The organism is Rhodoplanes tepidamans, from assembly GCF_030813915.1.
Lineage (GTDB): Bacteria > Pseudomonadota > Alphaproteobacteria > Rhizobiales > Xanthobacteraceae > Rhodoplanes > Rhodoplanes tepidamans.
On the sequence record NZ_JAUSUJ010000038.1, the window covers coordinates 1 to 44,622 of the forward strand.

Here is a 44,622-nt window from a genome sequence, read left to right on the forward strand (position 1 = left end):
CGTCGCCAGAAAGATCCTCGTCATCGCCAACGGCCTCGTCAAAGCCGACGTCGCATACTCGCACGCTTGACATTCAAGACAGTCGCCGGGTTCGCGCTTTCAGCGCGCCCCGGGGGTGACCGGGACTACTCCTCCACCCCCACGGCGTCCGGGGTCTGCCAGGCGAGGCGCTGGCCGCCGTCGACCGCGATGGTCTCGCCGGTCACGCTGCGGGCCCGGGCGAGGTAGAGAACCGCGTCGGCGATCTCCTCCGGCGACGGCCCGCGGCCGAGCGGCACGGCGCCGGCCTGGCGGGCGAAGCTCTCGGCGTCCTGGCGCGGGCTCGGCAGGGTCGGGCCGGGCGCCACCGCGTTGACCCGCACGGCCGGCGCCAGCGCCTGGGCGAGCGTGGTGGTCGCGGCGTGCAGCGCGCTCTTGCTCAGGCCGTAGGAGATGAAGCGCGGCGTCGGCTTGTAGACCCGCTGGTCGACGATGTTGACGACCGAGGCGTCGGCCCCGGCCGGCACCTGCGCCGCGAAGGCCTCGGCCAGGAACACCGGGGCGCGCAGGTTGACGGCCATGTGCAGGTCGAACAGCGCGCCGTCGAGCGCCCCGATCTCGTCGCGCTCGAAGGCGGAGGCATTGTTGACCAGCAGCGCCAGCGGGCCGACCGCCGCCGCCGCCGCCCCCACCAGCCGTTGCACCTGCGCGTGGTCGGCGAGATCGGCCGTGACGGTGCGGGCGACGCCGCCGGCGGCCGTGATCGCGGCGCACAGCGCGTCGGCCTCGGCGGCCGAGGCGCGGGCGTGCACGGCCACGGCCCAGCCGTCGCGCGCCAGCGCCGCGACGATCGCCCGGCCGATGCGCTGCGCCCCGCCGGTGACCAGGGCGGCGCGGACCGGCGGGGACGGCGCCTCGCGAGTTTGCGCGGGCTCGGATGCGGGCACGGAGCTGAGCACGGAACTGGGCACGGCCATGGGCTGATCGGGGTCTCGGGCGGCGCGGCGACACCGGCATGGTGGACACCGGCGCCGTGGACGCCGGAACTGTGGACGCCGGCACTGTGGTGGCTCGCCCGGAGCTTGGCAACGGCGGCGGCGCCCGGCCCCGCACGCCCCGGCAGCGGCGCCCCCCGGCTCTCCGCCCGATCCGTTAACGTCCCGATAGCAGGAGTAAACGCCCGGTTAAGCTTAACGGGGGGTGGAGGCCGCCCGGTAAGGAAAGGTTTACTCGAAGGCCGCGATAAATCGAAACACGAAATTATCCATTTTTCGCCTTCGGCCGGTCCTCGCGGACCCACGATGGCGGGCGACAAGCGGCCCGAGAACGGGGCGTCGCCCGCCCGGACCGAAAGCCGGGATGGACGACGTGGAGGCAACGATGAAGAACACGACGATCGCGGCCGGGCTGGTCGCCGCCGCCCTGCTGGCGTCCCCGACCGGCGCCGCCGACCTCCGCTACGGCGCCCCCTACCAGGCGCCGCCGCCCTATGCGGTGCCGCAGACCTGGACCGGCCCCTATGTGGGCGCCAACATCGGCTATCAGTTCGGCTCGGCGGCGCTGAGCATGAGCCCGAGCGGCTTCGTCGGCGGCCTGCAGGCGGGCTACAACTACCAGATCAACCAGTTCGTCATCGGCGCGGAGACCGACTTCCAGGTCTCGGGCGCCGACGACACCTTCGCGGCCTACAAGTTCTCCAACCCGTGGTTCGGCACGCTGCGCGGCCGCGTCGGCTGGGCCATGAACAACGTGCTGATCTATGGCACCGGCGGCTTCGCCTATGGCCGCGGCGAGGTGGAGTGGCTCGGCTGGTCGCAGACCAAGACCCACACCGGCTGGGCCGCCGGCGCCGGCATCGAGGTGGCGTTCTCGCCCAACTGGAGCGCCCGCGCCGAGTATCTCTATGTCGACCTCGCCAAGGAGAACTACACGATGATCGGTCTCAACACCGACATCGAATCGAGCATCGTCCGGTTCGGGTTGAACTACCGGTTCTGACGACCTCCGGTTCCGACCGCCGCGCGCCGCCCCTCCGCCCGGCTCCCGATCGACGATGAAGCGCTCCGACGCCCCGGCGTCGGAGCGTTTCTCGTTTCGGCCGCCGCATCCGCGCCGCCGCTGCGGGCGCGGAGCGGTCGAGCGGGCGGGAGACCGGCTGGCGAACGGGGCCGTCGCCCCGGGAGCGCGGCGGCACCGCGGACCTGCGCCGGGACGGGCCTCCTGTCCCGGGTCGCGGCGCACCGCGCCGCGACCCGGGCCCAGGGCGGCGGACGAGGCAGTCCAGAGGCCTCTTGCCGAGCCGCCCCCGAGGCCCCGGCTCTGCGGCGCATCGTACGGGTTCCGGTTGATCAGCTCGGGTTCAGACCCTCTCCCCTCGTGGGCTCGCTTGGGCACACGAGTGTGGTGTGGAACGAGGAGTCTGCGCCATCCCCGGTCCTGACCGGCTACATGGGTGACAGTTTAGACCGACGACATGGGTGACAGGTCTAGAGATCGGCGGGGAGGGCCTTGCCGATGGGCTGGAAGGAGACCTGCGCCGTGCCCGCCGCATGGCCAGAGGACGCCCGCACCACCGGCCGCATGCGCGCGACCCATTCGTTGTCTCGACAGCTGCGCTCGGGACGGGTTGTGCTCGGGACAGGCCGCGCTTCGGACAGGCTGCGGTTCGGGCGAGCCGCGGGCTCGCCGTCGGCCGGCTCGGTCCGGCCTCGATCGGTCGGCGCGGGGGATCCGGGACCGCGGCGGGTCGAGGAACGGGACCTGATCAGATCAAGGCCTGATCACGTCTCAGTCGGCCCTCGTGAACGCGCCACGTCGTCCGCTCGATGTCGTCCAGCCCGACGCGTCTAGCCCGAGTGGTCCAGGCTCGTCGTCCTCCAGGCTCGTCGTCCGGCCTCGTCGTCTCCCTCCGGGGGGTCGCTTCGGCGATTCCGCTCCGGGAGAGTCCGCTCCGGGAGACGTCGTGTCGACGTCGTCGTCTCGGCCTGCTTTCCATCTTCTCGCGGGGCGCTTCCACGCCCCGACTTTCACGTCACGGTTTCCGCATCACGGCTTCACGTCGCGACGCCCCGCGACCCGCGTCCCCGCCGCCTTCTCCGCCGGGGCGACCCGGCCGGGGCGGCGCGGCGCCCCTCACGAGATCACGAGATTGACCGCCTTCGGACCCTTGCCCTTCTTGTCGGGCTCGACATCGAAGCTGATCCGCTGACCCTCGTTGAGCGACTTCAATCCCGCCCGCTCGACCGCGGTGATGTGCACGAACACGTCGCGTCCACCGTCGTCCGGCTTGATGAAGCCGTAGCCACGCTCGCTGTTGAAGAACTTGACGGTACCTGCCATTGCCATCGAGGACACTCCTATCCCCATGCTGCTTCGCCGTCGGCCCTCGCGGCACGACGGCGTGGCCGGACATTCACGTTTCGGAAGACGTCGGCATCCCGCTCACCGGCGGTCCCGCCCGTCGGCAGTCCCGCACATCGGCATCGCGCCTCGGCCACCCTCTGCTCCCGACGGGAGACGGAACGTCAGAGCCCCGAAAAACTTTAACATAGAGGTGACGACCCAAAAAGAGAAACAAACCTGATCTGTGAGAACCGCGTCACGTCGCGGCGATCCGATCGAGTCGAGATCCCGCACCGCCACCACGTGACAGAACCGGAACCAGCCAGTTGAGCAGAACCGCGAGCTCGTCGGCGAGACGCCACGGCGGATTGATCAGAACGAGGCCGGTGGCGCGCAGCCCGTCGTCGCGTCCGCCGACGTCCAGCTCCACCCGCAGGAGCTTCGGAATGCCCGCCGACACGAGCGTTTCGACGAGGCCGGCCGGCCCGCGCCGCTCCTTCACCGGGTACCAGATCAGATAGACGCCGGTCGGCCACTTGCGCACCGCGTTCACGATGCCGTGTGCCAGACGTGAGAACTCGTCCGGCTGCTCGAACGGCGGATCGATCACCACGAGACCGCGGCGCTCCTTCGGCGGGATATAGGCCTTCAGTGCTAGCCAACCGTCGATCGCCACCGCCTTCGCACGCGCATCACGTCCGAGTGCATGTGCGAGCGCCGCCGCGGCGGCGGGCTCGAGCTCGCAGGCGACCAGACGATCCTGCGGTCTCATCAGCTCGAGGGCGAGCCGCGGCGATCCGGGATAACGAAGCGCACCGGGGTGCGACAGCGCCGTCACGACGTCGAGATAGGGCGCGAGCAGCGCGGCGACGGCGGGCGGCATCGCCGCATCGCGCAGCCGGCCGATACCGTCGCGCCACTCGCCGGTGCGGCTCGCCTCGGGACCGTCGAGATCGTAGAGCGCCGCCCCGGCATGGGTGTCGAGGACCCGGTACGGCGCCGGCTTGTCGCCGAGGTGATGGAGGATGCGGGCCAGCACCGCGTGCTTGAGCACATCGGCGAAGTTGCCGGCGTGGAAGGCGTGACGATAGTTCATGAACGAGAGCGCACTGGGCGGCGATGACCGGCTCGGGCCGCGACACACGAGGAGCGCCGCGCGGACCGGCGGCGCCTGCGTCCGTTCTCGCATATTCGTGCCGCCGCTGCCCAGCGCGCGGAGCCGCGGCGACGGACCCGGACGGTCACGCGCCGACTGCCGCGACCGGCACGCGTGGCGTGCGGCGAAGCATGGCCGGCGAAGCGTGGCCGCGAAGGGCGGACCGGCGAGGCGACGCGGCGATGCGGCGGCTGCGGGTCAGCGCGGGACCGCCTGGCGCAGACCGAAGGTGGCGCGCGGCGTCGGCGGCACGCGCTTCGCCCGGACCGGTGGCGCGGCGGCGCGGCGGGTCGCCGGCCCGCTCCTCGAGGCGCGGGCGGCCGGAGCCGCGTCGCCGGCCGGCGTCCGCCGGGCGATGCGATCGCACAGCCGCGCCCCGAACCGGATGGCGAGCAGCAGTGCCGCCGGCAGCCCGACGAGATGCAGCGCGATCACCACGGCCGCCGCGAGCCGCACCTCCGGCTGGACGGCCGCCGCCATCACGACGGCCGGCGCCCACACGGTGCTGGCCAGCACGCCGTTGACGAGATCGGCGACCATGTGGACGGACGCCGCGTCCGTGCAGCGCCACAGGACCAGATCCGACAGGCGCTGGAGCCGGCAGCCGCTGCCCGACCCGAGCACGGCGGCGCCGTGGCCCAGCACCCACCAGGTGATCAGCCACAGGAGCATGTAGGCGAGCCCGACGAGCCGGACCGCCAGCTGCGCGTCGCGCTCCAGCCGCCGCCGGAGCGTGACGTCTCCGGTGTCGGGCGTATCGGGGCCGGACGTATCGGGGCCGGACGTGACGGGGCCGGGCATATCGGGGCCGGCCGCTGCGAGGCCCGGCGCTGCCAGGCCCGGCACTGCGAGGCCGGGTGCCGAGAGGCCCGGCGCTCCGTGGCCGGCCGCCGCGAGGGCGCCGGCCGCGGGGCCGCCCGCTGCGACGGCTGCCCGGGCGGTGTCGCCCCGGGGGGTGTCGTCCCGGGGAGTGCCGCCCCTGACGAGGTCGATGGTGTGGTGCCGCATGTCTCCGTCTCCCGGAGGCATCCTGGTCCGCCATCGCTCACCTGCCGGTATGCGAAAGGTTGCAGAAGCCACACGTTCCGATCGGACGAACTGGGCCGATCGCGTTCACGCTCCGTTGACCATCACCTCGCCGGGGCAGGCCACCGAGGTGGGTCGCGCGGAGCTGCGGCGTCCTCGTTTCACCTCTCCCCGGCGGGGGACAGGTCGGATCTCTCCCCGGCGGGGAGAGGTCGGATCGCGCGCGAACCCGCGACATCCGGACGAGGGGTGCCACCCTCTCGACGACCCGACCGGCGGCGCGGCCCTCGCCGCGGCAGGCGATGGCCGTCGCCGGCGCCTCAGCCGCCGCGCACCGGCGGCATCGACAGCCGGTCGCGCCGGCAGGCGCGGCGGTCGACCTCGGGGCAGGCCCGGAAGCCGAGCTCGCGGGTGAGGCAGATGCGCACCTCGGTCAGCCGGTTACGGTTGCAGGCGACCGCGACGGCCTCGCGGTCGAGGCCCGGATTGGCCTTGACGAAGGCCTCCTCCACCTCGTCCGGGGTGACCAGCAGGGTTCTCTCCGGCTCCAGATAGGCGTCCGGGATCTTCACCACGGCGCGCGCCTTGCGCACCGCCTCGAAGTAGCCGCGCGCGCCGAGCCCCGAGCAGATGCCGTGCTTGTCCCACTGGTTGAAGACGAGCCGCGGGCTGGGCATCAGGTCGAGCATCCCCGACACGATCTCGCGATTGAGCCGCGGCGCCGGCACCTGGCAGTATTCCGGAAAGCCGCGCTCGTATTGCGGCCACAGCCCGTGCACGACGAACGAGAAGGGCCGCTCGCCGCACTGCGGGTCGGGCCGGCCCTCGCTCTCGCGGCCGACACGCCGCTCCGCCGCCGCCTCGCAGTACGACGGCGACCACGACAGGGCGAGGACGTAGAAGTCGAACTGGCCCGGCTCGTTCTGGCGGCGGTCCTGGCCGGCCGTCTGGCCGGCCACGGGCCCGGACTGGTCGGCCATCGGGCCGGCCGTCGGGCCGGACTGGGCGGCGGCCGGGCCGGCCGCGAAGAGCCCGCCGCCGACCATCCCGACGCCCGCCACCCCGACGCCCGCCGTTCCGACGCCCACCACCAGCGCCATCGCCGCCACTGACGTCACGGCCACTGACGTCACGACGGACGTGACGAACGACCTCACCGCGGCCGCCGCCGCGACCCGACTCTCGCGCGTGATCATGATCCGCCCCGTTTCCCGCACGCACACTCTTTCAGCACGACGGAAGCCACGACCACAATACCAGAGTTGCAGAACATTTCAAGAACGATCATCGTTGCGCAGGCGCCGGCCCCGTCACGGCGGGCTCCTGCCGAACCGCACCTGGACCGCCCCCTGGGGGGCCCGGCTCGGCGGCGCACCGGGCCGGCGGCCCGACGCGCCTCGTCCGGGGCACGCGGCGTCCGGGGCGTCCCAAGCGTCCCTTCGCCGCCTCACCCCATGGCGAACTTGGCGGCGAAGATCAGGGCCAGCACGATCACGGCCGGCGAGGCGTCGCGGAAGCGGCCCGAGACGATCTTGGCGGCCGTGTAGGTGATGAAGCCCAGCCCGATGCCGGTGGCGATCGAGTAGGTGAGCGGCATGGTGACGGCCGCCACCACGGCGGGCGCGTATTCGGTGACGTCGTCCCAGGAGATCTCGGCCAGGCCGCGGGTCATCAGACAGGCGACGTAGAGCAGCGCCGCCGCCGAGGCGTAGGCCGGGATCATGCCGGCGAGCGGGGCGAAGAACAGCGCCAGCAGGAACAGGAGCGCCACCACCACGGCCATCAGCCCGGTGCGGCCGCCGGCCGAGACGCCGGCGGCGCTCTCGATGTAGCTCGTCGTCGTCGAGGTGCCGATCAGGGCGCCGAACATGGCGGCGAAGCTGTCCGAGATCAGCGCCTGCTTCATCCGCGGCAGATGGCCGTTCTCGTCGAGCAGGCCGGCCCGGTGGGTGACGCCGATCAGGGTGCCGGCGTTGTCGAACACGTCGATGAACAGGAAGCTGAACACCACGATCAGGAAGGTCTGCTCGTGGATGGCCGAGAAGTCGAGCTGCAGGAAGGTCGGGGCGAGCGACGGCGGCAGGTCGACGATGCCGCCCCAGGTGGCGTGGCCGAACGGCAGGCCGATCAGGGTGACGATCAGGATGCCGATCAGCGTGCCGCCGAGGATGTTGCGCGAGTTGAGGGCGGCGATCAGCACGAAGCCGACGAGGCACAGGATGGCCGGCAGGTGGCGCAGGTCGCCGAGCGTCACCAGCGTCACCGGATGGGCGACGACGATCTTCGACTGCTCCAGCGCGATGATGCCGAGGAACAGCCCGACGCCGGCCGAGATGGCGAGCTTGAGGGTCTTCGGAATGGCGTTGATGACGTATTCGCGCAGCCGGAAGATCGACAGGAGGAAGAACAGCACGCCCGAGCAGAACACCGCGGCGAGCGCCTGCTGCCACGAGTACTTGTACGTCAGCACCACGGTGAAGGCGAAGAAGGCGTTGAGGCCCATGCCGGGGGCGAGCGCCACCGGATAGTTGGCGTAGAGCGCCATCACCAGGGTCGACACCGCCGCGGCGATGCAGGTGGCGACGAACACGGCGCCCTTGTCCATCCCGGCATTGGCCAGGATCGTCGGGTTGACGAAGACGATGTAGACCATCGTCAGGAAGGTGGTGACGCCGGCGATCACCTCGGTGCGAACCGTGGTGCCGCTCGCGGTGAGGCCGAAATAGCGGTCGAGGACCCCCTTCGGCTCGCCCGGCACGGGCTTGTGGGCTGCTGCGGCGTCGGTCGCAGTCGTGGTCATGGCGCGTCCCCCATCGGGCCGGCGCGGCGACGGGCGACGCCCTGCCCCCGCTTCGGTTCTAGCCGTCGGTCGTACGGTTCGCAATTCGGAGCAAGCGGCGTGCCGCGACGCGGCTGTGGACCGCACGGGCCGGCTGCGACCGTCTCGCCCTTGTGCCGCCGGGGAACAAGAGAGTACCGTCCGGCGTTGTTCGCACGCCCGGCCGGGACCCGGCGCCGTGACCCGGCGCCCTCGGTTCCCGCGCGTCGCGGCGCGACGGCTGCGCCCCGGCGCCCGCGCTTCGGTGCCCGCACCTCGGGTGCCGGCACTTCGGTGTCCGCACTCCGGTGCCCGCACTTCGGTGCCGGCATCCCGGTGGTCGCCTCCGGCGACCGCAGCGCTGCACACGACCACGGCCCGCGACCACGCCCCCGGCCGCGCGCCTCGCCGAGATCTCCGCCGAGGTAGGACGTGATGGACTTCGATCCGCTGCTGCTCGCCCGCGTGCAATTCGCCTTCACCATCACGTTCCACATCATTTTTCCCAGCTTCACGATCGGCCTGTCGGCCTACATCGCGACGCTGCTGGTGATCCGGCTGCGCACCGGCGACGAGCGCTACGCCCGCCTCGCCCAGTTCTGGACCAAGATCTTCGCCGTGTCGTTCGCGCTCGGCGTCGTCTCCGGCATCGTCCTGTCCTACCAGTTCGGCACCAACTGGAGCCGCTTCTCGGTCGTCGTCGGCAACGTGATCGGGCCGATGCTCGGCTACGAGGTCCTGACCGCCTTCTTCCTGGAGGCCTCGTTCCTCGGCATCATGCTGTTCGGCGGCGGCGGCCGGGTGCCGCCCGTCCTGCACGCGCTCGCGGCCGTGATCGTCGCGATCGGCACCGCCACCTCGGCGTTCTGGATCCTGTCGGCCAACTCGTGGATGCAGACGCCGGCCGGCCACGTGATGATCGACGGCGTCGCCCATCCGCAGGACTGGTGGGCCATCATCTTCAACCCGAGCTTCCCCTACCGGCTCGCCCACATGGTGACGGCCGCCTATCTCACCACCGCCTTCGTGGTGCTCGCCGTCGGCGCCCGCTGGGTGCTGCGCGAGCGCCACTACGACGAGGCGCGCATCATGGTGAAGATGGCGGTCGGCATGATCGTCGTGCTGGCGCCCCTGCAGGTATTCATCGGCGACCAGCACGGGCTGAACACGCTGAAGCACCAGCCGGCCAAGATCGCCGCCATGGAGGGCCACTGGGACGGCTCGAAGCCGGGCGACTTCGAGATCTTCGCCTGGCCGGACGAGAAGGCGGAGACCAACCGCTTCTCGATCGCCATCCCCAAGGCGTCGTCGCTGATCCTCACCCACGATCCGAACGGCCTGTTCCCCGGGCTCAAGGACTTCGCCCCGCAGGACCGGCCGCCGGTGAAGAACGTGTTCTTCGCCTTCCGCATCATGCTGGCGATCGGCTTCTCGATGGTCGGCATCGCGATCGCCGGGGCGATCCTGTGGTGGCGCGGCAGCCTTTTCACCACCGGCTGGTTCCTCAAGCTCGTGTCCTACACGTGGTGGTTCGGCTTCGTCGCCATCGTGGCCGGCTGGATCGTCACCGAGAGCGGCCGCCAGCCGTGGATCGCCTACGGCATCCTGCGCACCGCCGACGCCGCCTCGCCGGTGCCGGGCGGCAGCGTCGCGGCGACGCTGGCGCTGTTCGTCCTGGTCTACGGCCTCGTCTTCTCGATGGGCATCTACATCATAAACCGCATGCTGGCGCACGGGCTCGCCCACGGCGCCGGCGAGCCGCCGGTCGGCGGCACGCCGCTGCGCCCGCACTCGGCCGCCCGCGACGTCAGCCGGAGGGCGATGTGAGGCGAGCGGTACTGGCCCGGGCACCGGGCGCCCCTGCCCTTCTCCCCGCGTGCGGGGAGAGGTGGGAGCCGGAACGTGACCGGAACGACGTGACAAGGACGGAGTGCTGACGATGGACCTCGACCTGCCGATGATCTGGGCCGTCGTGCTGGCGATCGCGGTCGCCCTCTACGTGGTGATGGACGGCTTCGACCTCGGCATCGGCATCCTGTTCCCGTTCGCCGAGACCGAGCGCCAGCGCGATCAGATGATGTCGTCGATCGCGCCGTTCTGGGACGGCAACGAGACCTGGCTGGTGCTCGGCGGCGGCGGCCTGCTGGTCGCCTTCCCGCGCGCCTATTCGATCATCATGCCGGCCCTCTACCTGCCGGTGATCTTCATGCTGCTGGCGCTGGTGCTGCGCGGCGTCTCGTTCGAGTTCCGCAACCCGCACGGCAACACCACGGCACTGTGGAGCGTCGGCTTCTTCGTCGGCTCGGCGCTCGCCGCGTTCTTCCAGGGCATCATCCTGGGCGGCTTCATCCAGGGGCTGACGGTCGTCAACGGCGAGTTCGCCGGCGGCCCGTTCGAATGGGCGACGCCGTTCGCGGCGCTGTGTGGCCTCGGCGTGATGGCCGGCTACGCGCTGCTCGGCGCCACCTGGCTGATCATGAAGACCGAGGGGCCGGTCGCCGAGCGGGCGCGCGAGCAGGCCCGCGGCCTCCTCCTCCTGGTGATGGCGTTCATGGCGGCCGTGTCGCTGTGGACGCCGCTCGCCTTCGAGCGCATCGCCACGCGCTGGTTCTCGGCGCCGAACATCTACGTGCTGTGGATCGTGCCGGTGGTGACGGCGGGCGTCGCGCTGACCGTGTGGCGCACCACCGACCGCCACGACTTCGTGCCGTTCGTCGGCACCATCGCGCTCTTCCTGCTCGGCTTCCTCGGGCTCGCCATCTCGACCTTCCCGTACGCCGTGCCGCCGGTGCTGACCATCTGGGACGCCGCCGCGGCGCCGTCGAGCCAGGCCTTCATGCTCGTCGGCACCGTGATCCTCCTGCCCATCATCCTCGGCTACGTCGCCTTCGTGTACTGGCTGTTCCGCGGCAAGGTCCGCGAGGGCGACAGCTATCATTGAGTCTCTCACCGTCATGGCCGCGCTCGTCCCGATAGGCGCTGACCCGAGCTCGACGGGACGGCCTCTCGGTCGTCGTCGTCCGCGCAGGCGAGGGCTTTGCATAATTCGTCATTCCGGGACGACGCGGAGCGTCGGACCCGGAATCCAGCCCAGAATGCCGAGTTTGGAGCTGGATTCCGGGTTCGCGCCTTCGGCGCGCCCCGGAATGACGGAGTCTGCAAAGCCCTCGCGCAGGCGGACGACCCAGTATCCACAGAGCTCCATTGTTTCAGTCGAGACGCGGCGGCGCATTGGGGGCTCCGCCTTCGCGGAGCACGACGGGGGAGAAGCTTCGGCCTCGAGTCAGCGCCTATGGGTCTCGTCCCGGCCCTGAGGAGGCAGAGAGACGCTCGCTCACCGCCCCGCCTGCAGCTCACAGAACGCCTGCACGGCGGTCAGCACCGCTCCGGCGATCGCGTCCTGGCGCTCGCGGCCGGCGAGGGCGATCTCCTCGGCGCGGTTGACGATGACGCCGGCCTCGAAGAGCACGGCGGGCGCATCGGCCCCCTTCAGCACGACGAGGCCGTCGTAGCCGAAGACGCCGCGCGCGTCGTCGAGCACCGGGCGGCCCTCGCCCGGGATCGGCGCGGCGTGGTGGCGCGTGAACGGCAGGCCCTTGGCCAGCAGCGCCGCGCCGAGCGCCTGGGCGAAGGCGAGGCTCGCGTCGTAGCGCCGGTTCTCCCGCGACACGAACAGCGACCATCCGGCGAAGCGGTCGCTGTAGTCGCGGGTCCGGCCGTCGACCACCCACTGCGCATGGAACTGCGGCTGGACGTCGTCGTGATGGATCGACAGGACCAGATCGGGCGGCCGGCGGTTCGCCGCCCTCACCCGGGCGTCGAGCTGCCTTCGCCCGGTGCCGCGGGGGATCACCAGCAGCGCGGTGCGCACGAAGCCGCCGTCGCGCAGCCGCTCCTCGATGCGTTTCGCGAGCCGCAGGTTGAAGACGTGCTCGGTCACGCCGCGCGCGCTCGTCGCGCCGGGCTGGTCGACCGTGTGCCCGACGTCGAGCAGGACGCGGAAGTTTTCGGGGCGGCAGTCCGCGGCCGAGACGGCCGAAGGGCAAACGGATAACCAGATCCCACAGACTAAGAAGGTCACAGGAACTATCGCTCGCTTGTGCCCTGACCGCACCTTCTTTCACCCTAGAACGGTTTCCACTGACGTCGATCCACTCTCCGCTCATCCCCGCGCAAGCGGGGATCCAGGAGCCGCGTGCCGTGTCGCCCCTGGGTCCCCGCCTTCGCGGGGACGAGCGGAAGTCGGGGCCGATTCATCACAGCCGAAAGCTGCTTTAAGATTCATGCGCAAGCAGAACGAATGGTCAGCATCCCCGGAGGGCCTTAATCCCTTCAATCAGGAGACTTCCGTTCCTGTTGATCACCGTGACGATCGCGGAGCCTCGACACATCGTTCGCCGATTCTTGCTGTAACGGTACTCAACCAGAACTTGATCGCTCCCGATGGGACTCAAGCTCTCAATTCGTAGCGGCTCCGCAAGCGATGAATAAAATCGAGTGATCGCCTCTGCGTTAAAGGGACCCGACAGTCTCTTTTCTCCGACCACCAACCTCGACGCGGTCGCTCCGTCCGCATTTCCGAGAGCTTGATAGAAGGATCGAACGACATCGAGAGCGCCTAGGCCTGACAATGATTGCCGAGAGGTGTCGCGCCGCAGCTCGTCCAGCCGCGCCCGGGCCATGCTGGCGTAGGGCGTACCGCCGAACTGGCGGACGAAGTCCTCCAGCACGGCGATGCTCGTCGTGTCCTTGGTGACGGCCCAGGCGCGTTCGGCGTCGGCCGCGCCCGACGGCACGGCAGCGGACGGGGTCGAGGCCGACGGGGTCGGCCCCGGCCCGGGCGTCGCCGCCGCGGCGGGAACCAGCACGACGTCGCCGATCAGCGAGGAGTGGTCCCACGGCACCTGGCGGGACTGGGTCGCCGCCACCACGTCGGAGCGGATGCGCCGCATCAGCACCGCCACGTCGAGCCCCGGCGTCGGCAGGTGCTTCAGCAGCGCCGCCGTGAACGGGCTGTTGCGGCCCTCGCCGTCGTACGCGACGTTGTCGGGCTGGGTCGCGTAGGCGATCATGGTGCCGACCGCGCTCTGGATCGAGGCGAGCCCGGTGCCGACGCTGCCCGAGCGGGTGCCGAGCGAGCGGGCCAGGGTGCGGGCCAGCGGGTTGTCCCGGCAGGCGTCGAGGAACACGAGGTTCACCCGCGTGCCGGCCTCCATCTGGCCGAGCACCTGGCCGACCTCGACGGTCTCGAAGGAGAGGTCGCCGGGCCGCTCCAGCTTCGCGTCCACCGGCACGAGATAGTTCCTGCCGGCGACCTGCAGGCCGTGGCCGGCATAGAAGAACAGCGCCGTCGTGGCGCGGTCCAACGCCCGGCCGAAGGCGCGGATCTTGTCCTCCAGGCCGTGCTTGTCGAGGTCGCGGCCCTCGATCACCGTGAAGCCGATGCGGCGCAGCGCGCGGGCGAGGTCGGCGGCGTCGTTCGGCGGGTTGGGGAGCGGCGTCGCGTTTCGGTAGGCGCCGTTGCCGATCACCAGCGCGACCCGCTCCTGCGCATAAGCCGGCGCCGCGCCCGCGACCCATGCCAGCCCGACCAGAACGGCGATCCACCGGCAGATCCGGTCACCCATGGACCTCTCCCGCCGCACGGCGTGCAGCCCCGCGCCGACGCGATCGGCACCGTGCGGCACGACCATCGAAGGCGGAGAACGGCCGGCCGTCAAGCGGACGATCGCGCCGCGCACGGCGTCGCGAGCGGCGGACCTATTGCGGCCGCAGCATGCCCCAGCCGATGCGCATCAGCGGCAGGCGGCCCTGGATGGCGCGCGAGAAGGTCTGCGGCACCTCGGCGACGAGGTCGGGGAAGCGCGCCTTGATGTCCGGCGGCACCGTGGTCGAGGTGTCGGCGGTGGGCCACAGCACGATGGCGCCCTTCCGGCGCAGGTCCTCGCCCGTCACCCACGGGGTGCGGTCGGGCGCCGCGTCGAAATAGAAGCTCGGCCGCGACGGCGCCGCGATGGCGACCAGGCTGGCGAGCCGCGGCTCGCCGGCGACGATCGCCAGCGGCCGGCCGGTGCGGCGCTCGAAGGTGTCGCCGAAGAATTTTCCAATGGCGTTGGCCGGCTGGCCGATCGGCACGTCGGTGCCCGAGACGAAGGGCAGCACCGCGACGGCCGCGGCGGCGATCGCCGGCGGCGCGACCAGCAGGACGCTCCAGGCGACGGCCGTGAGACCCTGCCGCTGCAGCACGATGGTGTTGCCGGCCAGCACCACGATGGCGAGGCCGGACAGCACCACATAGGGCCCGAGCCCGCCGATGGGGCCGCGGTCGCCCAGGACGGCGCCGGCCAGGACGGCCGCCAGCGGCAGCGCGGCGGCGAAGAACAGCACGAAGCGCCGCTCCAGCCCGGTGACGGGCTTTCGCGCGAAGGTCGGCGCCTTCTCCTTCGGCGGCCTGAGGCCGACCGCGATCAGGCACAGGAGACCGACGCCGAGATGGGCGAGCAGCAGCGCGCCGAGCAGCCGGCCGAGCTTCTCCAGCGGGTCGGCCACCGACCCGGCGCCGCCCGTCCACACGCCCCAGGCGCCCGAGATGTCGACCCACAGGAGATGCGGAAACACGATCACGCCGATCAGGAACAGCGCGATCCACGGCTCCGGCCCGAGCAGCATCTCGCGGCCGCGCCGGCTCGCCGCCGTGAACGCCGCGATGGCGGCGAGCAGGATCAGGCCCGCATACATGGTGAGCAGCAGCAGCGCGAGGCCGATCGCCATCACGTACCAGGCGCTGCGCCGCCCCTCGCCGATCACCCGCCAGTAGTGGCGCAGCACGAAGACGGTGAGCGGCATGGCGAGGATCGGCGGGCCGAAGTCGGGCGTCGGCACGGTCAGCACCGCGATGCCGACCATCAGCAGCACCGCCATGGCGGCGTGCCGGGCGCCGACGATGGCGCGGCCGAGCGTGAAGACGCCCCAGTAGGTCGCCACCACGCAGGCCTGGGAGAGCAGGTACACACCGGGCGTGCCGCCGATCGCGAAGGCGATCTCGGCGAGCCAGCTCGCCAGCGGCGGGCCCCAGTAGGAGCCGAGCTGGAACTCGTGGCCGACCGCGATGATCAGCGGCAGATTGCCGGGCGGCGCCGAGTAGAACAGAGTCGGCACCAGCCACCACAGCGTCGCCTGGACGAGCGCGGCCGCCCACACCACGAGGCGCGGATGCGCCCGCACGAGTTCGACGAACAGGGAGACGTGGAGCATCGGCGGCGGCTTGGTCGCGGTTCGGGACTGACGGTCGGGAGCGAGAGGCGGCGGTCTGCCGGCACCGCCCCGCACGGCGCCGCGACGGCCGCCCAGGGGCCGCGGCCGTTCCGACCGTGGTAGCAAACCCGGCTGCGACTAGGAAGCGATCCGGCGACGCCCCGGCGCGACCGCCGCGGCCTGTACGGCGTCGACCACCTGGACGGCCTCGACGGTCCCGGCGACCGCGACGGCCTCGGCGGCCGTGAGGGCGTCGGCGGCCGTGAGGGCCGCCGGCACGCCGCCGCAGACCGCCCGCACCGGGGCGAAGGAGCGGCGGTGGTGCGGGGTGGCGCCGAGCGTCGCCAGGGCGCGCTGGTGCTCCGGCACGCCGTAGCCCATGTGGCGCTCGAAGCCGTAGCCGGGATGGGCGGCGCCGACCCGCTCCATCAGCCGGTCGCGCGTCACCTTGGCGACGATCGAGGCGGCCGCGATCGACAGCACCAGGGCGTCGCCCGACACCACGGCCTCGCAGTCGCAGGCGACGTCGATGCGGTCGCAGCCGTCGACGAAGACCAGCCGGGGCGCCACCGGCAGCGCCCGAACCGCGCGCGAGAGCGCCCACAGCGAGGCCTTGCGGATGTTGTCGCGGTCGATGCGGGCCGGCGACGCCATCGCGACGCCGACCTCGGCGACGGCGCAGATGCGCTCGAACAGCACGGCGCGGCGCTCCGCCGTCAGCTTCTTGGAGTCGTCGAGCCCGCGCGGGATGCGCTTCGGGTCGAGGATCACGGCGGCGGCCACCACCGGGCCGGCGAGCGGGCCGCGCCCGGCCTCGTCGCAGCCGGCGACCGGCCACAGGCCACGCCGGTGGGCGCGGCGCTCACGCTCGAAGGTCGGCCGCACCGGCTCCTCGACGAGCGGCAGGCGCGGCGTGGCGGCAGGAGCGGCGGAACGGGGCTCGGCGCGGCGACTCATGGCGCGAGGCTGCCGGACGGCGCCGGCCGGCGCAAGTGCACCTCCGGCACTGTCCCCACTCGGCGGGAACTCCGGCGCGACCTGCCTCGCGGAACGACTTACCCCCGTGAGCGTTGCCGAACGACCGCCCGACGACCTCGCCCGGATTGTCCATGAAGACCGACACCACGACCGGCACGGCCGAGCGCGCCGCCCGGCTGTTCGCCGGCGTCTCGCGCCTCGTGTTCACGGCCATCGCCGTGATCCTGTTGGTGCTCGCCGTGGTGCTCGCCCTCGACGCGGTGGTCGGCTGCGTCGTCGCGGTCCGGAACGGCGACGATCTCGGCGCCGCGACGCTGGCCGGCATCGGCTACGTCGTGGTCGCGGTCGCCACCTTCGAGATCGCCAAGTACCTGTTCGAGGAGGAGGTGCTGCGCGGCAGCGAGAAGCGGGTCGCCGCCGAGGCGCGGCGCAGCCTGACCCGCTTCATCTCCACCATCGCCATCGCGATCTTCCTGGAGGCGCTGGTGATCGTCTTCCAGGTCGGCAAGGACCACGTGCCGCACCTGATCTATCCGACCCTGCTGCTCGTCGCCGGCATCGTGGTGGTGATCGGCCTCGGCGTCTATCAGCGCCTCAGCGCCGACGTCGAGGACGCCGTGGAGGCGCGCGACGCGGCCGAGGAGGAGGAGACCGAGACGGGCCCCTGACGCGCCCGGCTCCGCGTCCGCTCAACCGGCGAAGACGACCCGCCCGTCCGCCGAGACGGCCAGCCCCGGCGCGGTGACGACCTCCCACAGATGGCCGTCGGGATCGGCGAAATAGCCCGACCAGCCGCCGTAATGGGTCTCGACGGCGGGCTTCACCCGGGTGCCGCCGCAGGCGAGCGCATGCGACAGGGCGGCGTCGACCTCCTCGCGGGTGTTGCAGTTCCAGGCCAGCGTCGTGCCGCGAAAGCCGGCCGGCCGCGGCGTCACCGAGACGCCGGCGTCATCCGCCAGCGCCTCCCACGGATAGAGCGCCAGGACGCTGCCGCCGGTGGCGAAGAACGCCACCGCCTCGCCGGTCTCCGGCATGTGGCGCGCGAAGCCGAGCGCCGTGTAGAAGGCGATGCTGGCGCGCATGTCGGACACGCCGAGCGTGATCACGGTGAGGCGGGCGGACGGCATGAAGCGCTCCGGTGACGGACGGATCGTGATCAGAACAGCTCGAGCTGCGCCGACGGCTTCGGCGGCGGCACGAAATGCTCGACGGTGAGCGCGGTGCGGCGGAGATTGAGGCCGAGCCGGTCGCAGGCCTTCTCGAAGCGGCGGCCGAGCATCCAGGCATAGGGGCCGGAGCCGCTCATCCGCTCGCCGAACCGCGCGTCGTAGTCCTTGCCGCCGCGCATCTGGCGGATCAGCGTGAAGACGTGGCGCTCGCGGTCGGGGAAATGCGTGACCAGCCATTCGCGGAACAGGTCGCGCACCTCGAGCGGCAGCCGCAGCAGCACGTAGCCGGCGCTCTCGACGCCCGCCGCCGCGGCGGCGTCGAGGATGCGCTCGATCTCGGCGTCGTTGATGGCCGGCACCACCGGCGCCACCATCACGGTCGTCGGCACGCCCGCCTCGGCGAGGCCGCGCAGCGCCGCGAGCCGGCGCGACGGCGTCGGCGCCCGCGGCTCCATCAGCCGCGACAGCTTTGCATCCAGCGTCGTGACCGACAGGCCGACGCGCACCAGCTTTCGGTCGGCCATCCGGGACAGGATGTCGAGGTCTCGCAGGATCAGGTCCGACTTGGTGACGATGCCGACCGGGTGGCCGGCCTTCTCCAGCACCTCCAGGATGCGCCGCATCAGGCCGGTCTTGCGCTCGATGGGCTGATAGGGATCCGTGTTGGTGCCGATCGCGATCGTCTTCGGCACGTAGCCCTTGGCGGCGAGCTCGCGTGCCAGCAGCTCCGGCGCGTCCGGCTTCACGAACAGCTTCGATTCGAAGTCGAGGCCGGGCGACAGGCCCAGATAGGCGTGGGTCGGCCGGGCGAAGCAGTAGACGCAGCCGTGCTCGCAGCCGCGATACGGGTTGATCGACCGGTCGAACGGAATGTCGGGCGACTCGTTGCGGGTGATCACCTTGCGGGCCGTGTCGGTGGTCACCGTGGTGGTGAACGGCGGCAGGTCCTCGAGGCTCTGCCAGCCGTCGTCGAAGGCGACGCGGGCGAGCGGCTCGAACCGGCCGGTCGCGTTGGAGACGGCGCCGCGGCCGCGCCGGCGGTCCGGCGCGACGGCATGATGGGCGTAGGGGGCGGCCTCGCCGACCGCCCGCGGCTCGAGGCGGGCGTCGATGCGGGCCGGATCCGGCAGGCGTCGGAAGGCGGGGGCTGCGCTCATGCCCAGGACTATAGGCGCAGAACGTGAACATAACAAGAACAATTAACCGTGACCGGGCGCCGCAGGGCCGCCGGACGACGTCGCTATGGAATCGAGTTTTCGGTGGCGGGTCAGTATAGTGGCGCCGGGGAACCGAGCACGAGGGCCATGCTGAGCGTCGTCATCCCGACCCGCGACCACGAGCGGGCGCTGGTCCGCACCCTGGCGGTGCTGGTCGGCGCGGCCGTCGCCGGCGCGGTGCGCGAGGTGATCGTCGCCGAGGGCGGCTCGTCCGACGAGACCGCCAAGGTGGCCGAGATCGCCGGCTGCACCGTGCTGGTGTCCGACGCCCCGCTGGGGGTGCGGCTGCGCGCGGCCGCGGCGGCGGCCCGGGCCTCCTGGCTCCTGTTCCTGCGCCCCGGGACGATGCCCGAGACCGCCTGGGTCGAGGAGGCGACGCGCTTCGTCGAGGACGCCGAGCGCCGCGGCACGCTGGAGCTCGCGGCCGTGTTCCGGGCCGAGACGCTGGGCGCCGTCCCGTCGCTCGGCGGCCAGGCGATGGCGCTGCTGCGCGAGGCGGTGCGCCGCCGGCCCTCGCCGGACCAGGGCCTGCTGATCAGCCGGCGGCTCTACGACAGCGTCGGCGGCCATCCCGATTCCGACGATCCGGAGACCGGTCTGCTGGCGCGGGTCGGTCCGCGGCGGCTGGTGCGGCTGCGCAGCGGCGTGTCGGGGGCGGAGCCGCCCGGCTGATATTTGACTCGGTCAAGTATTTATGGAACGGTCGGCCTCGTCCCGCCGAGAGATCCGCCATGCCGCAGCCCCGTCCCGCCGCCTCCGCCGTCCATGATCCCGACACCGCGACCCTGCGCGCGCCCGAAAGCCCGGCGGCGCAGCGCCCTCCGGCGGCGCGCCTCGACGCGGTGCGGCGGTTCAACCGCGCCTACACGCGCCGCATCGGCCTGCTGCAGGACGGCCTCGTCGACACGCCCTTCTCGCTCACCGAGGCGCGGGTGATCTACGAGATCGCCCAGATCGCCGAGACGGCGCCCGGCACCACGGCGACCGCGATCGCCACCGAGCTCGGCCTCGACCACGGCTATCTGAGCCGCATCCTGAAGCGGTTCGAGAAGGCCGGCCTCGTCGCCCGGCGCCCGTCGCCCCAGGACGGCCGGCAGAGCCTGCTCGCCCTCACCCCCGACGGAACGAAGACGTTCGCCGAGCTGGTCCGCCGCTCGCGGGACCAGGTCGCCGCGATGCTGGCCGGCCTGCCCGAGGCGTCGCAGCAGCGCCTCGTCGCGGCGATGCGGACGATCGAGACCCTGCTGGCGCCTGACGGCGCGGCGCCGGACGACACGGCCCCCGCCGTGGTGCTGCGGCCGCACCGACCGGGCGACATGGGCTTCGTGCTGGCCAGCCACGGCGCCGTCTACGCCGCCGAGCAGGGCTGGGGCGCCGGCTTCGAGGCGCTGGTCGCCGACATCCTCGCCGACTTCCTGCGGACCTTCGATCCGGCACGGGAGGGCTGCTGGATCGCCGAGCGCGGCGGCGTGCCGGTCGGCAGCGTGTTCCTGGTCGACGGCGGCGACGGCGTCGCCAAGCTGCGGCTGCTGCTGGTCACGCCGGAGGCGCGCGGCCTCGGCGTCGGCCGGCGCCTCGTCGAGGCCTGCATCGCCTTCGCCCGCGCCCACGGATACCGCGCGATCTCGCTGTGGACGCAGAGCATCCTGGTCGAGGCGCGCGGCCTCTACGCCTCGCTCGGCTTCACGCTGGTCGAGCAGGCGCCGCACTGCAGCTTCGGCCACGACCTTCTCGGCGAGACCTGGCGCCTCGAGCTCGGCTGACCGTACCGGCGAACCACCCTGCCAGACCTCTCGGACCGCCGAGCGGCAATCCGTCGCGCGGCGTTCGGGCGCTCCGTCTCCGCCGGCGCGGAACGCCGGCACCGGCCGTCGGTTTCTCGGCGGGAGCCGCCGCACGGGGGCTCGGGAGCAGGAGTGGCAGAATGCTGCAATTCGTTCGTCCTCTCGTCCGCGCCTCGGCGGCGGCCGCCGTCACGGCGGCCATCACGGTCTCGGCCGCCGCCCAGACCACCACGGGCGCCCGGCCCGACGTCCACTACGTGCCGACCCCCGAGCCGGTCGTCGAACGGATGCTGGAGCTCGCCGATCCCAAGCCCGGCGAGCTCCTGATGGACCTCGGCTCCGGCGACGGCCGCATCCCGATCACGGCGGTGAAGAAATACGGCGTCCGCGCCATCGGCATCGACATCGATCCGGTCCGCATCTCCGAAGCGAAGGCCAACGCCAGGGAGGCGGGCGTCGAGGACAAGGTCGAGTTCCGCCAGGAGAACCTGTTCGAGGCCGACATCGCCAAGGCCGACATCGTCACGCTCTACCTGCTCGAAAGCCTCAATCTCAGGCTCCGGCCGCGCCTGCTCGCCGAGCTGAAGCCGGGCACCCGCATCGTCTCGCACTCCTTCTCGATGGGCGACTGGGCCCCCGACCGCCGCGAGACCGTGGACGGCCGCCAGGTCTACTTCTGGACCGTCCCCGAGAAGCGGGCGCAGCAGTGACCGGCGCGGGCCGGCGGCCCGATCCCGGGCCGTCGCCCCGCCGCTGCCGGAGCGCATGAGGGTCGCCATGAGCGAGCAGGATCGCGCCGCGCCCCGTCCCACCCTGTCGGTGCTGGACGGCATCGGCCTCGTCGTCGGCGTGGTGGTCGGCATCGGCATCTTCAAGACGCCGTCGCTGGTCGCCGCCAACGTGGACGGCGCCCTCGCCTTCATGGGGCTGTGGCTGCTCGGCGGCCTGATCACGCTGGCCGGCGCGCTCGTCTACGCCGAGCTCGCCGCCCGCCACCCCAGCGCCGGCGGCGAGTACACGTTCCTGTCGCGCGGCCTCGGCCGGCCGACGGCCCTGCTGTTCGCCTGGGCCCGCATCTCGGTGATCCAGACCGGCGCGATCGCCGCGGTCGCCTTCGTGTTCGGCGACTACGCCCAGGCCGTGCTGCCGCTCGGCCCGCATGGCGGGCCGATCTACGCCGCGGCGGTGCTCGCCGCCGTGACGGCCGTCAACCTGCGCGGCACCCTGCACGGCAAGATCGCCCAGAACCTCCTCAGCGCCCTCACCTTCGCGGCGATCCTGGCGATCGTGGTGCTCGGTCTGGTGCTCGGCGCCCCGGCGGAGCCGCGCACCGCGGAGCCCTCCGCGGAGCCCTCGGCCGGCGGCGCGCCCGGCCTCGCCATGGTGTTCATCCTGCTCACCTACGGCGGCTGGAACGAGGCCGCCTACATCTCGGCCGACGTCCGCGACGGGCGGCGCACCATGCTGCGGGTGCTGATGCTCGGAACCGTGCTGATCATGGCCGTCTATCTGCTCGCCAACCTCGCCTATCTGAGCGTGCTCGGGCTCGACGGCATGCGCGGGAGCAGCGTGGTGGCGGCCGACCTGATGGAGCGCACCGTCGGGCCGGCCGGCGCCGTCCTGATCAGCCTCGCCATCTGCGTCGCCGCGCTCAGCACCCTCAACGCCTCGATCTTCACCGGCGCCCGCATCTATCACGCCCTCGGCGCCGACCTGCCGGCGCTGCGCGCCGTCGGCACCTGGGACGCCGACGGCAACAATCCCCGCCGGGCGATCCTGGTGCAGAGCGGCATCGCGCTGGCGCTGGTGCTGTTCGGCGCGCCGCAGCGCGACGGCTTCCAGGCGATCGTCGAGTACACGGCGCCGGTGTTCTGGTTCTTCATGCTGCTGGTCGGGATCTCGTATCTCGTCCTGCGCCGCCGCGACGACCACGCACCGCGGCTGCTGACGGCGCCGCTCCTCTATCCGGCCGTGCCGCTGGTGTTCTGCGCGGCCTGCGCCTGGCTCCTCTATGCCAGCCTCGTCCATACCGGGCTCGGCGGACTGGTCGGGGTCGCGGTGCTGGCCGCCGGCGTGCCGCTGATCCTGCTAGCCCACCGCCGCGGCCGGCTGGTCCCGGCCGAATAGAAGGTCGCGCGACATGCCGGCGAGCTCCGGCGGACCGGTCGGCGATCCGCCCGACGACGTGCTGATCGTCGGCGGCGGCCACAACGGCCTCGTCTGCGCCGCCTATCTGGCCCGGGCGGGACTGCGGGTGCGGGTGCTCGAGCGCCGCGGCGTGCTCGGCGGCGCCACCGTGACGGAGGAGTTCCACCCGGGATTCCGCAACTCGACCGCCGCCTACACGCTGAGCCTGCTCGCCCCCAAGGTGATCCGCGACCTGGACCTGCACGGCCGGGGCCTGCGCATCGTCGAGCGGCGCGCCCAGAACTTCCTGCCGACCCTGGACGGCCGCTCCCTGCTCACCGGCGAGGGACGGACCGTGGCGGAGATCGCCCGGTTCAGCCCGCGCGACGCCGAGCGCTATTCCGGCTACGCGGCGGAGCTCGGCGTCGTCGCCGGGGTGCTGCGCGACCTCGCCCTGCAGGCGCCGCCCAACCTGGTGCCGGCCTTCGACCGCCGCGCCCCCGGCGAGCTGCTGCGGCTGCTGCGCCTCGCCGCGACGCTGCGGCGGCTCGACCTGGCGCAGGCCCGCGCCTTCTACGACCTGTTCACCCGCTCGGCCGCCGACCACCTGGACGGCTGGTTCGACTCCGAGCCCGTGAAGGCGCTGTTCGGCTTCGACGCGGTGGTCGGCACCTATGCGAGCCCGGCGACGCCCGGCACCGCCTATGTGCTGCTCCACCACGCCTTCGGCGAGGTGAACGGCAAGCCCGGCCAGTGGGGCCACGCGATCGGCGGCATGGGGGCCGTGGCCGACGCGATCGCGGCGGCGGCGCGGGCGCACGGCGCCGTCCTCGAGACCGACGCCGACGTCGCCGAGATTCTGGTCGAGCAGGACCGCGTCGCCGGCGCCGTGCTGCGCGGCGGCCGGGTGCATCGCGCCCGCGCCGTGGCGGCGGCGATCGAGCCCAAGCGCTTCTACGCGATGGTGCCGCAGGAGGCGCTGCCGCCGGCCTTCGCGCGGCGCCTGCGCGGCTGGACCTGCGGCTCGGGCACGTTCCGCATGAACGTCGCGCTGTCGCGGCTGCCGAGCTTCACGGCCCTGCCCGGCCACGACCTGCAGGACCACCACACGGCCGGCATCGTCCTGGCGCCGAGCCTCGCCTACATGGACCGCGCCTACCTGGACGCCCGCCGCTTCGGCTGGAGCCGGGAGCCGATCGTCGAGATGCTGATCCCCTCGACCCTCGACCCGACGCTGGCGCCGGAGGGCGCCCATGTGGCGAGCCTGTTCTGCCAGCACGTCGCCCCCGCACTGCCCGACGGGATGGTGTGGGCCGAGCATCGCGAGGCGGTCGCCGACCTGATGATCGACACGGTGGAGCGCTTCGCGCCGGGCTTCCGCGCCAGCGTGATCGCCCGCACGGCGCTCGGCCCGCAGGACCTCGACTCGGTGTTCGGCCTGACCGGCGGCGACATCTTCCACGGCGCCATGACGCTCGACCAGATCGGCCCGGCCCGGCCGATGCTCGGCCATGCCGACTATCGCGGCCCGATCGCCGGGCTCTACCACTGCGGCGCCGGCGCCCATCCGGGCGGCGGCGTCACCGGCGCCCCCGGCCACAACGCCGCCCAGGCGATCCTGCGCGACCTTCGCAGACGCGGGAGGCGGTGAGGCGGGAGTCCGACCGATCGGCTCCGGGTCATTCCGGGGCGCGCGCCAGCGCGCGAACCCGGAATCCAGCGGCGCGCACGAGATCGTGGGTCGATTCCGGATTCGCGGCTTCGCCGCGCCCCGGACTGACGACGGACGGATCACCCCCGCGCCGGGCTCACGCCGTCGCGCCCTTGGACTTGGGGCGGCGCAGGTGCTCGTCGAGGCGCGGCATGATCTCGACGAAGTTGCACGGGCGGTAGCGGTAGTCGAGCTGGTGGACCAGGATGTTGTCCCAGGCGTCCTTGCAGGCGCCGGGCGAGCCCGGCAGGCAGAACACGTAGGTGGCGCGGGCGACGCCGGCGGTCGCCCGGGTCTGGATCGCCGAGGTGCCGATCTTCTGGAAGCTGACCAGCAGGAACAGGCTCGAGAACGCCTCCATGCGCTTCTCGAACAGCGGCTCCACCGCCTCCGGCGTCACGTCGCGGCCGGTGAAGCCGGTGCCGCCCGTGGTGATCACCACGTCGATCTCCGGATCGGCGATCCAGGTCTCGACCCGGCTGCGGATCGCGGCGACGTCGTCGACCACGATGGCGCGCGCCGCCACCGTGTGGCCGGCCGCGGTGATCCGCTCGACGAGGGTCGCGCCGGACTTGTCGTCCTCGGGCGTGCGGGTGTCGGACACGGTCAGCACCGCGATCTTGAGCGGCACGAACTGGCGCGAGTCGTCGAGGCCGGGCATGCGAATCTCCGAATCGGGCCGGCCCGCGCACCCTGCGCGCGGCAGGCCCGGTGCCGCACGATGGCGTCCGCCCCGGCGGGCGTCAATCGCCCGTCGGGAGGCGGCGTCCTGGCCCGTCGTTCCGGGGCGGCGCACTCGGGTCGGCGCTTCGCGCCGCCCGAGCACAGGCTCCGCGCCGAACCCGGAACCCAGCCCAGGATGCCGATCGTGCCGTTGGATTCCGGGTTCGCGCCTGCGGCGCGCCCCGGAATGACGGAGGGATTCGCCCTCTATGGGCGGACAGAGAAACCGCTCACGCCGGGGTCGGCGTGCGGTCGTGCGGGGCGCCGGCCTCGTCCCAGGCGGTGACGCGGCCGTGCTCGTTGTCGATCAGCAGCATCAGGTCGAAGTAGCGGATCGTCGGATAGCCGCCGGTGCGCCGCTTGATGCCCTCGCGCCAGGCGTCGTCGTGGGCCCGCTGCGCCGCCTCGATCGACGGCCAGACGTAGATGCCGCCGCCGGTCCCCGCGGCGTCGCCGAGGCCGAGCAGGAAGTGCTTGCGCAGGAGCTCCCGGTTGGCGCTCCACTTCGGGATGGTGGTCTCGGCGTCCGCGAGCACGCGGGCGCGATCCCAGCCCTCCGGCGATTCGAAGGTGACGAACTCGACGATCATGGCAGGCCCTCTGCAGAGGCGCGCCGGCACGGACCGTCCGGACGCGGCGCGCGAAAAAGCACGCCGCTCCCTTATCACAGACTCTGGGCCTGGAACGTATTGCAGGCCGCAACCGAGCCCTGCTTGAGGCCGGTCTCGAACCAGCGCTGGCGCTGGGCCGACGAGCCGTGGGTGAAGCTGTCCGGCACCACGCGGCCGCGCGCCTGCATCTGCAGCTTGTCGTCGCCGATCGCCGCGGCGGTGCGCATCGCCGCCTCGACGTCGCCGGGCTCGATCAGGTTCCACTTCTGGTCGGAGAAGTGCGCCCACACGCCGGCGAAGCAGTCGGCCTGCAGCTCGACCCGGACCTGCAGCTTGTTGGCCTCGACCTTGCTCATGCCGCGCTGCATCTCCTGCACCTTGGGCAGGATGCCGAGCAGGTTCTGGACGTGGTGGCCGACCTCGTGGGCGATCACGTAGGCCTGGGCGAACTGGCACGACTTCGAGCCGACGTCGCAGCCCTTGAAGCGGCGCTCGATCTCGCGGAAGAACGAGGTGTCGAGATAGATCTTCTTGTCGGCCGGGCAGTAGAACGGCCCCATCGACGCCTGGGCGACGCCGCCGCAGGGCTGGTTCGTCACCTCGTTGTAGAGCACCAGGACCGGCGCCCGGTAGGTCTTGCCGCTCTTGGAGAAGACCTCCCTCCACTGCACCTCGGTGCTGCCGAGGACGCGGGACACGAACTTGCCCATCTGGTCGTCGGGGCTGCCGGTCTGGCGCTGGCTCGACTGCGCCGGCGCCTCGCGATGGCTGCTCCCGCCCACCATCTCGGCGCCGCCGATGAGGATGCGCGGATCGATGCCGAGCGCCCAGCCGATCAGGCCGAGCACGACGATGGTGCCGATGCCGAGCCCACCGCCGCCGCCCATGCCCATCGGCATGCCGAAGCCGCCGCGGCCGCCGCCGTCGTCGCCGCGCCGATCCTCGACGTTCTCGCTCTCAGGCAGGTTGTCCCAGCGCATCGGTTCTTGCTCCGTCGCCTCGCGCGGACGCCGCGCCACCTCGGGGACGCCCGGACGGACACGTCCGCCCGGAAGGGCTCGCCCGCGCGTCTGGCGAGAATATGGTCCATGACAATTTACGGCGCCAGCCCGCCTCCGGGATTAAGCCGATTTTTACCTTGGTCGGCGACATTCCTGGGGTCGGTTGAAGGTCTCGCGTCGCCGATCGCGTCGCTCAAGTAGAGTACCGAGTCATGGGTGTTACGCGTCGCGGGGCGTCCGTCAGGACGCCCCGCTCAACTCCCCGCCCCGCCCCGTCGTTCCGTGTCGTCACGGGAGACTGCGTGGCCGAGATGTCGAAGCTGCCGGCCGCCTCGGTCGACCTCGTCTTCGCCGATCCGCCCTACAACCTGCAGCTCCAGGGCGACCTCAAGCGTCCCGACGATTCGCGCGTCGACGCGGTCGACGACGCCTGGGACAAGTTCGAGAGCTTTTCGGCCTACGACGACTTCACCCGCGCCTGGCTGCTCGCCGCGCGCCGCGTGATGAAGCCGTCCGCCACCCTGTGGGTGATCGGCTCCTATCACAACATCTTCCGGGTCGGCACGATCCTCCAGGATCTCGGCTTCTGGATCCTCAACGACGTGATCTGGCGCAAGTCGAACCCGATGCCGAACTTTCGCGGGCGCCGCTTCACCAACGCGCACGAGACGATGATCTGGGCGGCGCGCGAGCCCAACGCCAAGGGCTACACGTTCAACTACGAGGCCCTGAAGGCCGGCAACGAGGACGTCCAGGTCCGCTCCGACTGGACGCTGTCGCTGTGCACCGGCGAGGAGCGCCTGAAGGACGGCGCCGGCAAGAAGCTGCATCCGACCCAGAAGCCGGAGGCGCTGCTGGCGCGCGTGATTCTCTCCTCGTCGCGCCCCGACGACCTGGTGCTCGACCCGTTCTGCGGCACCGGCACCACCGGCGCGGTGGCCAAGAAGCTCGGCCGGCGCTTCGTCGGCTTCGAGCGCGACGGCGCCTATGCCGAGGCGGCGCAGGCCCGCATCGATTCGGTGCTGCCGCTGCCGGCGGCGAGCGTCGCCCCGTTCCAGACGGCGCGCGAGGCGCCGCGCGTCCCGTTCGCGGCGCTGATCGAGCGCGGCATGGTATCGCCCGGCACCACGCTCACCGACGCCAAGCGGCGCGTCACCGCGCTGGTGCGCGCCGACGGTGCCGTCAGCCTCGGCGAGACGGTCGGCTCGATCCACCGCATCGGCGCCATCGCGCAAGGGCTGGACGCCTGCAACGGCTGGACCTTCTGGCACGTCGAGACCGACAAGGGCCTCGCCCCCATCGACACGCTGCGCGCCGCCTTCCGGGCCGAGCAGATGCAGGCGGCGGAGTAGGCGAGTCGGCGATTACGCGCGGGCCAGTCGTCCCGACCCGAAACTCGTCATGGCCGGGCTCGTCCCGGCCATCCACGCTCTTCCGCACCGAGCGTCAGCGAAGACGTGGATGCCCGCGACGAGCGCGGGCATGACGACTCGAACCATTGCACCGCTCGGGGCTGGTCGCACGTCCGCTCACCGCGCCGCCGTCACCTGGATCTCGATCTTCAGGTCGGCGCCCTGCAGGAGCGCCTCGATGCAGGCGCGCACCGGGGTCGCGCCCGGCACCACCCAGGCGTCCCACACGGCGTTCATCTCGTCGACGGTGCGGATGTCGCTGAGCCAGATCGTCGCGCTGATCAGCTTCGACTTGTCGGTGCCGGCCTCGGCGAGCAGCCGGTCGATCTCGCCGAGAATCTCGGTCGTCTGCGCCGCGAGGCTCCGGCCGGCCGTCTCCTCGGCGGTGAGGCCGCGCAGATAGACGGTGTCGCCGTGGATCACGACCGCGCTCATGCGCGGGCCGACATGCAGACGCTGGAGAGTCATCGGGGGCTCCGTTTCGGCTTGCTGATTCGGGGGGACGGGTCCGGCGGCGCCGGCTTCGGGTCGATGCCGGCATGGGCCAGCACCTTGCGCATCACGTTGGGAAACGCCTCGCCGGCGATGTCGCCTTGCGCGACCCAGCGGGTCCCGGCGGGCGCATCGACACCGGCCGGAACGGCGGCGACGAAGACGAAGAGCTCGAGCGGGAAATGCGTGAAGACATGGGTGACGACGCCCGGCAGGCGCCGCCAGCCCGGCGCGACCGCGTCGAGACCGGGCGCGTGATCGAGCGCGTTCTGCGGCGAGAAATCCGCCGACCACGCGGTCGTCGGCACCTCGGTCATGCCGCCCAGGAGCCCCTTCTCCGGACGCGAGCGCACCAGCACGGCGCCGTCGCCGCGCACCGCCACGAAGGCGGCGCCGCGGCGCAGCGTCCCCTCCTTCTTCGGCGCCTTTCGCGGGAAGCCCTCCGGATCGCCGCGGCGGCGCGCCGCGCATGGCTCCGACCACGGGCACAGCACGCAGGCCGGCGACTTCGGGGTGCAGATCGTCGCGCCGAGATCCATCAGCGCCTGCGCGAAGTCGCCGGCGCGGCCGGCCGGCTCCAGCGCGTCGGCGAGCGCCCGCAGCCGCGGTTTTCCGCCCGGCAGTTCCTCCTCGAGCGCGTGCAGCCGTGTCAGCACCCGCTCGACATTGCCGTCGATCGGCACGACCGGCACGTCGAAGGCGATGGCGGCGATCGCGTTCGCCGTGTAGTCGCCGATGCCGGGCAGCGCCCGCAGGGCGTCCACGGTCCCGGGAAACACGCCGCCGTGACGCTCCGCCACGGCCCGGGCGCAGGCGTGCAGGTTGCGGGCGCGGGCGTAGTAGCCGAGGCCGGCCCACAGCCGCAGCACCGAATCGAGCTCGGCGGCGGCGAGGTCCCGCACGGTCGGGAACGCCGCCGTGAAGGTCCGGAAATACGGCACCACCGCCTTGACGGTGGTCTGCTGCAGCATGATCTCGGACAGCCAGACGGCATAGGGGTCGGCCCTCACGCCGGCCGGCGCCCGCCAGGGCAGCACCCGGCGGTGGCGGTCGTACCAGCCGAGCAGCGCGGCGGTCAGCGCGGCGGCGTCGGGCCGGCGCGCGGGGGCGAGGCGCGCGGCGGACGGCGTTCGCGGGAGGCGCGGCTTTCGCCCGGCGGGCGGCACTGCTACGGTCATGCCGCTCCTCTGACAGAGGCCGGCGCCGCGAACAAGCGCCGGCCAGACCCCGAACCGGAGCCCATCCGAGTCCCGCCCATGCCGCCGCCGGTCCGGTCCCGCCCCCGCCCCCTCGCCGACCTGGTCGGCCCCGCGCTGACGCCGGCCTTCCGGCGGCAGGGCTTCGCGGCGACCGAGATCGTCACCCACTGGGACGACATCGTCGGGGCCGAGGTCGCCGGCATCGCCGAGCCGATGAAGATCGAGTGGCCGCGCCGGCGCGAGGCGACCGACGCGCAGGAGCCCGCCACCCTGGTGCTGCGGGTGGAAGGGCCGGCGGCCATCGAGGTGCAGCACATGGCCGGCGTCATCGTCGCCCGCATCAACCAGTATTTCGGCTGGCCGGCGGTCGGACGGCTGGCGATGCGACAGGCGCCGCTGCAGCGCCGCCGGCAGAAGAAGGCCCGGCGCGGCCCGGACTCCGAGGCCGTCGCGGCGGCCGCGGCGGCCCTGCCCCCGCTCGCCGACCAGGGGTTGCGCGACGCGCTCGCCCGGCTCGGCGCGGCGGTGAAACGCCGCTGACCGGCCCGCGGCCGGCTCCGTGGCCGGCCCGGCCGGCCGGGCCGTCGTTCAAGCGGACGTGAACGCGGCGCTGCCGCCACAAATCCGCGCCAGATTGCCCTTTTTGTGCAAACCCGCTAGCCAACCGCTCGCGCTTCCGGAGGAGCCGGACGCAGCGCAGCCGAAGAGGATCCCCGTGCCCGTCACTCGCCGCCAACTCGTCACCAGCGCCTCCTGCCTGGTCCTCGCCGCCGCGATCGGGGTTCCGGTGACGGCGCGCGCCGACACGGTCGACGTGGCGGAGCTGATGAAGCCGAGCCCGCTCGGCGAGATCACCATCGGCAAGGCGGACGCCCCGGTCACCATCGTCGAGTACCACTCGATGACGTGCTCGCACTGCGCCCATTTCTTCCGCGACGTGCTGCCCGCCATCAAGGAGCGCTACGTCGAGACCGGCAAGGTGCGCTTCGTGCTGCGCGAGTTCCCGCTCGACCCGCTCGCCGCCGGCGCCTTCATGCTGGCGCGCTGCGCCGGCGAGGGCAAGTACTACCCGATGGTCGAGACGCTGTTCACCCAGTTCAACAAGTGGGTGGTGCAGAACCCGATCCCGCCGCTGCTCGGCATCGCCAAGCAGGCCGGCTTCACCCAGCAGAGCTTCGAGGCCTGCCTGCAGAACCAGAAGCTGCTCGACGGCATCGACGAGGTGCGCAAGCGCGGCTCGCAGACCTTCAACGTGCAGTCGACCCCGACCTTCTTCGTCAACGGCGAGCGCGTCGTCGGCGCCCTGCCGCTGGACGAGTTCGTCAAGGTGATCGAGAAGCATCTCAAGGCCTGATCCTTCAGCAGTAGCAAGGACTTGAGCCGGACCGCGGCGGCGCGGCGGCGCCGCTCCGCGGGCCCCGGGAGGGGCCGCGCCGGGGCGGCGGCACGGCCGGCGGCGGTGGACAAGCCGGCCGCCCCTGTTGCGTTCGCGGCCGCGATCGATTCATTCTCCGCCGCGATGCGGCAGACCTCGACCTTTCAGGGCCCGGGCCCTTTCCTCGCGTGCGCGACGGCGATCCCGTCCCGCGCGGCCGAAGCCATGCGTCCTGCGGGGGGAGCACTCCTGTCATGAAGTTCAAGCGGCTGCGCCTGATCGGCTTCAAGTCCTTCGTGGAGCCGACCGATTTCGTCATCGAGCCGGGCCTCACCGGGGTCGTCGGCCCGAACGGCTGCGGCAAGTCGAACCTCGTCGAGGCGCTGCGCTGGGTGATGGGCGAGGCGTCGCACAAGGCGATGCGCGCCGCCGACATGAACGACGTGATCTTCTCCGGCAATCACAAGCGCCCGGCCCGCAACACCGCCGAAGTCCAGATCCTGATCGACAACGCCACCCGCACGGCGCCGGCCCAGTTCAACGGCGACGACACGCTGGAGGTGTCGCGCCGCATCGAGCGCGAGCAGGGCTCGGTGTACCGGGTCAACGGCCGCGAGGTGCGGGCCCGCGACGTCCAGATCCTGTTCGCCGACGCGTCGTCGGGCTCGCGCTCGCCGGCGCTCGTCCACCAGGGCCGCATCGGCGAGATCATCCAGGCCAAGCCCGAGCAGCGCCGCCGCGTGCTGGAGGAGGCCGCCGGCATCTCCGGCCTGCACGCCCGCCGCCACGAGGCCGAGCTGCGGCTGCGCGCCGCCGAGCAGAACCTGACCCGGCTGGAAGACGTCATCGGCCAGCTCGCCCAGCAGATGGAGTCGCTCAAGCGCCAGGCCCGCCAGGCGGTGCGCTACCGGGCGCTGTCCGGCCATGTGCGCAAGGCCGAGGCGACGCTGTTCCACGTCCGCTGGAGCCAGGCGACCGCCGAGGTCGCGGCCGCCGAGGCCGCCAAGGACGAGAGCTCGCGCGCGGTGGTCGAGTTCACGGCGGCGCAGGGCGAGACCGCCACGGCCCAGGCGCTCGCCGCCGCGGCCCTGCCGGCCCTGCGCAACGCCGAGGCCGAGGCGGCCGCCGCCCTGCAGCGCCTCGTCTCGGCCCGCGACGCCCTGGAGCGCGAGGAGGCCCGCGCCAACGAGCGCATGGCCGAGCTGATCCGGCGCGCCGAGCAGATCGCCCGCGACCGCGATCGCGAGGCCCAGATGCTGGCCGACGCCGACGGCACCATCGAGCGCCTGGAGGCCGAGCGCGAGACGCTGCAGGGCGATCTCGAGGCCGCCGCCGAGCGCCGTGCCGAGATCGACGAGCGGGTCGCCGTCGCCGACGAGTCGGTCGGCGCGACCGAGAAGCGGCTCGCCGAGCTGACCGCGGCGCTCGCCGACGTGGCGGCGCGCCGGCGCCAGCTCGAAAGCGCGATGCGGGCCCAGAGCGAGCGGGCGAGCCGCACCGAGAGCGAGCTCGCGAGCGTCACGGCCGACCTCGACCGGATGATGGCCGAGGCGAACAGCGCGGTCGATCTCGACGCGCTCGCCGAGGCGGTCGAGGCCGCCAACGAGGCCGCCGCCGAGGCGGAGGCCGCGTCGGTGCGGGCCGAGGCGGCGCATTCCGCGGCCCGGCAGGCCCTCGACGTCGCCCGCCAGCCGCTCGCCGAGGCGGAGCGCCGCGCCAACCGGCTGGAGACCGAGGCGAAGACGCTGGCCAAGGTGCTGCATGTCGACGCCAAGCAGATGTGGCCGCCGGTCATCGACGCGCTCAAGGTCGACAAGGGCTACGAGACGGCGCTCGGCGCCGCGCTCGGCGACGATCTCGACGCGCCGGTCGAGCCGAGCGCGCCGATCCGCTGGACGCTGGCGGAGGGCGACGGCACCGACCCGGCCCTGCCCGACGGACTGGAATCGCTCGGCGCCCACGTCTCGCAGGCGCCGGCGGAGCTGAAGCGCCGCCTCGCCCAGATCGGCGTCGTCGCCCGCGCCGACGGCCCGCGCCTCGCCGCGCAGCTGAAGCCCGGACAGCGCCTCGTCTCGCTCGACGGCGACCTCTGGCGCTGGGACGGCTTCGCGGTGGCGGCGCATGCGCCGACCGGCGCCGCCCGCCGGCTCGCCGAGCGCAACCGGCTGGCCGACATCGAGCAGGAGCTGGCGGTCGCCCGCGCCGAGGTGGAGACCCGCCGGGCCGCCGTCGAGGCCGCCCAGGCCGAGGTGCGCGAGGCGGCCGAGCAGGAGCAGGCGAGCCGCGGCGCCCGCCGCGACCTGCAGCGCGCCGCCGACGCCGCGCGCGACCGCCATGCCGCCGCCGAGCGCGAGCTCGGCCGGCTGACCGCCCGCCGGGCCGGCCTGGTCGAGGCGCAGTCGCGCCTCGCCGCCACCCGCGACGAGGCCCGCGCCGCCGCCGAGGAGGCCGCCGCCGCCCTGGAGGAGCTGGAGCCGACCGACCGGCTGGAGGCCGATCTCGCCGAGGTCCGCACCCGCGCCGGCGTCGAGCGCGCCGCCCAGGCCGAGGCCCGCGCCGCCGCCCAGGCGCTCGCCCGCGAGATCGATCTGACCACCCGCCGGCTCACCACCGTGGCAGGCGACATCGAGGCGTGGCGGAACCGCAAGCAGAACGCCGGCGGCCAGATCGAGACGCTGGCGGCGCGCCTCGCCGAGACCGAGGCCGAGCGCGAGGAGCTGTCCGACGCGCCCGCCCACTTCGCCCTCAAGCGCCGCGCCCTGATCGGCGAGGTCGAGACCGCCGAGGCCGCCCGCCGCGAGGCCGGCGACCGGCTCGCCGCCGCCGAGACGGCCCAGCGCAACGCCGACAAGGCCGCCAACGTGGCGCGCGACGCCATGGCGACGGCGCGCGAGCAGGCGGTGCGCGCCGAGGAGCGCTTCGAGGCGGCCAAGCGCCGGCTCGCCGACGTCGCCCGCGAGATCAACGACGTGCTGGAGGTCGAGCCGGCCGCGCTGCTGGCGATCGCCGAGCTCGCCCCGGAGGCCGCCCTGCCCGAGCTGTCGGCCGTGGAGGAGAAGCTCGACCGGCTGCGCCGCGAGCGCGAGCGGCTCGGCGCCGTGAACCTGCGGGCCGACGAGGAGCTGCGCGAGATCGAGCAGCAGCACACCACCCTGACCACCGAGCGCGAGGACCTGGTCGCCGCCATCAAGCGGCTGCGCCAGGGCATCCAGAGCCTCAACAAGGAGGCGCGCGACCGCCTGGTCGCCTCGTTCCAGGTCGTCAACGAGCACTTCAAGCGGCTGTTCGCCAGCCTGTTCGGCGGCGGCACGGCGGAGCTGCAGCTCACCGAGAGCGAGGACCCGCTGGAGGCCGGCCTGGACATCCTCGCCAAGCCGCCCGGCAAGAAGCCGGCGACGCTGTCGCTCCTCTCGGGCGGCGAGCAGGCGCTCACCGCGATGGCGCTGATCTTCGCCGTGTTCCTCACCAATCCGGCGCCGATCTGCGTGCTGGACGAGGTCGACGCGCCGCTCGACGACCACAATGTCGACCGCTTCTGCGACCTGCTCGACGAGATGATCAAGTCGACCGACACCCGCTTCGTGGTGATCACCCACAATCCGATCACCATGGCGCGGATGAACCGGCTGTTCGGCGTGACCATGGCGGAGCGCGGCGTGTCGCAGCTCGTCTCGGTCGATCTCGAGGCGGCCGAGAAGATCATCGAGCAGGCGGTCGCCTGAGCCGGCGGGCGGCGGCTCCGCTACCGCCCGGCCCTGCCCTCCGGCCCGCGCGCATCGTCCGGCGCCGTCCCGACCCGACATCCCGAAGAATTGTCCGGCGCGCCGCCCCGCGGCCGCCGGCCGTCCGGAATCGTGCCGAGATCCCGGTGTAAGTTGTTGGTCCGCGCGGGAACTGCGACGTTCAGTGGCGGTTCACCTGGACGTGCGACCATGTCGCGCGACAAAGCGGGCGAGGCGACAAGACCCTTCGGAGAACAACGGACCATGCGTTTCTGGACAAAAGGGTTGCGAGGCGGCCTGGTGAGCGCGCTGGCCATCGGGGCGACGGTGATGTTCTTCGGCGCGACCACCACGGCGGACGCCCAGCGCGGCGGCTTCCGGGGCGGCGGCGGCGGCTTCCACGGCGGTGGTGGAATGCGGATGGGCGGCGGCGGCTTCGCCGGCCCGCGCATGGGTGGCGGCGGCTTCCGGGGCGGCTTCGCCGGGCCCCGGATGGGCGGGCCGCGCTTCGTCGGAGGCGGCGGTCCGCGCTTCGTCGGACGGCCCGGCTTCGTGAGAGGCCCGCGGTTCTATGGCGGCGGCGCGCGGTTCGTCGGCGGCCCGCGCTATGTCGGGCGCCCGATCTATCGCGGCGGCTATCCGGGCTGGCGGCGCGCCTACTGGGGCGGCCGGCCCTACCGCTGGCGGCGTCCGTGGATCGCGCCGGTCGTGGTGGGTGCCGGCTTCTACGGCGCCGGCTACTACGGCTCGTGCTGGCGCTGGCGCTTCACCCCGTGGGGCTGGCGCCGCGTGAACGTGTGCGGCTGGGGCGGCCCGTACTGGGGCGCCGCCTATCCGTGGGGCTGGTGAGCCAGACGCTCGGCCGCGACGACGATCCGGCGGCGAGCGACCATCTGCGACGATCTGCAGGAGAGCCCTTCGGGGCTCTCCTTTCGTTTGGGGCTTGTCGTTCCGGCGCGCGTTGCGATGACGGTGCCGCCGGCATCGAACCGGACGGCGCCGCCGCGCGACCAAGGGGTGCGGCCGGCGGGGGGACGACGACGCCGCACGCCCCGCTCCGGCTTCCGCTATAGTGAGCGGCCGGCCATCGCCGGCCTGCGCCCGTCTCGGAGCCCCTCCATGTCCACCACCGCCTGGATCGTCATCGGAGTGATCGTCGCGCTGATCCTCTGGGTGATCACGATCTACAACGGCCTGGTCGCGATGCGTCAGCGCGTGAACCAGTCCTTCGCCGACGTCGACGTCCAGCTCAAGCAGCGCCACGACCTGATCCCCAATCTGGTCGAGACCGTGAAGGGCTACGCCGCGCACGAGCGCGGCACCCTCGAGGCGGTGGTCGCCGCCCGCAACCGCGCCATCTCGGCCCAGGGGCCGGACCAGCAGGTCGCCGCCGAGAACCAGCTCACCGGCGCGCTGCGCCAGCTGTTCGCGCTGTCCGAGGCCTATCCGGACCTCAAGGCCAACCAGAACTTCCAGCAGCTCCAGACCGAGCTCTCCGACATCGAGAACAAGCTCGCGGCGGCGCGGCGCTTCTTCAACAACGCGGTCAGCGAGTACAACACCGGCATCCAGCAGTTCCCGGCGGCCCTGTTCGCCGCCTCCTTCGGCTTCCACCCGCAGACCTTCTTCGACGTCGGCGAGGAGCGGAAGACGCTGGAGCAGGCGCCGGCCGTGAAGTTCTGAGCCGCGACCGGTGTCGCCGGAGTTGTCATGAAGTGAAGTACCCCCCACCCCCGACCCCTCCCCACCACGCGCTTCGCGCGCGGGCGGGAGGGGTGGGAAAGCGCTTCGCCCCCCTCACGTAAGGGACGCCGAGCGCATCGACTCCCCTCCTCCGAATTGCGTCAGCAATTGGCGGGGAGGGGTCGGGGGTGGGGGGCTCTTCCTCTCGATCACGTCCCTCGGAAGCGCCATGGCCTACGGGCTCTACACCCACATCCAGTCGAACCGGCGGCGCTCGGTCGTCCTGCTGATCGGGCTGTTCGGTCTCGTCTACGTGATGGTCTACGCCGGCGCGCTCGCCGGCGAGGCGCTGACCACCGACGCGTCGCTGCCCTGGCTGCTCATGAAGGCGCGGCAGGACTTCGTCGTCGCCTTCCCGTTCGCCACCGTCGGCACCGGCCTGTGGATCGCGATCGCCTGGCGCTTCCACCAGGCGATGATCGACGCCGTGACGGGCGGCCGCGACGTCACCCGCAAGGACCAGCCGCGACTGTACAATCTGCTGGAGAACCTGTGCATCTCGCGCGGCATCCCGATGCCGAAGCTGAAGATCGTCGAGAGCGACGCGCTCAACGCCTTCGCCACCGGGCTGAACGAGAAGCAGTACGCCGTGTCGGTGACGACCGGGCTCCTGGAGCGGCTCGACGACGCCGAGATCGAGGCCGTGCTCGGCCACGAGCTGACCCACATCCGCAACGGCGACGTCCGCCTGATGGTGATCGCCGTGATCATCGCCGGCGTCATCTCGTTCGTGGCCGAGCTGGTCTTCCGCATGGGCCTGCGGGTGCGCTGGAGCGGCGGCTCGCGCAGCTCCGGCGGCGGCGACCGCGGCAAGGGCGGGGCCGGCGCCGCCCTGCTGATCGCCGTCGTGCTGGTGGCGGTGGCCTGGCTGCTCTCCTCGGTGATCCGCTTCGCGCTGTCGCGCTCGCGCGAGTTCCTGGCCGACGCCGGCGCCGTCGAGCTCACCAAGAATCCCGACGCGATGATCTCGGCGCTGCGCAAGATCGAGGGGCGCGGCGAGCTCGAGGGCGCCACCTCGGCCGTGATGGAGCTGTGCGTCGACAACCCGCGCCAGGGCTTTTCCGACCTGTTCGCCACCCACCCCTCGGTCGACAGCCGGGTGGCGGCGCTGGTGAAGTTCGCCGGCGGCCACGATCCCGGGCCGATCGCCCTGCCCCCGCCCGGCGAGCCGTTTCCCCCGGAGGAGACCGGCGAGGCCGAAGCCCCGCGGCACGGCCCCTGGGGCGACGTCCCCGACCCGGCCGGCACGCCCGGCACGGCCGGCACGACCGGCACCGCCACACCTCCGGCGGCGCCGGACCCCTCGTCCGGAGACGGCCAGGGGCGCAGCCCGCTGCCCGGCCAGGGGCCCGGCGGGGTGCCGAATCCGTTCCCGATTCCGGGTCCGTGGGGCCCGCGACGCTAGGTCCGCCCCCGCCGCCGTGGATTCCGGCGGTTTCGCGGCCCTTCCGACATGCGCGCGCGATCGGGCTGGCGTAACCTGCCGGCAGTGATTCGCTCTCTTTCGGAAGGATCGTCATGGCGAGCCCAGCCGTCGTGCTGGTGGGGGCAGACAAGGGCGGCGTGGGCAAGACGACGGTCGCCCGAACGCTGCTCGACTACCTGCTGGCCCGCAAGCTGCCGACCCGCGCCTTCGACACCGAGTCCCCGAAGGGGACCCTGAAGCGCTTCCATCCCGACATCACCGAGATCGTCGACATCACGACGGTGGCGGACCAGATGCGCATCTTCGACTCGCTCACCGACGCGCAGGTGACCGTGATCGACGTGCGGGCCGGGCTGCTCACCCCGACGCTGCGGGCGCTGCGCGACATCGGCTTCACCGACGCCGCCCGCAAGGGGCAGATCAGCCTGACCCTGTTCCACATTCTCGGGCCGTCGATCTCGTCGCTGGAGGAGATCGCCGAGACGTCCGAGCACGTCAGCGGCACCAAGTACCACCTGGTGAAGAACTTCATCAACAACACCTCGTTCTTCGAGTGGGACCAGGCCACCTACGACAACTACTTCAAGCGGCTGCAGGGCGTCTCCGAGATCACCATCCCGAAGCTCAACGAGATGGCGGCCGAGCAGGTCGAGCTCGCCTCGGTGCCGTTCCTCACCTTCGTGGCCAACAAGACCGCCAAGGCCGAGACCGCCAACTACTCCTTCGTGCTGCGCGGCTATGTCCGCTACTGGCTGAGCCACGTCTGGGCCGAGTACGACCGCATCAAGCTGTCCGAGCATCTCGGCCCCCGCGACGTCGTCCCGCTGCGGGCCGGGCAGACGGGGTGAGGCCTCCTGCCGTCGTTCCGGGGCGCCGCGCGGCGGCGAACCCGGACTGACCAGACAGGGGCGCGGCCCTTTCGCGGCCCCCCTCCCGCTTCCCGGTGGAGAACCGGCCCCGCCGCCCCGCCCCGCGCCTGCACCGCTTGCATCGGCAAAACTCCGCCGCGATAACAGCCGCCGTCCGTCCCGCGGCGCCCGAGGGCGCGGCGGGCGAAGCCATGCCCCGATGCCCGCACGGTCGTCCCGCTGCCGACATCGACCGGTGCCGTCCCGGCCGGGAGGGCGCGCCGGCAGCCGAGGAACGAGGATGGAATTCGACAATGCGTTCGAGGTGCCGCTGCCGCCCGAGCAGGCGTGGCCGCTGCTTCTCGACATCGAGCGGATCGCCCCCTGCATGCCGGGGGCCGAGCTGACCGAGGTGGTGGACGACCGGACCTACAAGGGCCGCACCCATGTGCGGCTCGGGCCGGTGGCGCTGTCGTTCGGCGGCGTGGTGACGTTCGAGGAGATCGACGCGGCCGCCCGCGCCTGCAAGGTGACGGCCCAGGGCACCGACAGCAAGGGCCGCGGCGGCGCCAACGCCACGGTGGCGTTCCGCATCGAGCCGTCGGCGGGCGGTTCGACCGTGAAGGTCCACACCAGCCTGGCGCTCACCGGCACGGTCGCCCAGTACGGGCGCAGCACCGCCATCGTGCAGGCGACCGCCGCCCAGCTGATCAAGCAGTTCGCCGAGGCCCTGCGGGCCGAGCTGGCCGCGAACCCGCCGGCCGCGGCGGCGGCCCCGGCGGAGACCGCATCGGCGGCCCCGGCCGCGGCGGCGGCCCCGACGGAGACCGCATCGGCGGCCCCGGCCGCGGCGGCCACGGATGCGCCGCCCCCGCCCCGGCCGGCCGCGCAGCCCGCCGCCCGGCCCGCGGCGAAGCCGATCTCCGGCTTCGCGCTGGTGACGGCCGTGATCCGCGCATGGATCCGGCGCCTGTTCGGCCGGAGCTGACGGCCGATGCACGACCTCCTCTACCGCCTCGCCTGGCCGGCCCTGAAGCGGCTCGATCCCGAGCAGGTGCACCGGCTCGCCGTGGTGTCGCTCAAGCGCGGGCTGATGCGCCCGACCGCCGCGGCCGACGACCCGATCCTCGCCACCCGCGTGTTCGGCCTCGACTTCGCCAACCCGATCGGCCTCGGCGCCGGCTTCGACAAGCACGCCGAGGTGATCGACGCGATGTTCGGCTTCGGCTTCGGCTTCGTCGAGGCCGGAACCGTGACGCCGAAGCCGCAGCCCGGCAATTCCGGCCAGCGCCTGTTCCGGCTCGACGAGGACGAGGCGGTGATCAACCGCTTCGGCTTCAACAGCGAGGGGCTGGAGCCGTTCGTCGAACGGCTGAAGGCGCGGCGCGCGAAGGGCGCGCGCGGCGGCATCGTCGGCGCCAACATCGGCAAGAACCGCAGCACCGAGGACGCCGCCGCCGACTACGAGACCTGCATCGCCGCGGTGGCGCCGCTGGTCGACTACGTGGTCGTCAACGTCTCCTCGCCCAACACGCCGGGCCTGCGCGGGCTGCAGGCGCGGGCGCCCATCGAGGCGCTGGTCGGCCGCGTGCTCGCCGCGCGCGACCGCGTCGGCGCGGCCGGGGCCGAACCCGCGCCGAAGCGGCCGCCGATCCTGCTCAAGGTCGGGCCCGATCTCGACGAGGACCAGGTGCGCGACATCGCCGAGGTGGTTCTCGACACCGGCGTCGACGGCCTGATCGTCGGCAACACCACGGTGACGCGGCCGCCCACCCTGCGCAGCCGCTGGCGCGACGCCGAGGGCGGGCTCTCGGGCCGGCCCCTGATGGGGCTGGCGACCGAGTGCCTGCGCTCGATGTACCGCCACACCCAGGGCCGGGTGCCGATCATCGGCTGCGGCGGCGTGTCGAGCGGCGAGGACGCCTACGTGAAGATCCGCGCCGGCGCCTCGCTGGTGCAGCTCTACTCGGCGCTGGTCTACAACGGCCCGGGCTTCGCCGTGACCATCAAGCGCGACCTCGCCGCCCTGCTCCGCCGCGACGGCTTTGCGACCATCGCTGCCGCCGTGGGCGCGGATCACCGGCCCCTGTGACCTCTCCCGCGAGGGGCGAGGGCGTCGCCGCCGCCGCCCGACCTCACGCGCGGGAGATCGTGATGCGGTCGAGCGTGATGCCGGCGGCGGGCTCGCGGCGCAGGCCGAGCGGCCAGGCCGCGACGGTCTCGGGCACCGTGAAGCGGACGGCCGCGTCCCCGCGCCCGTCCACCACGGCCTCGACGCGGCTCTCCACCCGGCCGGCGATGTCCCACTCCAGCGCCGCGGGCGCTCCGGCGTCGATCGCGATCGACACGGTGCCGCGGCGGCGCGCCCCGCTCGGCAGGCCCGCGAAGACGACGCGCCACGACCCGGTCTCGGGCAGCGGCAGCGTCAGGGCGGCGCTGCGGCCCTGCATCGGTGCCCCCGCCGCATCCGGCGCGGCCCAGCCGTGCTCCAGCAGCGCGCGGCCGGCAGCGGCGCCGGCCGCGAACCCGAGCTCGACCGTGCCGGTGTCCTCGAGCATGCGCCGAACCGCGGCGCTCGCCGCCAGGCGCTGCACGGCGCGATCGAGCAGGTCGCCGCCGCAGCCGCCGGCGAAGCGCGGTGCGGTGTCCCCCGACGCGATCGCCGCCGCGACGGCGGGCAACGCGAACCGCGTGCACGCCTGCGCCACCACCGCGGCCGCGAAGGCGACCGGCTCGGCCGCGGGATCGTAGAACAGGAAGCGGCCCTCGCGCGGCCGGCACAGGCGGTCGAGCACCACGCCGAGCGCGACCTCGCGCTCCGCCTCGGCGACCAGCGGCCACAGCGTCTCCAGCATGCCGAGGCCGTACTCGATCCACACGGCGCGCTTCCACGCCGGCTCGCGCCTGTGCCACCTGGTCGAGACGCTGCCGGCGTGCTTGCGCTTGTAGTAGAGCGGGCCCGGCACGCGCAGGAGATCGCCCTCGCGCGCCAGCTTCGCGAGCCAGACGAACTCCTCGTGGGCGCTCTCGAACGGCGTCCGCCGGATCGGCCCGGTGCGGGCGATCGCCGCCGTCCTGATCAGGCCGCGGAACGGCACGCCATTCATGCTCTCCAGCACCGCGAGGGCACGGTCGCGGGCGAAGCCGGTGACCGACGGACAGACCGCCAGCGCGGTCTCGCCCTCGGTCCATTGCAGGTCGCTGTAGAGACAGACGGCCGCCGGATTCGCGTCGGCGGCGGCGAGCAGCGCGGCCAGATAGTCGGGCGTGACGACGTCGTCCTGCTGCCAGTAGCAGAAGAACGCGCCGCGCGCCTGCGCCATCAGCCAGTTGATGTTGCCGTCCCAGCCGAGCCGCTCCTCCTGCATCACGCGCACGACGCGCGGCTCGTCGAGGAACGGCGCGCAGGCCGCGGCGGTGTCGCGGTCGCCGCCGTCGACCGAGATCAGCACCCGAAAATCCCGGCAGGTCTGTGCCGCGATCGAGCGCAGCGTCTCGCCGATGTGGGCGGCGCCGGCGAAGGCCGGAACCCCGATCAGGATGCGTGCGTCGGTCTCGATCATGTCCTGGTTCCGTCCGGCGTCGGCGGTCGGGCCGGCCGGCGTCGTGCGCGCGTCATGCCGGCGGGTTGCGAGCCTGCGGCCCTGTCGATAAGTTGTTCGCCTCTGACATTGCAAGGCCACCTTGTCTCGATGACGACATGACGGGTTTCGAGTCTCTGACGGCGTTCGGCGGCGTGGTACGGCCGATCCGGATCGCCTCGCGCCGGGATGCCCGGGGCGCGCTGCATCCCTTCGACTATGCCGACCTGCCCTTCGTGCCGCGGCGCGTGTTCGTGGTCGAGCCGTCGGCGGCCGGCACGGTGCGGGGCGGCCACGCCAACACGAAGGCGCGCCAGCTCCTGGTCCGGCTCGCCGGCACGATCGACGTCGCGCTCTGCCACGCGGGCCGCGAGGCGCGGGTCCGGCTCGACGCCACCGAGACGGCGCTGCTGCTGGAGCCACTGGTGTGGGCGGAGCAGACCTACGTCACGCCGGACGCACTGCTGATGGTGCTGGCCAGCGAGCCGTTCGATCCCGGCAGCTACATCGGCGAGCGGCCGGCGGCCGGCGGGCGCGGCGACGGATGACGCGGCATCGCGCGCGGCGCATCGGCATTCTCGGCGCCGGCATCATGGGGTGCAGCCTCGCCCTGCTCCTCGCCCGACGCGGCCTGCACGTCACCCTGATCGACGCCGCGGCGGAGCCGTTCGCCGCCGCCAGCCGCTGGAACGAGGGCAAGATCCATCTCGGCTGCCTCTACGCCGCCGACCCGTCGCTCGCCACCGCCCGCAAGGTGCTGCCCGGCGGGCTGGCGTTCCGCCGCATCGTCGAGGATCTGATCGGCCGCTCGATCGCCCCGGCGATCTCCAAGGACGACGACCTGTTCGTCACCCACCGCGACTCGGTCGTCGATGCCGATGCGATGGGGCGCTATCACGACGCCGTCGCGGCGCTGGTGCGCGAGCATCCGGACGCCGCGCACTATCTGCACGACGTGCGCGACGCGCGGGCCCGGCGCCTCGCCGAGGACGAGCTGCGGGCCGTCACGCCGTCGGACGCGATCGTCGCCGGCTTCCGGGTGCCGGAGCGCTCGGTCGACACGCTGTGGATCGCCGACCGCTTCGCCGCGGCGATCGCGGCGGAGCGCGGCGTCGCCTTCGTCCCCGCCACGACGGTGCGCGCCGTCGCGGCGCAGAACGACGGCCGCTGGCGGATCGTCGCCGAGCCGGCCGTCGACGCGACGTTCGACGTGATCGTCAACGCGCTGTGGGACGGCCGCGCCGCGGTCGACGCGTCGGTCGGGCTGCGGCCCGACGGGCCGGTCTCCTACCGCTGGCGGCTGTCGCTGTTCGCACGGCTCGCCGCGCCCTGCGACCTGCCGAGCCTGGTGATCGCCACCGGCCCGTTCGGCGACGTGAAGAACTACGACGGCCGCACGCTGTATCTCTCCTGGTACCCGGCCGGCCTGGTGGTCGACGCCGCCGCGTGGCGCCCGCCGCCGGCGCTCGACACGGCCGGCCGCGACCGCGTCGCCGCCGCGATCCTGGACGGGCTCGCGCCCTATGTGCCGGAGCTGGTCGCCCGGGTGCGCGCCGCCGCGACGGTCACGGTGGGCGGCGGCTGGGTGGTGGCGCAGGGCGAGGGCTCGATCGGCGATCCGGCCTCGTCGCTCCACCGCCGCGACCGCTACGGCGTCACCCGCAGCGGCACCTATGTCTCGATCGACACCGGCAAGTACTCGACCGCCCCCTGGCTCGCGGCGCAGCTCGCGGCCGAGATCGCCGGGTGAGCCTGCGTCCGGGTGATCCGTTCGCCGTCATTCCGGGGCGCGGCGAAGCCGCGAACCCGAAATCCAGCGACAATTTCGGAGTCCTCGGCTGGATTCCTGTATCTGTCGGCTGTCACTGGCATAGTGACGAGCTGACGGAGACCGCTCGTTGGATTCCCGGCCCTGCGTGGCCGTAATC

40 protein-coding genes are annotated in these 44,622 nt (G+C 72.6%); 21 read left to right on the forward strand and 19 right to left on the reverse strand.

Features of this window, described 5'->3' with window-relative positions:
• Positions 1-125: 125 nt before the first annotated feature.
• A complete protein-coding gene (locus tag J2S22_RS28995; protein ID WP_307155905.1) occupies positions 126-956 on the reverse strand; it encodes an SDR family oxidoreductase in 831 nt (276 codons plus the stop codon).
• 403 nt (positions 957-1,359) lie between these two features.
• Here J2S22_RS28995 and J2S22_RS29000 point away from each other — a divergent pair, with 403 nt between their 5' ends.
• Complete coding sequence (locus tag J2S22_RS29000) at positions 1,360-1,977, forward strand: outer membrane protein (RefSeq protein ID WP_272840477.1); 618 nt, start codon at positions 1,360-1,362, stop codon at positions 1,975-1,977.
• A gap of 1,134 nt (positions 1,978-3,111) precedes the next feature.
• On the opposite strand, the gene J2S22_RS29005 is transcribed toward J2S22_RS29000, so the two are convergent.
• From J2S22_RS29005 to J2S22_RS29025, 5 genes are all read right to left on the reverse strand, one after another.
• Positions 3,112-3,324, reverse strand: coding sequence for a cold-shock protein (locus tag J2S22_RS29005; protein WP_111359998.1), 213 nt, complete (start codon positions 3,322-3,324; stop codon positions 3,112-3,114).
• 253 nt (positions 3,325-3,577) lie between these two features.
• Positions 3,578-4,417, reverse strand: coding sequence for a 23S rRNA (adenine(2030)-N(6))-methyltransferase RlmJ (locus tag J2S22_RS29010; RefSeq protein ID WP_272780301.1), 840 nt, complete (start codon positions 4,415-4,417; stop codon positions 3,578-3,580).
• Between the two features lie 258 nt (positions 4,418-4,675).
• On the reverse strand, positions 4,676-5,485 hold the full coding sequence (locus tag J2S22_RS29015) for a hypothetical protein (RefSeq protein WP_272780302.1): 810 nt from the start codon (positions 5,483-5,485) through the stop codon (positions 4,676-4,678).
• A 338-nt stretch (positions 5,486-5,823) separates the two neighbouring features.
• Positions 5,824-6,483: a ribonuclease T2 family protein gene (locus J2S22_RS29020; RefSeq protein ID WP_272780320.1), complete on the reverse strand. Its 660-nt coding sequence runs from the start codon at positions 6,481-6,483 to the stop codon at positions 5,824-5,826.
• A 467-nt stretch (positions 6,484-6,950) separates the two neighbouring features.
• Positions 6,951-8,303, reverse strand: coding sequence for an NCS2 family permease (locus tag J2S22_RS29025; RefSeq protein ID WP_272780303.1), 1,353 nt, complete (start codon positions 8,301-8,303; stop codon positions 6,951-6,953).
• A gap of 453 nt (positions 8,304-8,756) precedes the next feature.
• On the opposite strand from J2S22_RS29025, the gene J2S22_RS29030 reads away from it, so the two are divergent.
• Positions 8,757-10,148 (forward strand): cytochrome ubiquinol oxidase subunit I, encoded by a 1,392-nt coding sequence (locus J2S22_RS29030; RefSeq protein ID WP_272780321.1) that lies wholly within the window; start codon positions 8,757-8,759, stop codon positions 10,146-10,148.
• A 112-nt stretch (positions 10,149-10,260) separates the two neighbouring features.
• Positions 10,261-11,262, forward strand: coding sequence for a cytochrome d ubiquinol oxidase subunit II (gene cydB / locus J2S22_RS29035; RefSeq protein ID WP_272780322.1), 1,002 nt, complete (start codon positions 10,261-10,263; stop codon positions 11,260-11,262).
• A gap of 108 nt (positions 11,263-11,370) precedes the next feature.
• On the opposite strand, the gene J2S22_RS29040 is transcribed toward cydB, so the two are convergent.
• From J2S22_RS29040 to rnhB, 5 genes are all read right to left on the reverse strand, one after another.
• Positions 11,371-11,553, reverse strand: coding sequence for a hypothetical protein (locus J2S22_RS29040; RefSeq protein ID WP_272780304.1), 183 nt, complete (start codon positions 11,551-11,553; stop codon positions 11,371-11,373).
• 102 nt (positions 11,554-11,655) lie between these two features.
• A complete protein-coding gene (locus J2S22_RS29045; RefSeq protein ID WP_307155906.1) occupies positions 11,656-12,435 on the reverse strand; it encodes an N-acetylmuramoyl-L-alanine amidase family protein in 780 nt (259 codons plus the stop codon).
• 190 nt (positions 12,436-12,625) lie between these two features.
• Complete coding sequence (locus tag J2S22_RS29050) at positions 12,626-14,041, reverse strand: caspase family protein (protein ID WP_272840478.1); 1,416 nt, start codon at positions 14,039-14,041, stop codon at positions 12,626-12,628.
• A gap of 40 nt (positions 14,042-14,081) precedes the next feature.
• Positions 14,082-15,575: a glycosyltransferase family 39 protein gene (locus J2S22_RS29055; RefSeq protein ID WP_272780307.1), complete on the reverse strand. Its 1,494-nt coding sequence runs from the start codon at positions 15,573-15,575 to the stop codon at positions 14,082-14,084.
• Positions 15,576-15,713: 138 nt separating this feature from the next.
• The gene (gene rnhB / locus J2S22_RS29060; protein ID WP_272780308.1) at positions 15,714-16,532 is read right to left on the reverse strand and encodes a ribonuclease HII; all 819 of its coding nucleotides are present in this window, start codon (positions 16,530-16,532) and stop codon (positions 15,714-15,716) included.
• 152 nt (positions 16,533-16,684) lie between these two features.
• On the opposite strand from rnhB, the gene J2S22_RS29065 reads away from it, so the two are divergent.
• Positions 16,685-17,221 carry a GNAT family acetyltransferase gene (locus tag J2S22_RS29065; protein ID WP_272780309.1) on the forward strand — a complete coding sequence of 179 codons (537 nt, stop codon included), beginning with the start codon at positions 16,685-16,687 and terminating at the stop codon, positions 17,219-17,221.
• Positions 17,222-17,242: 21 nt separating this feature from the next.
• Here J2S22_RS29065 and J2S22_RS29070 read toward each other — a convergent pair whose 3' ends face one another.
• Positions 17,243-17,680, reverse strand: coding sequence for a VOC family protein (locus tag J2S22_RS29070; RefSeq protein ID WP_272780310.1), 438 nt, complete (start codon positions 17,678-17,680; stop codon positions 17,243-17,245).
• A 29-nt stretch (positions 17,681-17,709) separates the two neighbouring features.
• The gene (locus J2S22_RS29075; RefSeq protein ID WP_272780311.1) at positions 17,710-18,879 is read right to left on the reverse strand and encodes a PA0069 family radical SAM protein; all 1,170 of its coding nucleotides are present in this window, start codon (positions 18,877-18,879) and stop codon (positions 17,710-17,712) included.
• Positions 18,880-19,026: 147 nt separating this feature from the next.
• On the opposite strand from J2S22_RS29075, the gene J2S22_RS29080 reads away from it, so the two are divergent.
• The 5 genes from J2S22_RS29080 to J2S22_RS29100 all read left to right on the forward strand — a co-directional run bounded on the left by J2S22_RS29080 (position 19,027) and on the right by J2S22_RS29100 (position 24,501).
• Positions 19,027-19,611 (forward strand): glycosyl transferase, encoded by a 585-nt coding sequence (locus J2S22_RS29080; RefSeq protein ID WP_272780312.1) that lies wholly within the window; start codon positions 19,027-19,029, stop codon positions 19,609-19,611.
• Positions 19,612-19,670: 59 nt separating this feature from the next.
• Positions 19,671-20,702: a bifunctional helix-turn-helix transcriptional regulator/GNAT family N-acetyltransferase gene (locus tag J2S22_RS29085; RefSeq protein WP_272780313.1), complete on the forward strand. Its 1,032-nt coding sequence runs from the start codon at positions 19,671-19,673 to the stop codon at positions 20,700-20,702.
• 161 nt (positions 20,703-20,863) lie between these two features.
• Positions 20,864-21,433 carry an SAM-dependent methyltransferase gene (locus tag J2S22_RS29090; protein WP_272780314.1) on the forward strand — a complete coding sequence of 190 codons (570 nt, stop codon included), beginning with the start codon at positions 20,864-20,866 and terminating at the stop codon, positions 21,431-21,433.
• A gap of 67 nt (positions 21,434-21,500) precedes the next feature.
• Entirely contained in the window at positions 21,501-22,850 is a 1,350-nt protein-coding gene (locus tag J2S22_RS29095; protein ID WP_272780315.1) for an APC family permease, read from the forward strand.
• Positions 22,851-22,863: 13 nt separating this feature from the next.
• Positions 22,864-24,501 carry a phytoene desaturase family protein gene (locus J2S22_RS29100; RefSeq protein WP_272780316.1) on the forward strand — a complete coding sequence of 546 codons (1,638 nt, stop codon included), beginning with the start codon at positions 22,864-22,866 and terminating at the stop codon, positions 24,499-24,501.
• Positions 24,502-24,658: 157 nt separating this feature from the next.
• On the opposite strand, the gene moaB is transcribed toward J2S22_RS29100, so the two are convergent.
• The 3 genes from moaB to ypfJ all read right to left on the reverse strand — a co-directional run bounded on the left by moaB (position 24,659) and on the right by ypfJ (position 26,875).
• Positions 24,659-25,222, reverse strand: a complete 564-nt coding sequence (gene moaB / locus J2S22_RS29105; RefSeq protein WP_272780317.1) for a molybdenum cofactor biosynthesis protein B — start codon at positions 25,220-25,222, stop codon at positions 24,659-24,661.
• A gap of 292 nt (positions 25,223-25,514) precedes the next feature.
• Positions 25,515-25,874 carry a hypothetical protein gene (locus tag J2S22_RS29110; protein WP_272780318.1) on the reverse strand — a complete coding sequence of 120 codons (360 nt, stop codon included), beginning with the start codon at positions 25,872-25,874 and terminating at the stop codon, positions 25,515-25,517.
• A 74-nt stretch (positions 25,875-25,948) separates the two neighbouring features.
• Positions 25,949-26,875, reverse strand: a complete 927-nt coding sequence (gene ypfJ / locus J2S22_RS29115; protein ID WP_272780319.1) for a KPN_02809 family neutral zinc metallopeptidase — start codon at positions 26,873-26,875, stop codon at positions 25,949-25,951.
• 233 nt (positions 26,876-27,108) lie between these two features.
• On the opposite strand from ypfJ, the gene J2S22_RS29120 reads away from it, so the two are divergent.
• On the forward strand, positions 27,109-28,248 hold the full coding sequence (locus J2S22_RS29120; RefSeq protein ID WP_272840479.1) for a site-specific DNA-methyltransferase: 1,140 nt from the start codon (positions 27,109-27,111) through the stop codon (positions 28,246-28,248).
• A gap of 177 nt (positions 28,249-28,425) precedes the next feature.
• Here the strand turns inward: J2S22_RS29120 and J2S22_RS29125 are convergent, their stop codons facing one another.
• Both J2S22_RS29125 and mutY read right to left on the reverse strand, forming a co-directional pair.
• Positions 28,426-28,776: a RidA family protein gene (locus J2S22_RS29125; protein WP_272780859.1), complete on the reverse strand. Its 351-nt coding sequence runs from the start codon at positions 28,774-28,776 to the stop codon at positions 28,426-28,428.
• Positions 28,773-29,978: an A/G-specific adenine glycosylase gene (gene mutY / locus J2S22_RS29130; protein WP_272780858.1), complete on the reverse strand. Its 1,206-nt coding sequence runs from the start codon at positions 29,976-29,978 to the stop codon at positions 28,773-28,775. The genes J2S22_RS29125 and mutY overlap by 4 nt, the downstream gene beginning before the upstream one ends.
• A gap of 78 nt (positions 29,979-30,056) precedes the next feature.
• Between mutY and J2S22_RS29135 the strand changes: the two genes are divergently transcribed.
• The 9 genes from J2S22_RS29135 (at position 30,057) to J2S22_RS29175 (ending at position 41,205) form a co-directional block, all read left to right on the forward strand.
• On the forward strand, positions 30,057-30,539 hold the full coding sequence (locus J2S22_RS29135; protein WP_272780857.1) for a DUF721 domain-containing protein: 483 nt from the start codon (positions 30,057-30,059) through the stop codon (positions 30,537-30,539).
• Between the two features lie 175 nt (positions 30,540-30,714).
• Complete coding sequence (locus tag J2S22_RS29140; RefSeq protein ID WP_272780856.1) at positions 30,715-31,353, forward strand: DsbA family protein; 639 nt, start codon at positions 30,715-30,717, stop codon at positions 31,351-31,353.
• Positions 31,354-31,628: 275 nt separating this feature from the next.
• A complete protein-coding gene (gene smc, locus J2S22_RS29145) occupies positions 31,629-35,096 on the forward strand; it encodes a chromosome segregation protein SMC (protein WP_307155907.1) in 3,468 nt (1,155 codons plus the stop codon).
• A 300-nt stretch (positions 35,097-35,396) separates the two neighbouring features.
• Positions 35,397-35,945, forward strand: a complete 549-nt coding sequence (locus J2S22_RS29150) for a hypothetical protein (RefSeq protein WP_272780747.1) — start codon at positions 35,397-35,399, stop codon at positions 35,943-35,945.
• Between the two features lie 270 nt (positions 35,946-36,215).
• Positions 36,216-36,779, forward strand: coding sequence for a LemA family protein (locus J2S22_RS29155; protein WP_272780746.1), 564 nt, complete (start codon positions 36,216-36,218; stop codon positions 36,777-36,779).
• 229 nt (positions 36,780-37,008) lie between these two features.
• Positions 37,009-38,244 (forward strand): M48 family metallopeptidase, encoded by a 1,236-nt coding sequence (locus J2S22_RS29160; RefSeq protein WP_272780745.1) that lies wholly within the window; start codon positions 37,009-37,011, stop codon positions 38,242-38,244.
• 113 nt (positions 38,245-38,357) lie between these two features.
• Entirely contained in the window at positions 38,358-39,113 is a 756-nt protein-coding gene (locus J2S22_RS29165) for a P-loop NTPase family protein (protein WP_272780744.1), read from the forward strand.
• A 301-nt stretch (positions 39,114-39,414) separates the two neighbouring features.
• On the forward strand, positions 39,415-40,101 hold the full coding sequence (locus tag J2S22_RS29170; RefSeq protein WP_272780743.1) for an SRPBCC family protein: 687 nt from the start codon (positions 39,415-39,417) through the stop codon (positions 40,099-40,101).
• Positions 40,102-40,107: 6 nt separating this feature from the next.
• A complete protein-coding gene (locus J2S22_RS29175) occupies positions 40,108-41,205 on the forward strand; it encodes a quinone-dependent dihydroorotate dehydrogenase (protein ID WP_272780742.1) in 1,098 nt (365 codons plus the stop codon).
• Between the two features lie 43 nt (positions 41,206-41,248).
• On the opposite strand, the gene J2S22_RS29180 is transcribed toward J2S22_RS29175, so the two are convergent.
• Complete coding sequence (locus J2S22_RS29180; protein ID WP_272780741.1) at positions 41,249-42,676, reverse strand: glycosyltransferase family 2 protein; 1,428 nt, start codon at positions 42,674-42,676, stop codon at positions 41,249-41,251.
• 137 nt (positions 42,677-42,813) lie between these two features.
• Here J2S22_RS29180 and J2S22_RS29185 point away from each other — a divergent pair, with 137 nt between their 5' ends.
• Positions 42,814-43,242, forward strand: coding sequence for a sugar 3,4-ketoisomerase (locus tag J2S22_RS29185; RefSeq protein ID WP_272780740.1), 429 nt, complete (start codon positions 42,814-42,816; stop codon positions 43,240-43,242).
• Positions 43,239-44,444 (forward strand): FAD-dependent oxidoreductase, encoded by a 1,206-nt coding sequence (locus J2S22_RS29190; RefSeq protein ID WP_272780739.1) that lies wholly within the window; start codon positions 43,239-43,241, stop codon positions 44,442-44,444. The genes J2S22_RS29185 and J2S22_RS29190 overlap by 4 nt, the downstream gene beginning before the upstream one ends.
• Positions 44,445-44,622: the final 178 nt, after the last annotated feature.

Bases quoted from the DNA above. Each gene is read 5' to 3' on its own strand.
- J2S22_RS29070 (WP_272780310.1), bottom strand. From the start codon at position 17,680: ATGCCGTCCGCCCGCCTCACCGTGATCACGCTCGGCGTGTCCGACATG.
- mutY (WP_272780858.1), bottom strand. From the start codon at position 29,978: ATGACCGTAGCAGTGCCGCCCGCCGGGCGAAAGCCGCGCCTCCCGCGA.
- J2S22_RS29040 (WP_272780304.1), bottom strand. From the start codon at position 11,553: ATGCGCCGCCGCGTCTCGACTGAAACAATGGAGCTCTGTGGATACTGG.
- J2S22_RS29190 (WP_272780739.1), top strand. From the start codon at position 43,239: ATGACGCGGCATCGCGCGCGGCGCATCGGCATTCTCGGCGCCGGCATC.
- ypfJ (WP_272780319.1), bottom strand. From the start codon at position 26,875: ATGCGCTGGGACAACCTGCCTGAGAGCGAGAACGTCGAGGATCGGCGC.
- moaB (WP_272780317.1), bottom strand. From the start codon at position 25,222: ATGCCCGGCCTCGACGACTCGCGCCAGTTCGTGCCGCTCAAGATCGCG.
- smc (WP_307155907.1), top strand. From the start codon at position 31,629: ATGAAGTTCAAGCGGCTGCGCCTGATCGGCTTCAAGTCCTTCGTGGAG.
- rnhB (WP_272780308.1), bottom strand. From the start codon at position 16,532: ATGAGTCGCCGCGCCGAGCCCCGTTCCGCCGCTCCTGCCGCCACGCCG.
- J2S22_RS29100 (WP_272780316.1), top strand. From the start codon at position 22,864: ATGCCGGCGAGCTCCGGCGGACCGGTCGGCGATCCGCCCGACGACGTG.
- J2S22_RS29120 (WP_272840479.1), top strand. From the start codon at position 27,109: ATGGGTGTTACGCGTCGCGGGGCGTCCGTCAGGACGCCCCGCTCAACT.
- J2S22_RS29075 (WP_272780311.1), bottom strand. From the start codon at position 18,879: ATGAGCGCAGCCCCCGCCTTCCGACGCCTGCCGGATCCGGCCCGCATC.
- J2S22_RS29000 (WP_272840477.1), top strand. From the start codon at position 1,360: ATGAAGAACACGACGATCGCGGCCGGGCTGGTCGCCGCCGCCCTGCTG.
- J2S22_RS29175 (WP_272780742.1), top strand. From the start codon at position 40,108: ATGCACGACCTCCTCTACCGCCTCGCCTGGCCGGCCCTGAAGCGGCTC.
- cydB (WP_272780322.1), top strand. From the start codon at position 10,261: ATGGACCTCGACCTGCCGATGATCTGGGCCGTCGTGCTGGCGATCGCG.
- J2S22_RS29065 (WP_272780309.1), top strand. From the start codon at position 16,685: ATGAAGACCGACACCACGACCGGCACGGCCGAGCGCGCCGCCCGGCTG.
- J2S22_RS29185 (WP_272780740.1), top strand. From the start codon at position 42,814: ATGACGGGTTTCGAGTCTCTGACGGCGTTCGGCGGCGTGGTACGGCCG.
- J2S22_RS29085 (WP_272780313.1), top strand. From the start codon at position 19,671: ATGCCGCAGCCCCGTCCCGCCGCCTCCGCCGTCCATGATCCCGACACC.
- J2S22_RS29160 (WP_272780745.1), top strand. From the start codon at position 37,009: ATGGCCTACGGGCTCTACACCCACATCCAGTCGAACCGGCGGCGCTCG.
- J2S22_RS29135 (WP_272780857.1), top strand. From the start codon at position 30,057: ATGCCGCCGCCGGTCCGGTCCCGCCCCCGCCCCCTCGCCGACCTGGTC.
- J2S22_RS29170 (WP_272780743.1), top strand. From the start codon at position 39,415: ATGGAATTCGACAATGCGTTCGAGGTGCCGCTGCCGCCCGAGCAGGCG.
- J2S22_RS29025 (WP_272780303.1), bottom strand. From the start codon at position 8,303: ATGACCACGACTGCGACCGACGCCGCAGCAGCCCACAAGCCCGTGCCG.
- J2S22_RS29180 (WP_272780741.1), bottom strand. From the start codon at position 42,676: ATGATCGAGACCGACGCACGCATCCTGATCGGGGTTCCGGCCTTCGCC.
- J2S22_RS29080 (WP_272780312.1), top strand. From the start codon at position 19,027: ATGCTGAGCGTCGTCATCCCGACCCGCGACCACGAGCGGGCGCTGGTC.
- J2S22_RS29010 (WP_272780301.1), bottom strand. From the start codon at position 4,417: ATGAACTATCGTCACGCCTTCCACGCCGGCAACTTCGCCGATGTGCTC.
- J2S22_RS29165 (WP_272780744.1), top strand. From the start codon at position 38,358: ATGGCGAGCCCAGCCGTCGTGCTGGTGGGGGCAGACAAGGGCGGCGTG.
- J2S22_RS29155 (WP_272780746.1), top strand. From the start codon at position 36,216: ATGTCCACCACCGCCTGGATCGTCATCGGAGTGATCGTCGCGCTGATC.
- J2S22_RS29095 (WP_272780315.1), top strand. From the start codon at position 21,501: ATGAGCGAGCAGGATCGCGCCGCGCCCCGTCCCACCCTGTCGGTGCTG.
- J2S22_RS29110 (WP_272780318.1), bottom strand. From the start codon at position 25,874: ATGATCGTCGAGTTCGTCACCTTCGAATCGCCGGAGGGCTGGGATCGC.
- J2S22_RS29125 (WP_272780859.1), bottom strand. From the start codon at position 28,776: ATGACTCTCCAGCGTCTGCATGTCGGCCCGCGCATGAGCGCGGTCGTG.
- J2S22_RS29005 (WP_111359998.1), bottom strand. From the start codon at position 3,324: ATGGCAATGGCAGGTACCGTCAAGTTCTTCAACAGCGAGCGTGGCTAC.
- J2S22_RS29020 (WP_272780320.1), bottom strand. From the start codon at position 6,483: ATGGCCGACCAGTCCGGGCCCGTGGCCGGCCAGACGGCCGGCCAGGAC.
- J2S22_RS28995 (WP_307155905.1), bottom strand. From the start codon at position 956: ATGGCCGTGCCCAGTTCCGTGCTCAGCTCCGTGCCCGCATCCGAGCCC.
- J2S22_RS29090 (WP_272780314.1), top strand. From the start codon at position 20,864: ATGCTGCAATTCGTTCGTCCTCTCGTCCGCGCCTCGGCGGCGGCCGCC.
- J2S22_RS29030 (WP_272780321.1), top strand. From the start codon at position 8,757: ATGGACTTCGATCCGCTGCTGCTCGCCCGCGTGCAATTCGCCTTCACC.
- J2S22_RS29015 (WP_272780302.1), bottom strand. From the start codon at position 5,485: ATGCGGCACCACACCATCGACCTCGTCAGGGGCGGCACTCCCCGGGAC.
- J2S22_RS29055 (WP_272780307.1), bottom strand. From the start codon at position 15,575: ATGCTCCACGTCTCCCTGTTCGTCGAACTCGTGCGGGCGCATCCGCGC.